This is a genomic window from Catenuloplanes japonicus (genome assembly GCF_000717135.1).
Lineage (GTDB): Bacteria > Actinomycetota > Actinomycetes > Mycobacteriales > Micromonosporaceae > Catenuloplanes > Catenuloplanes japonicus.
On record NZ_JNXY01000011.1, the window covers coordinates 1 to 56,227 of the forward strand.

Annotated in this window: 55 protein-coding genes and 1 pseudogene (1 of these 56 cut by a window edge); 25 read left to right on the forward strand and 31 right to left on the reverse strand. The window is 70.9% G+C overall.

Annotated features, from left to right (window positions below; translation table 11 throughout):
• The 10 genes and pseudogenes from OP04_RS17960 to OP04_RS18005 form a co-directional block, all read right to left on the reverse strand.
• Nucleotides 1–537: pseudogene (locus tag OP04_RS17960) on the reverse strand (glycosyltransferase); the annotation flags it as partial.
• Between the two features lie 73 nt (nucleotides 538–610).
• Complete coding sequence (locus tag OP04_RS49770) at nucleotides 611–1,240, reverse strand: TetR/AcrR family transcriptional regulator (protein ID WP_157239968.1); 630 nt, start codon at nucleotides 1,238–1,240, stop codon at nucleotides 611–613.
• Between the two features lie 114 nt (nucleotides 1,241–1,354).
• Nucleotides 1,355–2,347, reverse strand: a complete 993-nt coding sequence (locus OP04_RS17970; protein WP_033340889.1) for a branched-chain amino acid ABC transporter permease — start codon at nucleotides 2,345–2,347, stop codon at nucleotides 1,355–1,357.
• On the reverse strand, nucleotides 2,344–3,216 hold the full coding sequence (locus OP04_RS17975) for a branched-chain amino acid ABC transporter permease (RefSeq protein WP_033340890.1): 873 nt from the start codon (nucleotides 3,214–3,216) through the stop codon (nucleotides 2,344–2,346). The genes OP04_RS17970 and OP04_RS17975 overlap by 4 nt, the downstream gene beginning before the upstream one ends.
• Entirely contained in the window at nucleotides 3,213–4,463 is a 1,251-nt protein-coding gene (locus OP04_RS17980) for an ABC transporter substrate-binding protein (RefSeq protein ID WP_085066555.1), read from the reverse strand. The genes OP04_RS17975 and OP04_RS17980 overlap by 4 nt, the downstream gene beginning before the upstream one ends.
• An 18-nt stretch (nucleotides 4,464–4,481) precedes the next feature.
• Nucleotides 4,482–5,174 carry an ABC transporter ATP-binding protein gene (locus OP04_RS17985; RefSeq protein WP_033340892.1) on the reverse strand — a complete coding sequence of 231 codons (693 nt, stop codon included), beginning with the start codon at nucleotides 5,172–5,174 and terminating at the stop codon, nucleotides 4,482–4,484.
• Nucleotides 5,167–5,931 (reverse strand): ABC transporter ATP-binding protein, encoded by a 765-nt coding sequence (locus OP04_RS17990; protein WP_085066565.1) that lies wholly within the window; start codon nucleotides 5,929–5,931, stop codon nucleotides 5,167–5,169. The genes OP04_RS17985 and OP04_RS17990 overlap by 8 nt, the downstream gene beginning before the upstream one ends.
• The gene (locus tag OP04_RS17995; RefSeq protein ID WP_033340893.1) at nucleotides 5,928–7,547 is read right to left on the reverse strand and encodes a tannase/feruloyl esterase family alpha/beta hydrolase; all 1,620 of its coding nucleotides are present in this window, start codon (nucleotides 7,545–7,547) and stop codon (nucleotides 5,928–5,930) included. The genes OP04_RS17990 and OP04_RS17995 overlap by 4 nt, the downstream gene beginning before the upstream one ends.
• 186 nt (nucleotides 7,548–7,733) lie before the next feature.
• Entirely contained in the window at nucleotides 7,734–8,156 is a 423-nt protein-coding gene (locus OP04_RS18000) for a hypothetical protein (protein ID WP_157239970.1), read from the reverse strand.
• 73 nt (nucleotides 8,157–8,229) lie between these two features.
• Nucleotides 8,230–8,853 carry a TetR/AcrR family transcriptional regulator gene (locus OP04_RS18005; protein ID WP_033340895.1) on the reverse strand — a complete coding sequence of 208 codons (624 nt, stop codon included), beginning with the start codon at nucleotides 8,851–8,853 and terminating at the stop codon, nucleotides 8,230–8,232.
• A 49-nt stretch (nucleotides 8,854–8,902) separates the two neighbouring features.
• On the opposite strand from OP04_RS18005, the gene OP04_RS18010 reads away from it, so the two are divergent.
• Entirely contained in the window at nucleotides 8,903–9,853 is a 951-nt protein-coding gene (locus OP04_RS18010) for an NADP-dependent oxidoreductase (RefSeq protein WP_033340896.1), read from the forward strand.
• Nucleotides 9,854–9,922: 69 nt separating this feature from the next.
• Here OP04_RS18010 and OP04_RS18015 read toward each other — a convergent pair whose 3' ends face one another.
• A complete protein-coding gene (locus tag OP04_RS18015) occupies nucleotides 9,923–10,282 on the reverse strand; it encodes a nuclear transport factor 2 family protein (protein WP_033340897.1) in 360 nt (119 codons plus the stop codon).
• A gap of 199 nt (nucleotides 10,283–10,481) precedes the next feature.
• Here OP04_RS18015 and OP04_RS18020 point away from each other — a divergent pair, with 199 nt between their 5' ends.
• Nucleotides 10,482–11,000 (forward strand): monooxygenase family protein, encoded by a 519-nt coding sequence (locus OP04_RS18020; protein ID WP_033340898.1) that lies wholly within the window; start codon nucleotides 10,482–10,484, stop codon nucleotides 10,998–11,000.
• A 59-nt stretch (nucleotides 11,001–11,059) separates the two neighbouring features.
• Here OP04_RS18020 and OP04_RS18025 read toward each other — a convergent pair whose 3' ends face one another.
• Entirely contained in the window at nucleotides 11,060–12,250 is a 1,191-nt protein-coding gene (locus OP04_RS18025) for a serine hydrolase domain-containing protein (protein WP_051798212.1), read from the reverse strand.
• A gap of 165 nt (nucleotides 12,251–12,415) precedes the next feature.
• Between OP04_RS18025 and OP04_RS49775 the strand changes: the two genes are divergently transcribed.
• Complete coding sequence (locus tag OP04_RS49775; RefSeq protein WP_051798214.1) at nucleotides 12,416–13,432, forward strand: hypothetical protein; 1,017 nt, start codon at nucleotides 12,416–12,418, stop codon at nucleotides 13,430–13,432.
• Nucleotides 13,433–13,581: 149 nt separating this feature from the next.
• Here the strand turns inward: OP04_RS49775 and OP04_RS18035 are convergent, their stop codons facing one another.
• The 3 genes from OP04_RS18035 to OP04_RS18045 all read right to left on the reverse strand — a co-directional run bounded on the left by OP04_RS18035 (nucleotide 13,582) and on the right by OP04_RS18045 (nucleotide 18,960).
• Nucleotides 13,582–14,448: a hypothetical protein gene (locus tag OP04_RS18035; RefSeq protein WP_157239977.1), complete on the reverse strand. Its 867-nt coding sequence runs from the start codon at nucleotides 14,446–14,448 to the stop codon at nucleotides 13,582–13,584.
• A 93-nt stretch (nucleotides 14,449–14,541) separates the two neighbouring features.
• On the reverse strand, nucleotides 14,542–17,295 hold the full coding sequence (locus OP04_RS18040; RefSeq protein WP_051798216.1) for an AfsR/SARP family transcriptional regulator: 2,754 nt from the start codon (nucleotides 17,293–17,295) through the stop codon (nucleotides 14,542–14,544).
• A gap of 30 nt (nucleotides 17,296–17,325) precedes the next feature.
• Nucleotides 17,326–18,960, reverse strand: coding sequence for a fatty acyl-AMP ligase (locus tag OP04_RS18045; protein WP_198153877.1), 1,635 nt, complete (start codon nucleotides 18,958–18,960; stop codon nucleotides 17,326–17,328).
• A 67-nt stretch (nucleotides 18,961–19,027) separates the two neighbouring features.
• Here OP04_RS18045 and OP04_RS55680 point away from each other — a divergent pair, with 67 nt between their 5' ends.
• A complete protein-coding gene (locus OP04_RS55680) occupies nucleotides 19,028–19,153 on the forward strand; it encodes a DUF1330 domain-containing protein (RefSeq protein WP_232323634.1) in 126 nt (41 codons plus the stop codon).
• Between the two features lie 40 nt (nucleotides 19,154–19,193).
• Here OP04_RS55680 and OP04_RS18050 read toward each other — a convergent pair whose 3' ends face one another.
• Complete coding sequence (locus OP04_RS18050) at nucleotides 19,194–19,667, reverse strand: hypothetical protein (protein ID WP_033340900.1); 474 nt, start codon at nucleotides 19,665–19,667, stop codon at nucleotides 19,194–19,196.
• A 598-nt stretch (nucleotides 19,668–20,265) separates the two neighbouring features.
• On the reverse strand, nucleotides 20,266–21,558 hold the full coding sequence (locus OP04_RS18055; protein WP_198153878.1) for a M4 family metallopeptidase: 1,293 nt from the start codon (nucleotides 21,556–21,558) through the stop codon (nucleotides 20,266–20,268).
• Between the two features lie 971 nt (nucleotides 21,559–22,529).
• Between OP04_RS18055 and OP04_RS54665 the strand changes: the two genes are divergently transcribed.
• A complete protein-coding gene (locus OP04_RS54665) occupies nucleotides 22,530–22,715 on the forward strand; it encodes a hypothetical protein (protein WP_033340901.1) in 186 nt (61 codons plus the stop codon).
• A gap of 39 nt (nucleotides 22,716–22,754) precedes the next feature.
• Here the strand turns inward: OP04_RS54665 and OP04_RS53420 are convergent, their stop codons facing one another.
• Nucleotides 22,755–22,910, reverse strand: a complete 156-nt coding sequence (locus OP04_RS53420; RefSeq protein ID WP_157239979.1) for a hypothetical protein — start codon at nucleotides 22,908–22,910, stop codon at nucleotides 22,755–22,757.
• On the opposite strand from OP04_RS53420, the gene OP04_RS49780 reads away from it, so the two are divergent.
• On the forward strand, nucleotides 22,899–23,615 hold the full coding sequence (locus OP04_RS49780) for a sensor histidine kinase (protein ID WP_232323635.1): 717 nt from the start codon (nucleotides 22,899–22,901) through the stop codon (nucleotides 23,613–23,615). The genes OP04_RS53420 and OP04_RS49780 overlap by 12 nt on opposite strands.
• 79 nt (nucleotides 23,616–23,694) lie before the next feature.
• Entirely contained in the window at nucleotides 23,695–24,888 is a 1,194-nt protein-coding gene (locus OP04_RS53425; RefSeq protein ID WP_157239981.1) for a LolA-like protein, read from the forward strand.
• Nucleotides 24,889–24,894: 6 nt separating this feature from the next.
• On the opposite strand, the gene OP04_RS18075 is transcribed toward OP04_RS53425, so the two are convergent.
• The gene (locus OP04_RS18075; protein WP_033340903.1) at nucleotides 24,895–25,197 is read right to left on the reverse strand and encodes a DUF1330 domain-containing protein; all 303 of its coding nucleotides are present in this window, start codon (nucleotides 25,195–25,197) and stop codon (nucleotides 24,895–24,897) included.
• Nucleotides 25,198–25,429: 232 nt separating this feature from the next.
• On the opposite strand from OP04_RS18075, the gene OP04_RS18080 reads away from it, so the two are divergent.
• Nucleotides 25,430–26,347: an AraC family transcriptional regulator gene (locus OP04_RS18080; protein ID WP_033340987.1), complete on the forward strand. Its 918-nt coding sequence runs from the start codon at nucleotides 25,430–25,432 to the stop codon at nucleotides 26,345–26,347.
• 146 nt (nucleotides 26,348–26,493) lie between these two features.
• Here the strand turns inward: OP04_RS18080 and OP04_RS18085 are convergent, their stop codons facing one another.
• On the reverse strand, nucleotides 26,494–27,321 hold the full coding sequence (locus OP04_RS18085) for an alpha/beta fold hydrolase (RefSeq protein ID WP_033340904.1): 828 nt from the start codon (nucleotides 27,319–27,321) through the stop codon (nucleotides 26,494–26,496).
• 291 nt (nucleotides 27,322–27,612) lie between these two features.
• On the opposite strand from OP04_RS18085, the gene OP04_RS18090 reads away from it, so the two are divergent.
• The gene (locus OP04_RS18090; protein WP_051798228.1) at nucleotides 27,613–28,764 is read left to right on the forward strand and encodes an exo-alpha-sialidase; all 1,152 of its coding nucleotides are present in this window, start codon (nucleotides 27,613–27,615) and stop codon (nucleotides 28,762–28,764) included.
• Nucleotides 28,765–28,928: 164 nt separating this feature from the next.
• On the opposite strand, the gene OP04_RS18095 is transcribed toward OP04_RS18090, so the two are convergent.
• Entirely contained in the window at nucleotides 28,929–29,309 is a 381-nt protein-coding gene (locus OP04_RS18095; RefSeq protein WP_033340989.1) for a DoxX family protein, read from the reverse strand.
• Between the two features lie 11 nt (nucleotides 29,310–29,320).
• Nucleotides 29,321–30,058, reverse strand: a complete 738-nt coding sequence (locus tag OP04_RS18100) for a hypothetical protein (RefSeq protein WP_033340905.1) — start codon at nucleotides 30,056–30,058, stop codon at nucleotides 29,321–29,323.
• Nucleotides 30,059–30,137: 79 nt separating this feature from the next.
• Here OP04_RS18100 and OP04_RS18105 point away from each other — a divergent pair, with 79 nt between their 5' ends.
• Entirely contained in the window at nucleotides 30,138–30,749 is a 612-nt protein-coding gene (locus OP04_RS18105; protein ID WP_033340906.1) for a TetR/AcrR family transcriptional regulator, read from the forward strand.
• Between the two features lie 450 nt (nucleotides 30,750–31,199).
• On the opposite strand, the gene OP04_RS18110 is transcribed toward OP04_RS18105, so the two are convergent.
• Both OP04_RS18110 and OP04_RS18115 read right to left on the reverse strand, forming a co-directional pair.
• Nucleotides 31,200–31,658 (reverse strand): GNAT family N-acetyltransferase, encoded by a 459-nt coding sequence (locus tag OP04_RS18110; RefSeq protein WP_033340907.1) that lies wholly within the window; start codon nucleotides 31,656–31,658, stop codon nucleotides 31,200–31,202.
• Between the two features lie 274 nt (nucleotides 31,659–31,932).
• Complete coding sequence (locus tag OP04_RS18115; RefSeq protein ID WP_033340908.1) at nucleotides 31,933–32,904, reverse strand: aldo/keto reductase; 972 nt, start codon at nucleotides 32,902–32,904, stop codon at nucleotides 31,933–31,935.
• Nucleotides 32,905–33,069: 165 nt separating this feature from the next.
• Between OP04_RS18115 and OP04_RS18120 the strand changes: the two genes are divergently transcribed.
• The 4 genes from OP04_RS18120 to OP04_RS49785 all read left to right on the forward strand — a co-directional run bounded on the left by OP04_RS18120 (nucleotide 33,070) and on the right by OP04_RS49785 (nucleotide 38,862).
• Complete coding sequence (locus OP04_RS18120; RefSeq protein ID WP_033340909.1) at nucleotides 33,070–33,675, forward strand: TetR/AcrR family transcriptional regulator; 606 nt, start codon at nucleotides 33,070–33,072, stop codon at nucleotides 33,673–33,675.
• A 71-nt stretch (nucleotides 33,676–33,746) separates the two neighbouring features.
• The gene (locus OP04_RS18125; protein WP_033340910.1) at nucleotides 33,747–34,139 is read left to right on the forward strand and encodes an ester cyclase; all 393 of its coding nucleotides are present in this window, start codon (nucleotides 33,747–33,749) and stop codon (nucleotides 34,137–34,139) included.
• A gap of 200 nt (nucleotides 34,140–34,339) precedes the next feature.
• Nucleotides 34,340–37,942 carry a S8 family serine peptidase gene (locus OP04_RS18130; protein WP_085066567.1) on the forward strand — a complete coding sequence of 1,201 codons (3,603 nt, stop codon included), beginning with the start codon at nucleotides 34,340–34,342 and terminating at the stop codon, nucleotides 37,940–37,942.
• Nucleotides 37,943–38,070: 128 nt separating this feature from the next.
• On the forward strand, nucleotides 38,071–38,862 hold the full coding sequence (locus OP04_RS49785; protein WP_051798230.1) for a hypothetical protein: 792 nt from the start codon (nucleotides 38,071–38,073) through the stop codon (nucleotides 38,860–38,862).
• A 149-nt stretch (nucleotides 38,863–39,011) separates the two neighbouring features.
• Here OP04_RS49785 and OP04_RS18140 read toward each other — a convergent pair whose 3' ends face one another.
• A complete protein-coding gene (locus OP04_RS18140; RefSeq protein WP_033340911.1) occupies nucleotides 39,012–39,407 on the reverse strand; it encodes a pyridoxamine 5'-phosphate oxidase family protein in 396 nt (131 codons plus the stop codon).
• A 222-nt stretch (nucleotides 39,408–39,629) separates the two neighbouring features.
• Here OP04_RS18140 and OP04_RS18145 point away from each other — a divergent pair, with 222 nt between their 5' ends.
• Nucleotides 39,630–39,941, forward strand: a complete 312-nt coding sequence (locus OP04_RS18145; RefSeq protein ID WP_033340912.1) for a hypothetical protein — start codon at nucleotides 39,630–39,632, stop codon at nucleotides 39,939–39,941.
• A gap of 90 nt (nucleotides 39,942–40,031) precedes the next feature.
• On the opposite strand, the gene OP04_RS18150 is transcribed toward OP04_RS18145, so the two are convergent.
• Nucleotides 40,032–40,394 carry a DUF2200 domain-containing protein gene (locus OP04_RS18150; RefSeq protein ID WP_033340913.1) on the reverse strand — a complete coding sequence of 121 codons (363 nt, stop codon included), beginning with the start codon at nucleotides 40,392–40,394 and terminating at the stop codon, nucleotides 40,032–40,034.
• Between the two features lie 350 nt (nucleotides 40,395–40,744).
• Between OP04_RS18150 and OP04_RS18155 the strand changes: the two genes are divergently transcribed.
• From OP04_RS18155 to OP04_RS18175, 4 genes are all read left to right on the forward strand, one after another.
• A complete protein-coding gene (locus OP04_RS18155) occupies nucleotides 40,745–41,869 on the forward strand; it encodes an SMI1/KNR4 family protein (protein WP_051798233.1) in 1,125 nt (374 codons plus the stop codon).
• A 339-nt stretch (nucleotides 41,870–42,208) separates the two neighbouring features.
• Nucleotides 42,209–42,457, forward strand: coding sequence for a DUF6221 family protein (locus tag OP04_RS18160; RefSeq protein ID WP_033340914.1), 249 nt, complete (start codon nucleotides 42,209–42,211; stop codon nucleotides 42,455–42,457).
• A gap of 1,279 nt (nucleotides 42,458–43,736) precedes the next feature.
• Nucleotides 43,737–44,237 (forward strand): hypothetical protein, encoded by a 501-nt coding sequence (locus OP04_RS18170; RefSeq protein ID WP_157239987.1) that lies wholly within the window; start codon nucleotides 43,737–43,739, stop codon nucleotides 44,235–44,237.
• 498 nt (nucleotides 44,238–44,735) lie between these two features.
• On the forward strand, nucleotides 44,736–46,079 hold the full coding sequence (locus OP04_RS18175) for a GGDEF domain-containing protein (RefSeq protein WP_033340917.1): 1,344 nt from the start codon (nucleotides 44,736–44,738) through the stop codon (nucleotides 46,077–46,079).
• A gap of 13 nt (nucleotides 46,080–46,092) precedes the next feature.
• Here OP04_RS18175 and OP04_RS18180 read toward each other — a convergent pair whose 3' ends face one another.
• The gene (locus OP04_RS18180; RefSeq protein ID WP_033340918.1) at nucleotides 46,093–46,554 is read right to left on the reverse strand and encodes a MarR family winged helix-turn-helix transcriptional regulator; all 462 of its coding nucleotides are present in this window, start codon (nucleotides 46,552–46,554) and stop codon (nucleotides 46,093–46,095) included.
• A 97-nt stretch (nucleotides 46,555–46,651) separates the two neighbouring features.
• On the opposite strand from OP04_RS18180, the gene OP04_RS18185 reads away from it, so the two are divergent.
• The 4 genes from OP04_RS18185 (at nucleotide 46,652) to OP04_RS18200 (ending at nucleotide 50,743) form a co-directional block, all read left to right on the forward strand.
• On the forward strand, nucleotides 46,652–47,848 hold the full coding sequence (locus tag OP04_RS18185; protein ID WP_033340919.1) for an FAD-dependent monooxygenase: 1,197 nt from the start codon (nucleotides 46,652–46,654) through the stop codon (nucleotides 47,846–47,848).
• Entirely contained in the window at nucleotides 47,845–48,594 is a 750-nt protein-coding gene (locus OP04_RS18190; protein WP_051798237.1) for an MBL fold metallo-hydrolase, read from the forward strand. Before OP04_RS18185 ends, OP04_RS18190 begins: the two co-directional genes overlap by 4 nt.
• 197 nt (nucleotides 48,595–48,791) lie before the next feature.
• Complete coding sequence (locus OP04_RS18195; protein WP_157239989.1) at nucleotides 48,792–50,168, forward strand: LRV domain-containing protein; 1,377 nt, start codon at nucleotides 48,792–48,794, stop codon at nucleotides 50,166–50,168.
• 113 nt (nucleotides 50,169–50,281) lie between these two features.
• Entirely contained in the window at nucleotides 50,282–50,743 is a 462-nt protein-coding gene (locus OP04_RS18200) for a hypothetical protein (protein ID WP_033340920.1), read from the forward strand.
• Nucleotides 50,744–50,776: 33 nt separating this feature from the next.
• On the opposite strand, the gene OP04_RS18205 is transcribed toward OP04_RS18200, so the two are convergent.
• Both OP04_RS18205 and OP04_RS18210 read right to left on the reverse strand, forming a co-directional pair.
• Nucleotides 50,777–51,430 carry a response regulator gene (locus tag OP04_RS18205; RefSeq protein ID WP_033340921.1) on the reverse strand — a complete coding sequence of 218 codons (654 nt, stop codon included), beginning with the start codon at nucleotides 51,428–51,430 and terminating at the stop codon, nucleotides 50,777–50,779.
• Nucleotides 51,427–52,587 (reverse strand): sensor histidine kinase, encoded by a 1,161-nt coding sequence (locus OP04_RS18210; RefSeq protein WP_051798242.1) that lies wholly within the window; start codon nucleotides 52,585–52,587, stop codon nucleotides 51,427–51,429. The genes OP04_RS18205 and OP04_RS18210 overlap by 4 nt, the downstream gene beginning before the upstream one ends.
• Nucleotides 52,588–52,640: 53 nt before the next feature.
• On the opposite strand from OP04_RS18210, the gene OP04_RS18215 reads away from it, so the two are divergent.
• Both OP04_RS18215 and OP04_RS18220 read left to right on the forward strand, forming a co-directional pair.
• Entirely contained in the window at nucleotides 52,641–53,057 is a 417-nt protein-coding gene (locus OP04_RS18215) for a DUF6326 family protein (protein ID WP_198153879.1), read from the forward strand.
• A 231-nt stretch (nucleotides 53,058–53,288) separates the two neighbouring features.
• Complete coding sequence (locus tag OP04_RS18220; RefSeq protein ID WP_033340922.1) at nucleotides 53,289–54,794, forward strand: GMC family oxidoreductase; 1,506 nt, start codon at nucleotides 53,289–53,291, stop codon at nucleotides 54,792–54,794.
• A gap of 99 nt (nucleotides 54,795–54,893) precedes the next feature.
• Here the strand turns inward: OP04_RS18220 and OP04_RS18225 are convergent, their stop codons facing one another.
• Nucleotides 54,894–56,105 (reverse strand): hypothetical protein, encoded by a 1,212-nt coding sequence (locus OP04_RS18225; RefSeq protein WP_033340923.1) that lies wholly within the window; start codon nucleotides 56,103–56,105, stop codon nucleotides 54,894–54,896.
• A 12-nt stretch (nucleotides 56,106–56,117) separates the two neighbouring features.
• Nucleotides 56,118–56,227 carry the 3' portion of a hypothetical protein gene (locus tag OP04_RS18230; RefSeq protein WP_033340924.1) on the reverse strand. 214 nt of this gene lie beyond the right edge of the window, so the window shows 110 of its 324 coding nt (coding positions 215–324); its start codon lies off the right edge, out of view; its stop codon occupies nucleotides 56,118–56,120.

Here is a 56,227-nt window from a genome sequence, read left to right on the forward strand (position 1 = left end):
TTGCAGGGCGCCCAGGAACATCGTCACCACGAGCATCGACGACCAGCCGGGGACCACGTCGCCGCGCAGGTAGGCGGCCAGCACCCCGGCACCGAGCAGGGCGCAGACGACGATGCCGGTGCCGCCGAGCCAGGTCGCGACCCGTAGCGGCGCGGCGGAGAAGCCGGTGATGCTGTCGAGGGCGAGCCGTGCCATTTTCGTGATCGGGTATTTGGAGCGGCCGGCGGCGCGTGGCTGCCGGGTGTAGGTCACCTCGCCGGTGGGCAGGCCCAGCCATGGGACGAGCAGGCGGTAGACCGGCGGGTGCTCGCGTAGCCCGGTCAGCGCGTCCACCGCTCGGCGGCTGAGCAGCCGGAAGTCTCCGGCGTCGGCGGGTATCTCGGTGCCGGCCAGGCGGCGGACGAGCCGGTAGTACAGCCGGGCGGTCCAGCGTTTGAACGGGGTGTCGCTGCTGCGGTCCGCCCGGATGCCGTGCACGAACGGCAGCACATCCTCTTCGTTGAACACCGGCACGACGACAGAGAGCAGGATCGGCATGGTCCGGGACTGTAGGGAGACCTCGATAAGCCCGGAATAAGCCGACTGTCCGGCCCGGGGTGGTTGATGGCTGTCAGGGCAGGTCCTCCGCGGCGTTCTTCAGGGAGGTCAGCATGCGACGCGTCTCGGGCGAGTCGGGGAGGACCGCGAGGAGCAGGGGAGCGGTCGAGAACGCTGATTGGTGAACCAGCATGCGGCGTACCCATTCCATGCCCGCGGTCAGTTCGGCGACGGGGTCGGTCGCGCCGGCCTCGCGGACCCAGTTGCCGAGGGCCGATCGGTGGATCGCGTCGATGAGGGCGGCGAGGGCCATCGGCTGGAACGGGGGTGCGTCGGGCGGGAGGCGATCGCGCAGGTACGACCGGGTCAGCGCCACGTACCGCTCGTGTTCGACGACCTCGCGTTTGCGCAGCTCGGGCACGATGCGCGTGAGTTTGTACCGGCGGAGGACGAGGTCGGGCCGGCTGAGGAACTCGCGCAGGGACGCTTCGGTCGCGCCGATGACGGCGTCCACCGGGTCGGTGCCGGGAGGAGCCTCCGCCAGGTGCCGGGCGACCAGGCCGAGCCGTTCGGCGTGGTCCGGGAACACCAGTTCGTCCTTGCTCTCGAAATGCCGGAAGACGGTACGGCGGGAGACACTGGACGCCTCCGCGACGGCTTCGACGGTGACGTTCGCGTAGCCCTCCTTCAGGAACATGGCCATCGCCGTTTCCGAGATCCGGTATTTGGTGTCGAGTATCTTCCGTGACGTCACCGACTGGTGCCCTCTCCTGCGCCGCTGACCGGGACTGTACCGCCGCCCGCGCACAACGGCTGGTCAAGGCCGCCGCGCCGACCCACGTCGCTGCCATTGGTGCCGGACGGTGCCCCAGACTCCGCGACGGAACAGCAGCACCACGAGGATGAAGACGGAGCCGGTGATCAGGTCGATGCCGTGGAAGCCGGAGGAGGCGAGCTGGTCGGCGAGCATCACGGTCAGGAACGCGCCGACGATGCCGCCCCACAGCGTGCCGATCCCGCCGAGGACCGTCATCAGCACGACGTCGCCCGAGGTGGTCCAGTGCAGCTCGGTCAGGGCGACGAAGCCGTGGCTGATCGCGAACACGCCGCCGGCCAGGCCGGTCAGCCCGGCGGAGAGGACGAAGGCGATGGTCTTGTACCGGTCGACGTCGTAGCCGAGCGCGCGGGCGCGCGGGGTGTTGTCGCGGATCGACACCAGCACCCGGCCGAACGGGGAGTGCACGATCCGCCAGGCCGCGGCCATGCCGCACAGGAGGATCGGCAGGGCCGCGTAGTAGAAGTAGAACGAGTTGGTCTCCACCGGCTCGATGCCGAAGAACGACCGGGGTACGCCCTGCAGCCCGTTCTCGCCGCCGGTCAGGTCGCTCCACTGGTAGCCGATGAAGTAGACCATCTGCGCGAAGGCGAGCGTCACCATCGCGAAGTAGATCCCGGAGCGGCGCACCGACACGTACCCGATGGGAAGCGCGAGGATCATCGCGAACACGGCGCCGCCGAGGACCGCGAGCGGGAACGGCACGCCGTAGTGCGTCGCGATCAGGCCGGTCACGTATGCCGAGCTGCCCCAGAACGCCGCGTGCCCGAAGGAGAGCAGGCCGGTGTAGCCGAGCAGGAGGTCCAGGGCGATCGCGAACAGCGCCAGCGCCACGATGTCCAGCGCCACCGGCGGATAGACGAGCCAGGGCAACGCCAGCGCCGCGGTCAGGCCGGCGGCCGGCAGGATCCACCGCAACGCCGGGGTCCGGGCCGGGGCGGGGGCGTCGGCCGGTGCTTCGGTGATCACGGTCATGCGGTTGCCTCCTGACGTCCGAACAGGCCGGCCGGCCGGACGAGGATGACCAGGGCCATCAGGACGAAGATGAGGATCTGCGCGAACGTCGGCGCGTACGCCTGGCCGAAGGCCTCCACGAGGCCGACGAGGAAGCCGGCGACGACCGCGCCGACGATCGAGCCGAGGCCGCCGATGACCACGACCGCGAACAGGATGATGGCGAAGTTGCTGCCCATGTCGGCGGTGATCGCCCGGAACGGTGCGGCGAGCGCGCCGGCCAGGCCGGCGAGGGCGACGCCGAAGCCGAAGACCGGGGTCACCCAGCGGCCCACGTTGATGCCCAGGGCTCGGGCGAGGTCGGGTTTCTCGGTGGCGGCCCGGACGATCATGCCGATCCGGGAGCGGGTCATCACGAGCCAGACCAGCGCGCAGATCAGCACCGAGAACAGCAGGACGAACAGCTGGTAGCGGGGCAGCACGACGCCGGCCAGGTCGACGCGTCCCTGTAGTCCGGCCGGTAGCCGGTACGGCAGCCCGGAGACGCCGTACCGCTGTTTGACCAGTTCGACCAGGACCAGGGTGAGGCCGAACGTGAGCAGGAGGTTGTAGAGCGGATCGAGCCGGAGCAGCCATTGGACGAGCAGCCGTTCCACCACGACACCGAAGGCGAACATCAGCACGGGTACGGCCAGCAGCGACCACCACAGGGTGAGCCCGAGGGTGTCGAGCAGGACGGCCGCGGTGACCGCGCCGAGCATGTAGAACGCGCCGTGGGCGAAGTTCACCACGCCCAGGACGCCGAAGATGACCGCCAGGCCCAGGGCCGCCAGGGCGTAAAAGCTGCCGGCGGCCAGCCCTTGCACGGCGTACTGCAGGATCGCGGTCATGATGTCATCGCGCAGCCGGACGCCTCGGCGGGCGGGAAGCCCTCGGCTGCCGGGATCTTGGTGACGATCTCCTCGTAGTCCCAGTCCTCCTTCACGTCGCCGGGCTTCTTGACCCGGGCGAGGTTGGCGTCGTGGACGACGGAGTGGTCCTGGGCGCGGATCTCGCCGTTGCGCAGGAAGACGTCGTTGACCTTCTTGCCCTCGAGCTTCGCGATGACGGCGTCGGCGTCGTCGGTGCCGGCCGCCTGGACCGCTTCCAGGTATTGCAGCGCCGCGGAGTAGTTGCCGGCGTGTTCGAAGCTCGGGCGGGTCCCGGTCTCGGCCAGGAACCTGTCGGCCCAGGCGCGCGCCTCGGCGTCCATGTTCCAGTACCAGGGGTCGGTGAACAGCGTGCCGGCGAACTGTTCGACGCCGAGGGAGTGGATGTCGTTGATGAGCATCAGCCCGACGGCCAGCTCGACGCCGTCGTCCTTCAGGCCCGACTCGTTGAACTGTTTGACCAGGTTGATCAGGTCACCGCCGGCGTGCATCGTGCCGATCACGTCGGGTGCGGAGCTGCCGGCCTTGGTGAGGAAGGTCGCGAAGTTCTCGTTCGGGAACGGTGTCGGGATGCTCTCCTGGACCGTGCCGCCGGCTTTCGTGATCGCCTCGGTGAAGGACTTGGTCATGTTCTGCCCGAACTCGTAGTCGGGGTAGATGATGGTCCACTTCCGGCCGCCGTTCTGGGTGACCGTCTTCCCGGTGCCGTTGGCGAGCAGGTACGTGTTGTACGCCCACTGGAAGGTGTACTTGTTGCACTGCGCGCCGGTCAGCGCGGTGGTCGCGGCGCTCACGTCGAGGAACAGTCTCTTGTGGTTCTTCGCCTGGTTGGCGACGGCGAGGGCGGCGGACGAGGTCGGCACGTCGAGGATGACGTCCGCGCCGCCGCGTTCGTACAACTCGGAGGCTTTGGTGTTGGCGATGTCGGGCTTGTTCTGGTGGTCGGTCGACGTCACCTCGATCTTCGTGACGACGGCCTTGTCGCCGTACTTCTGCTGGTAGTCGGCGACGGCCATCCTGACCGCCTTGACGGTGTTCGGCCCGGACGCGTCCTTGTAGATCCCGGACTGGTCGTTGAGGACCGCGAGCACCAGCTTGTCGTCCGTGAAGGCGCCGCCTCCGCCTCCGGGGCCCGCGCCGGCGCAGGCGCTCAGCAGCAGGGCCATCGTGAGGGCCGAGGCGCCGGCCCGCATACGCTTGCTCTCCATCGGTTCTCCCCAGTCGGTTCAGATGCCGAGATATCGGAGTAGGTCGCCCTGACGGCGCCGGAACTCGTCGTTGTCGAGGGTTTCGACGATGCGGCCCTGGCTGAGCAGGTAGTGCCGGTCGGCCACGGTCGCGGCGAACTTCACGTTCTGTTCGATCAGCAGCACGCCGGCGCCGGTCGCCTTGATCTCGCGGATGATCTCGCCGATCCGGGCCACGACGACCGGGGCCAGGCCCTCGGAGGGTTCGTCCATCAGCAGCAGGCGGGCTCCGGTCCGCAGTACCCGGGCGATGGCCAGCATCTGCTGTTCCCCGCCGGAGAGCGTGGTGCCCGACGCCCTGCGGCGTGCGGCCAGTACCGGGAACGCCTCGTAGACCTGATCGAGGGTCCAGGCCCGGTCGGAGACTTTGGGTGGCAGCCGGAGGTTCTCCTCGACGGTGAGGCTGGCGTAGATGCCGCGGTCGTCCTGCACCCAGCCCATGCCGGCGCGGGCTCTGCGGTGCGCCGGGGCGGTGGACAGGTCGCGGCCGTGCAGACGCACGGTGCCGGAGGACTGCCGGTGCAGGCCGATCAGGCATCGCACCAGGGTGGTCTTGCCGGCGCCGTTGCGGCCGGCCAGCGAGACGACCTCGCCCTCGTTCACGTGCACGTCCACCCCGTGCAGGGCCTGTGCCTGGCCGTACCACGCGGTCAGGCCGCTGACCTCAAGCATGGTCGGCCTCTCCCAGGTAGGCGGTGATCACCCGTTCGTCGGTGCGGACCTCGTCGTAGTCGCCCTCGGCCAGGATCCGGCCCTGCTGGAGCACCGTCACCCGGTCGGCGAGGCTGCCGACGACGTGCATGTTGTGGTCGACGAACACCACGGTGCGACCGGCCGCGAGGCGGCGGATCAGTGCGATGGTGCGGTCGACGTCCTCGATCCCCATGCCGGCCGTCGGCTCGTCGAGCAGCATCACCGGCGGGTCGAGCGCCAGCACCAGGGCCAGTTCCAGGGCGCGCTTCTGTCCGTAGGCGAGAAGCCCGGCCTGCTTGTCGGCCAGCGGCATCAGTCCCACCTGCGTGATCAGGTCGTCCACGCGGTCCCGGTGCCGGCCGAGCAGTTTCTCCGACCGCCAGAACCGGAACCCCTGGCGGCCGTGTCCCTGCAGCGCGAGTTCCACGTGCTCGCGGCTGGTCAGGGTGTCGAAGAGGCTGGTGATCTGGAACGAGCGGGCCACGCCCCGGCGGGCCACCCGCTCGGGCGGTTCGCCGGTGACGTCCTCGTCGAACACCGTGATCGTCCCGGACGTCGGCGACAGGAAGCCGGTCAGCAGGTTGAACAGGGTGGTCTTGCCCGCGCCGTTGGGACCGACCAGCGCGTGCACGCTGCCTTCGCGTACCTCCAGGTCGACCGCGTCGACCGCCCGGAATCCCCGGAAGACCTTGGTGAGGGCCCGGGTACGGATCGCGACCCTGCCCTCCGTGGTCACGCGGCCTCCCGCGTACACACGAAGCTCTGCGCCTGGGCCGGATCACCCGCGCGGTATCGCGGCCAGCCCGGGTACTCGCACAGCGGGCGGGTGCGGCCGTCCCTGGGGTCCTGCACCACCGGCTGGGCCGGCGGGCGCCCGTCCTGCACCCAGCGTTCCAGGGCGGTGAGCGAGTCCCAGGTGGCGGCGAAGGCGGGTGTGCCGACGTTGGCGTGGTTCGCGCCCGGCGCGAGGTAATACCGTATGAACCGGTCGCCGGCCGTGGCGCGCACCCGCTGGTAGTAGTCGTTGGTGGAGCGGTGGGAGACGAGCTCGTCCGCCGCGCCGTGCATCAGGATCAGTCGCCCGCCGGACCGGGCGAAGGGCCGGAGGTCCACATTGTTGCGGTCCTGGACGGTGGACAGGTAGCTGATCCGGGCCAGCCATTGCCCCGGTCGGCGGGGGTCGACGTCGAGCGGGTCGTGGCCGGGGTCCCTGGTCAGGAAGTACTTCACCCACTGGTCCCAGTACTGGAACCCGTACCCGCTGGTCGCCGGCATGGGGTCGGCGGGTGCGGTGGTGCCGAACCCGAGGTACGGCGTCCGCATGTCGGCGCCCGACAGGAGGGGGAAGCCGGGGTAGTACCGTTCGCCGCTGGCGATGCGGTACGGCCAGTGCCACGGCGCGGACGCCGCGGTCACCGAGGCGATCTGCGGGTCGGAGAGGCAGGACGGCCCGGGGACGGCGCCGGTGGGGCAGCGCAGCACCCGGGGGTCGAAGTGGCAGGCGCCGGGATTGGAGATGATCCGGTCCTCGACGCCGTCCCGCCCGTCGCAGGCTGCCATGACGCTGTCGTAGAGCAGGGTCTGCTCGGCGGGCCCCGGGAACGCCCCGGGCCGGGACATCAGCTGGGTCAGGTATCCGAGGTACAGGATCTCGGCCATGTTGTTCCAGGCGGGGTAGGCGGAGATGACGCCGTCGAAGGCGTCCGGCCACCGTTGCGCGACGACCAGGGCCTCGCGGCCTCCGGTCGAGCCGCCCGCGAAGTAGGTCCGGCCGGGTGCTGCGCCGTAGCCGCGGCGGACGAGGAACATGGCGGCGTCGTGGGTCTTGCGGAGTGCGTCGCCGGCGGCGAAGTTCCGCAGCGCCTCGTCGTTGCCGCCGAAGGACCCGTCCAGGGAGGCGGCCGGACCGGCCTGGTGGCCGGAGTCGCTGCCGTACGTCACGTAGCCCCGGGCCAGCGGAGCGGGTGAGTCGGGACGGCCGAACGGCACGTTCTGGGCGGCGTCGGGGATCGTCCCGTCGTATCCGCCGCCGCCGAACATCATCGTGTGGTGATTCCAGCCGGCGGGCATCGCGATCCGCAGCCTGATGTCCGGAGCGGACGGATCCTTCGGCAGGAGCGCCGCCCGGACGTCGCAGTAGTCGACGGTCCGGCCGCTCACGACCTGGGTCACCGGGGACGCGGACTCGACGCGGCCGCCGCGGGTCGGAAGGCTGATCGCCGACGACGGGATCGCCAGGCCGGACAGCTCCGCGCATCGCGGGGCCGTCCGCACGGTGGCGGTGGCCGGGCTCGCTCCGATGACCACCGTCGCGCTCACGAACGCGGTCGCGAGCGCCAGAATTCGACTCATTTGCGAACCTCCTGATGAGCACGCCGTGCTGTCAAAGCATCGATGCGCGGCACTGAGTGCCACTGACTGTGGCACGTGTCACAGCGGAGTCGCAAGGGAAACATGAAGGAAATGTCGCGGCCGGAGATCCTCGGCGCGGATTCAGGACCCGGGCGGCAGCGGCAGCGCGCGGAACGCGTGGTCCTGCTACGGCGGCCGGGACATGTCCTCCGGGTACGCCGTGACCGTGCCGGGCACGTCGAGGACCCGGGTGGGGCGCCGCCGCGGGTCGAAGGCGCGCCGGCCGGGGTCGACGGTGGCGGCGAAGGACGTCCAGGCGGAGCGGATCTGCCCGGTCATCTCCCGCGCCGCCGGGCCAGGATCCGGCCCGATCGCGAGCTGTCCCGCGTGGGTGTCGTGCAGGCCGAACGGCAGTGGCCCGTCCGGCCCGTGGCGCGCGCCGAGCGCCCCGCCGACCTCCGGTGACCGCCAGGTCAGGTCGTACGGCCAGGCCCGCCCGCCGCCGGTGGCCTGCGCCGCGCGAGGTGCGGGCCGGCATGCGGAACGACCGGTCGCCGAGGACCAGCTCGTGCAGCCGGCCGGCGTTCGCGTCCGGGACCACACATGCATGAATGTCGATGCTGCCGGTGTGGCCGTCGGTTTCAGGACGCTGTGGCCCGCGACCGCGATCGGGGAACACGCATCAGGTCGTGGGAAGCGGAAGACGGACAGGTGGCGGCAGGGGGTCGCGGGCCGGGGCGGTCTGGAAGGACTGGAGCATCAGGGCCGCGAACCGGCGGGCCGCGGCGACCCGGGTGCCGGGGTCGTCGGCCCGGATTCCCTCGTTCGCCATCAGCGCCAGGATCAGGTCCTCCAGGACGAAGTCGGGGCGGAGCCGGCCGCCGGAACGGGCGCGGTCGACGAGTTCGGCGGCCATCCGCAGGGTGCGGTCGCGGTCGGCGGCGAAGCCGGCCTCCGCGGGCAGCCGCGTGACGAACGCGCGGGCGAAACCCCGGTCGAGCGCGTGGGCCTCCATCAGCTTCTCGACGACCTGGCGGAAGCCGGACCACGGGTCGGCGTGGGCCAGGCCCGCCTCGACGATCGCGGAGCAGGCGGCCATCTGTTCCGCGAACGCGGCGGCGAGCAGCGCCTCCTTGGCCGGGAAGTGGCGGTAGACGGTGGCCGGTCCGAGCCGGGCGCGGCGGGCGATCTCGCGGATCGGCACGTCCAGGCCGTCGGTGGCGAACGCCAGGCGGGCCACGGCCAGGATCCGGTCGCGGTTGTCGCGGGCGTCCGAGCGCCGCGGGTGTCTCACTTCATCCGTCACCGCTCTCACTTTAGCTAACCGGACGGGGTGTTCCGTTACGGTCGCGGCCATGAGAGCAGTGGTGTTCACCGAGTTCGGGCCGGCCGGTGTCATGCACGTCGCGGACGTGCCGGAACCGCACGCCGGGCCGGGACAGGTCCGGATCGCGGTACGGGCGTCGGGGTTGTCGGCGGGGGAGGTGCTGCTCCGCTCCGGGATGCTGCGGGACGCGGTGCCGCACACGTTCCCGTACCGGACCGGCTTCGACGCGGCCGGCGTGATCGACGAGGTCGGGGACGGCGTGACCGGCGTGGCGGCCGGGGACGAGGTGTTCGGCACGGCGCCGATGACCATGCGAGGCACCAACGCCGAGTACGCGGTGCTGAGCGCCTGGGCGCGCAAGCCCGCCGCGTGGAGCTGGGCCGAGGCGGGCGGGGCGGCCGGTGGCGCGGAGACGGCCGCGCGGGTGCTCGACCGGCTCGCGGTCGGCGCGAGGCAGACCGTCCTGGTCAACGGCGCGGCCGGGGCGACCGGCAGCATCGTCGTGCAGTTCGCCGCGGCCCGCGGCGCGGTCGTGCTCGGCACGGCGAGCGAGGGCAACCACGACTTCCTGCGCGCGCTGGGCGTGCTGCCCACGACGTACGGGGCCGGGCTTGCGGACCGGGTCCGTGCGCTGGCGCCCGGCGGGGTCGACGCGGTCGTCGACTGTGCCGGAGGAGCGCTGCCCGACCTGATCGCGATCACCGGTGATCCGGCGCGGGTGGTGACGATCGCGGACTTCGCCGCCGCAGCGCACGGCGTGCACATGTCGCACGGCGCGCCGGCGGACGAGACGGGGCGGGCGATGGGGGCCGGTGCGGATCCACTCGCCCTGCACGGGCTCGGCATCGCGGTAGACCTGGCCGAGTCCGGGCGGCTGCGGATCCCCGTGGCGGCCGTCTTCCCGATGGCCGAGGCGGCGGCCGCGCACGAGCTGAGCGAGACCCGCCACGCCCGCGGCCGGATCGTCCTGACCACCTGATCGGCCTGACCATGCAGGGCCTCCAGCCGTCGTTAAGCGCGGCGAACGCGGGGGGTTGCGCGGTCCGGCTCAGGCCTCGTGGTTGGCGATGACGAGCTCGGCCACGAGGCCGCCGCGGAGCGTGAGGCGGTAGTCCAGGTCGGCGACGCCGCCGGGGAAGGTGCCCTCGAGGCGCAAGGTCACCACCCAGTGGTCGTCGCCGACGCGCCGGGCGCCGATGTGCTCGGTGGTGTACTCGAACTCGGCGCCGGCGTCGCGCAGGAACGCGTACACCTCATCGCGGCCCCGGAACGTCTCGTCCTGGTCGACGACCACGATGTCCTCGACGAGGAACGTCGAGGCCGTGTCGGCGTCGTGCACGGCGCTGGCCGCGAGAAAGTCGCGGACGGTGATCGGGAGGGTGCCGGAGCGGAGGTCGGTGTGTGTCATGTCGTCACCGTGCGGCCTCGCGGAGCCGGAGGGTCAAGCGCCGGACCCTCCCCCTGGGGGGGGGAGGGTCTCGGCATTCCGGTGCCGGCGCACCGTGGCCTACCCGCGGGAAGGCTGTCGCGTGGCCGACCGAGGCGAGCACGGTGGTCCATGCGCGGCTCTACCATCGGAGGAGCCCTCGTCCGAAGGAGCTGCCGCGATGCCGAGCCGCGTCAATCGAGAGACCGTCGACCTGTCGTCCTATCCCGACCTCGTGGTGGTCTATCTGGGTATGCGCGTCAACCGGATCTACGGCCTGCGCACCCTGATGGCCCGCAGCCCGCGGATCGACAAGTCGGCCGACCGGCCGGAGGGGCTGCTCGCGCACGAGCCGCTGCTCTGGTCGTTGTTCCCCATGCACCTCGGCATCCGCCAGTACTGGCGGGACCTGCCCGCGCTGCTGACCTGGGCCCGCTCGGAGCCGCACCGTCTGTGGTGGCGCGACTTCCTGCGCGACAGCGGCGGCACCGGCTTCTGGCACGAGACCTACCTGCTGCGCGGCGGCATGGAGGCGGTCTACGACGACATCCCGCAGCGCCGTGGCTTAGCATCCTTCGCCCCGGTGCACCCGGCCCGTGGCGCGATGTTCGGCGCGGCCGCGCGGGTCGGCCGCCCGGAGGACGACATCGCCCCGGTCGTCACCGAAGACGACCTCTACCCCCCTGGAACCGGGCACTGATACGGCATCCCATGCGCCTTTCGATACATCACAAGATCCTCCGATCAGCGGGTACGGGTTCAGCCGCGCAACTTCTCGAGCACCTCGGTGGGAACGGGCTTGCCGAGCATCTCGCAGACGGTGACGGTCTCGGCGGCGATCATGACCTCGTAGTAGCGGTCCGCGTTCTCGCCGGTGGGTGAGATCGTGGTGTCGCTGACGACGGTGCGCCGCCCGTCGCCGGTGACCACAGCGGTGCTGTGGTGGCCGTTGGTGTCGCCGCCGTGACCCCATACCCAGCCGCAGGCCGTGTTCTTGTGCATCAGGCCCAGCCCGTACGCGCCGCTGATCGACGGGTTCTCCGGGATCGGGACCGTGGTCTTCATCTGGGCGAGCTGGCGTGACGAGATCAGCTCGCCGCCGAGCAACGCGGCGAAGAACCGGGACAGGTCCTCCTGGTTCGACACGATCGCACCGGCGGCGCCGGCCCAGGCGAGCGGCCAGCCGGTCGTGTCGATGTACGACCACGGCGTGGTCGCGTAGTCGATCGTGTATCCGTGGGCGGTCCCCGTCGCCCGGGGATCGGCGTAGTAGGTGTGCCTCAGGCCGAGCGGCCCGGTGATGCGCCGCGCGACCAGCTCGGGCATCCGCTCGCCGGTCAGCTTCTGCACGATCATGCCGGCCAGGACGTAGTTGGTGTTGGAGTAGAACCAGCCCGCGCCGGGCGCGGCGTACGGCTCGTGGGCGAACGCGTACGCCAGCAGTTCGGCGTCGGTGTGCACGTGCTGCGGGTCGCGGAAGTACGCGGCGAAGAAGTCGCCGTCGGTGTAGCCGTACAGGCCGCTGGAGTGGTTGAGCAGCATCCGGACGGTGATGTGCGCGCCGTTCGGGACGATGCCCGGCAGGTACCGCTCGACCGGGGCGTCCAGGTCGAGCCTGCCCTGGTCGACCAGTTGCAGCGCGAGCACCGCGGTGAACGTCTTGGTGTTGCTGCCGATCTCGAACTGCTCGCGGCCGGTCAGCGGCCGGCCGGTGCTGCGGTCGGCGACCCCGGCCGCGGTGACGGTGGTCCGGCGGCCGTCGTCGATGCGGGCCATGACGCCCGGCGCGCCGACCTCCAGGGAGTACCGGACGACCTCCCGCATCGGGCTGTGCCCGGCGGAGGCGGCGGTGCCGGACGCCAGCAGCGCGGCCGCCAGCCCGACGGACAGTGCGGTCCGGCCGGCCGTACCGATGCGGGACTTCGTGGTGTTTCGCGTGTGCGTTGTCATGCCATGAGCATTCCGGCGACGCCCCGGTCCGGTCATTGCCACGTACTGCACAGTGGACGTCGGGTGGCCCGGAAGGCCTCCGGTAGGGACAGCCCTACCGGGGTCGGATCACGGATGAAACGTGCCATAAGGTCGTTGCGACACCGACGACGTGGGGGAGATCAGATGGTGGCGACCGCGGCCGGCTATGCGTTCACGGCGCTCCTGACCGGCCGGGCCACGGTCGTCCAGGAGGCCGGCCGGGAAGGGTTGCGCGTGCGGTTCGCCGAGGGCGACGTCCGGGTGCTGCTGCAGGACGGCGCCGCGGGCCCCTGGACCGGTGACCGCCCGGAGCCGGACGTCCCGGTGATCTGCGTCCGCTACGACCCGGCCACCGGTCGTCTGCGCTGGGTGAACGCGACGGAACAGCTCCGGCGCGGGACCGCCGTCCTGATCGGCGACGACGCGGTGCTCGACGCCGCGACGGTGGACGACGTCGTCGCGCAGGTGCGCGGCGCTCTGGTCCGGGACCGGGCGCGGCAGGCGATCCGGGCGCGGCTCGGCGAGATGTCCGGCGCGGTGTTCGGTACCGCGGACGAGGTTCTGCACTTCACCGGCGTACACGGCGATGACCTGATCTTCTGGCAGCGTCCCGGTGAGGGCTTCGCGACGCTGCTGCGCAGCGGCCTCGGCTGGGTGCCGGAGTACATCGGCCCGGAGATGCTGCGCCTGGACGCCGCCGACCGGCTGCCGATGCTCGGCGACGTGGAGCTCGACCGGTCCGAGGCGATGTGGATCGCGGCCTGTTTCGCGGTGACCGAATGGGCTCGCCGCCCGGCGCCGGACACGACGATCCGGGTCGAGGTGGTGCACCACCACCTCGACCGGCAGATCATCCGGCACCTCGCCGCCGACCCGGACATCCTGATGCGGTCCGCCGTGCTGATGCGCACCAGGTCCACACTGGAGCCGGACGTGCTGGCGTCGATCACCGCGCTGGAAAGCGATCCGGCGCTGGTCAACGAGGCGATGAGCGCGTCACCGCAGACCTGGCCGGCGCTGTCTCCCCACGCCAAGCAACTCGTCCTCTTCTACCTGGTCGAGGGCGTGGTCACCGGCGACCCGGCCGACCCGATCGATCGGCAGATCGACATCGCCTGGCGCATCCCGCGGGACCCTGCCGGGCGCCGGCCCCGCGCGTAGCGGACCGCGGCGGCGTCGGCGGCGTGAGTGCTCTCGTGCCTGCGGCTGTACTGGTTGCGGGCGCACCGCGGCACCGGGCTCCTGACGTTCCACCAGCCCAGGTGTGCCCTCAAGGTCAAGAAAACACGGAGAGGGTACGCGCCGGTCGTTCAATTCCCGAGCATCCACACGGCCGTCGACCCGCCGGACCGCCCTTTCGACAGCGCGACGCTCACCCGGTCGAGGTCGGCGCCGGCCGGCACGTCGAAGGTGATCGTCCGGTCGATCCGCTGCCTCGGCAGCAGCGCCGAGGCCGTCCGCACCGCCGTGAACTGCTCGGGAAGGTAGGGGAAGCCCTGCTCGTCCATCGCCCAGGCACGCAGGTCCGGCAGGAGCTCGACCGGCACCGCACCGACGTTGTGGATGCGGATCGTGAACGTGACGATCCGGGAGAAGGAGTCGTCCGCGCAGGCCGCGGCCGCGCACGGGTCGCCGATCCCGGTGATCGACACCTCGGCCTCGCCGCCGTCGCGGTCGGTCACTCGCACCCGCTCGTCGTAGCGTGCCGGACGGTCGGCCGAACCGGGCCGGTCCGGTTCGGCCTCGGTCAGCGGGTCGAGGTCGATCTCGGCCTGCCACGGCGGAGAGTCTCGATAGGCCGAGTACGACGAAAGATACGGCTCCTCGTCGCCGGTCCAGGGATACCCGGCCAGGTTGCCGGTGCGCGGGTCGTCCTCGGTGGGGTGGGTCGCGACGGCGATCCCGAGTGCGAGCGCCGCCGCGATCCCGCCGCCGACCGCCATCCGCGCCAGCGACCGCTGCGGATCGGGCCGTGCGGGCCGGACCGGCGCGACATCCGGCACGTCCGGCACCGTCGTCGCCGGCACGATCCCCAGCCCGAGGAGCACCAGGGCGCACACGACCGCCGTCATCATGATCGCGTCGTCATCCAGTGCGAACGCCACCGTCAGGCCGACGATCAGGACGATCACCGCCAGCCCGAACATGAGAAGGCGCATCTTCAGGGTCGTCGGCACGCCCGCCCGCTTCGGCCACCGCCCCGGTGACCTGAGCGAATGTGGCGCGGCTCTCGTGGTGTTCTCCCGCAGCCTCGATCGGCCGTGGTTCTCCTAGCTTCCGATGCTTGAGGTTGCTTCGGGGGCGGTGGCCAGGGCCGCGCGCAGTCGTTCCACGCGGGGTGCGGCGTGCTCGCCGATCAGGGCGAGGGCGGACTCGCGGGTCGCGGCCGCCCGATCGTCGCCGAGGTCGCGGTAGCAGGCGTAGAGGACGGTCAGGGGTTCGACGCGCATGTCGGTGTCGCGGTCGTAGAGGTCCAGTGCGCGTTCGGCGGCGGTGACGGCGTCGTGCGGGCGGCCTGTCGCGCGACGGAACAGGGCCAGCCGGGTCAGGGCCTCGGCGACGGCGTACCGATGGCCCTGTTCCTCGAAGATCCGGACCGCGTTCTCGAAGCAGTGCAGGGCGGTGGCCTGGCCGTCCGGGCGGTGGTAGTGGTACCAGCCGATCGGGTCGAGGGTGTAGACGGCGTCCGCGGGGCGGCCCGCGCGCAGGTACTCCTGGTGGGCGAGGGACGCGTACGGGTAGGCGGCGTCGGCCTGTTCCCTGGTCGGGATGCCGTGCACGGTGGTCAGGCTCGTCGCCACGCACAGCAGGCCGTGCGCGAGGTAGAAGGTGTCACCGTTCTGCCGGGCCAGTGCGACCAGGGCGTGGGCCTCGTGGCGGGCGTCGGCCCGCCGTTCCAGCCGCAGGAGCGCGCGGACGATCATGTAGCGGAGGAAGCACTCCTGATCGGGTTCCGCGCCGGGCAGGGCGCGCCGGGCGAGGCGGATCGAGTCCTCGACCCGCAGGCGGTGGTCCTGCTGGTAGGGGATCAGGGCCCAGGCGAACCGCACCAGGTACGAGGGTTCGGTGCAGTCGTCGACGGCCGCCATCACGTTCGTGTACTCCCGGTCGAGCCAGCCGACGGCGGCGGACTCGTCCGGTGGTGCGACCGGGGTCACCCCGGGGGCCGGGTCGCCGAGCTGCCACCGCCGTCGCACGGGGCTGATCACCAGGGCGGCGTTCGCCGCGGAGTGGAGGTAGTGGTCGCGCATGCGCCGCACCGCGCCGGGACCGTCGTCCGGGGGCTGCTCCAGGGCGTGGGCGCGGAGCAGGTCGTGCATGCGGAACCGGGCGGGCAGGTGCTCCTCGACCAGGTGCGCGTCGACCAGGTGGCCGAGCGTCGCCCGGACCTCGGGGATCGGGCGACCGGCGATGCTCGCGGCGGTGGCCAGGGCGACGTCCGGCCCGGGGTGCAGTGCCAGCAGCCGGGACAGCTGTGCGGCACCGGGGGCGAGATGGCGGTACGACCAGGAGAAGACGGTGCGTACGTCGTGCCGGGCCTGGGTGGTGGTGAACGCGTCGAGGCCGTCGCGCAGTTCCTCCGCGATCGCGGCCAGGTCGAAGCCGGGCTGGAGGACGGCCCGCGCGCAGACCAGCGCCAGCGCGAGCGGCAGACCACCGCACCCGGCCACGATCGCGTCCAGGGACGCCGGGTCGGTGCGGTCCACGCGGTCGGCGCTCAGGCGGGCGCGGACGAACGCGCGGCCGTCCTCGGGCGGGAACGTACCGAGTGCGACGGCGTGAGCCCCGGCCGTCACGACCAGGTCCGGGAGCCGGCTCCGGCTGGTGATCAGGACCGCGGTTCGGCCGGCGCCGGGCAGCAGCGGCAGCACCTGTGCGGTGTCCCGGGCGTTGTCGAGCAGCAGCAGCATCCGGCGGTCGGCGAGCAGGCTCCGCAGCAGCGCGGTGCGTGCGGCCGGGTCCGGGGGCAGCTGTTCGTCGGGTACGCCGAGTGTGCCGAGCAGACCCGCCAGCGCGTCGCCCGGGTCCAGCGGCGCGTCCTGCGGCCCGTATCCGCGCAGATCGACGTGGAGCAGCCCGTCCGGGTAGCGGTCGGCGGCGGCGTGCGCCCAGTGCAGCGCGAGCGTGGTCTTGCCGACCCCGCCGATGCCGCAGATCACCGTGATGCCGTCGCCGTCCGCGTGCCGGTCGAGCGCGGCCAGCTCCCGCTCCCGGCCCGTGAAGTCGCGGGTGGGCCGGGGCAGCTGGGCGGGCCGGACCGTGGCCGGTCTGCCGCCGGTCGCCGCGCGCAGGACGTCGTCACGCCGGTCCAGGATCGCGTGCTCCAGCGCGGCCAGTTCCGGTTCCGGGTCGAGGCCGAGCTGGTCGGCCAGCCGGTCCCGGTGCTGCCGCAGCGCGGTGAGCGCGTCACCGGACCGGCGGGACGCCCACAGTGCCAGGGCCAGCAGGCGTACGCCACCGCCGTGCAGCGGCTCGTCGCCGATCAGGGCGCGCGCGTCGGCGGCCGCGTCGTCGGCGCGGCCGAGACGGAGCAGGATCGTGGCGGCCGTCTCCCGGGCGGTGCGGCGGGCCTCGGTCAGACGGGTGACCGAGGGCGCGGCCCAGGGCTCGTCGGCGAACCGGCCGAAGGGCCGCCCGCGCCAGTCCGCCAGCGCCGCGCGCAGGCCGGTGAGGGCGTCCGCGTCGGGCAGCGACGGCGCGCGGCCGATCGCGGACTCGAGGCGGCGGGCGTCGACGGCCCGGCCGGGGACCTCCAGCGCGTAGCCGGATCCCCGCCGGACCAGCAGACGTGGCGCGGCCCGCGGCGCACGGTCCGGTTCGAGCGCGCGTCGCAGGCGCGACACGTACACGTGCAGCGCGGGTGTGTCGATCTGCCGCAGGCGTGCGGTGACGCTGTCGTCCGGGACGACCTCCCCGTCCGCGGCGACCAGGACGGCGAGCAGGTGCGCCTGCCGGTCGCCGATCGGCACCGGGACCCCGTCGTGGCGCAACTCGACGGCGCCGAGGACCCGGATGTCGATCACCCGGGGGATCTTAAGAGGACTGGCCGCCCGTCACGTGCCGGATGTCGCCATTCTGTCCGCCAGCAGCCGGCGGCAGGCGCTCCGCCGCACCTTGCCGCTGGTGGTGACCGGGATCCCGCCCGGCGGCAGCCAGACCACGTCGTCGACGGTCACGTCGTGCGCGGCGGAGACCAGCGCACGGACCACGTCGGTGGGCGGCGTCTCGCCGCGCACCTCGGCGAGGACGATCAGCCGGTCGCCGTGCCGTACCACCGCGCACCGACGGCCGGCCAGGGCCGGGACGCCGCGCTCGATCGTGTACTCCAGGTCCTGCGGGTCCAGGCCGCGGCCGCCGATGACGATCCGGTCGGCGAGCCGGCCGGCCACGAACAGCTCATCCTCGTGCAGGAAGCCCAGGTCGCCGGTGCGCAGGTAGGCGCGGTCGTCGAAGCCCTCGATCCGGGCGCGGAAACCGGCCGGGTCCCGCTGCCAGTAACCGATGCCGACGCTCGGCCCGGTCACCCAGATCTCGCCGACCTCGCCGGGCGCGCACTCGACCCGGCTGACCGGGTCGACGATCCGCACGGTCAGGCCCTCGGGCCGGTGACCGGCGCCGATCATCGCCTGGGCGGCGCCGGTGGCGGGCGTCGCCCGGCCGTGCTGGAGCCGCCCGGTGTCGAAATGGACCGGGCGGGGTGGCGTGCGGCGGACCCCGCTGACGAACACGGTGCCCTCGGCGAGCCCGTAGCAGGGGGCGAAGGCCGTCGCGGGCAGTCCCGCCGCCGCGAAGTGGCGGGTGAAGCGGTCCAGGGTCAGGGGCCGGACCGGCTCGGCGGCGTTCAGCATCACGGCCATCGACGACAGGTCCAGATCGGGCACCCGGGCGGCGTCGACGCGGCGGACGCACAGGTCGAAGGCGAAGTTCGGTGCCGCCGTCAGCGTGCCGCCGACCTCGCTGATCGTGCGCAGCCACAGGTCCGGTTCGCGCAGGAACGCCATCGGTGGGATGACCGTGCTGGTGCCGCCGCGGCCGACCGTGTAGATCAGCAGCGCAAGGCCCATGTCGTGGAAGTGCGGCAACCAGGAGACGGTACGCGGCGCGGCCATCTCCGGCGCGATCGAGCCGGTGAACTCGGCCAGCATGCGCAGGTTGTGCAGATAGTTGCGGTGGGTGATCAGCACGCCCTTCGGGGCGCCGGTCGAACCGGACGTGTACTGCAGGACCGCGGTCTCGTACGGCCGGTGCGGCTCGGCGGAGTCCGGGATCCCGGCGGCTGCGGCCACGGCCTCGGTGACCGTGGCGTGCGAGCCGAGCGCGGCGAGATCATCCCGGTCGGAGAGAATCATCGTCGGCCGGACGTGCTGGATCGAGGCGGACAGCTGCTCCACGGCCCGGCCGTTGCCCGGGTACGGCAGCGGGACGGCGACCACCCCCGCGTACCAGCAGCCGAAGAGCGCGGACAGGAAGTCCGGATCGGCGGGGAAGAGCAGCACCACCCGGCCCCCGCGCGTGGTGCGCCCGCGCAGCAGCCGCGCGACGGCCCGCGCCCGCCGGTCCAGTTCGGCGTAGGTCAGCGCCCCGCCCGCGCCCCCGGCCACCTCGCACGCGGTCCGGTCCTCGTCCATGACCACCCGACGGCGCAGCAGCGCTACCAGGTCGGTCACGCTCCCGAATACGTCGCTCATGCGTTGTCCCCCCAGAAGTCGGAAATCTCGCGATGTCCGATGGTGAGGGAGGACGCTTGCCGCACACTTGCGGCCGGCTGACACGGGCCCGGCACCGGACCGCTTCTGGGGCTCGGACGAGTACAAGCCGTTGAAGGAGCTGCGCCGGAAGCACTCCACGGTCAAGGCCATCGTCGTGGACGGCATCAGCTGACCGGCGACGGCACGAAGCGACCCGCCTCGAGGCGGACTCGTCAGTCCAGCGCCAACCGGAAGCGTGTTCCCTTGACACTCTCGACGCGCCAGCCGTCGCCGGCGTCCGGAACGAGCACGAGTGACAGGCTGCCCTGGGAGCCGTCGTCGAAGGTCAGGACGGCGGCCACGCCGACCCGTGTGCCGAGCCAGGTGGAACGGTCGGTGACGCGCTCGGTCCGGTGCCCGGTGACGACGGTCGGCGGCCCGTCCTCGCGCTCGACGCCTGTACGCGCGGAGGTGACCTGTTCCAGCCAGGCGGTGACCTCGTCGCGGATGTCCCGGGACGGTCTGCGGACCAGGACGACGGCGGTGATCGTCATCGCGGTGGAGAGGACGGTGACGCCGAGAACGGCGATCGCCATCCACGGTGTCAGTGCGCCCGCGTAGCCACCGGCGCAGCAGGCGAGGGCCGACGACACCGCGGCGGCGGCCGTGAGGAGGGCTGGGTGGACGTTCAGCGACGAGCGTGTCATCGGGGTCCTGCCGGAGTCGTGGGGACGTGACCGGGTCCAGTCAGGACGGCGACGGTGAGGCCGTCGCAACGGCCGTGGTGAGCTCGCACCTGACGTCCTGAGTTCTCCTGGGCCCGTGGCCCAGGAGAACTCAGGCGCCTACACCGCGGCTACACGCGCATGTGTAGCCCACGGAGGTGATTCACACGTCTGGATCCCGTGATGCGCTTCGGTCAGTACCGCATCTTGCCCGGTCGGAGTTCGGCGGCAGTGTGACGGCAGCGTCACGGCAGGTGGCATGGCCACGGCGGCGCGGCCTGCCGGCGTCTCGCAGGCAATGTCCACGAGATCCCTGGGGGATTCGCATGAACAGATGGACCGAGCTGCTCCGGAGGACGCTGGCCGTCGTCACGGCCGTGGCGGCGCTGACCGCCGGGCTGGTCGTGGTGTCGGGCGCGCCGGCGCTGGCGGCGGCCGGCGATCGTCACCTCGGCGCCGTCCCGACGGGCGCTGACCGTCGCCTCCGCCGTGGCCGTCGATACGGCTGGCCGCGCCTCGAAAGGGGTGAACGGTGTCAGGCGTGGTTCGCGGGTGGTCCACCGCGAACCGCGCCTGTGGTTCAGCCGGTGGTGATGTCCCAGGTCACCTCACGGGTGACGGTGTTGCCCGCGGCGTCGGTGGCGGTCAGCGTGACCAGGTATTCGCCGGCGGTGGTCGGCGTGCCGTGGAGCCGGCCGGTGCCGGGGTCGAGGCGGAGGCCCGGCGGCAGGCCGGTGGCGCCGATCTGGACCTTCTGCCGCTGCGGGTGGGTGACCTGGACGTAGTGGTAGGTCGGCGTGCCGACGCTGTCCCACCAGCTGAACGAGACCTTCATCCTCGGCCCGGTCGGTGCCGCCGGGACCGGCCTGCTGCCGTCGACGCCGACCGCGTCCCAGGCGGCGGCGACCGTGCGTGACTCGACGCCGCCGGCCCCGTAGAGGTCGGCGGCTGCCCGCAGGGTGGCGTCCCGGGCGCCCGCGTAGTCGGTGTTCGGGACCATGTGGACGGTCAGGGCCCGGTACCAGATCCGCCCGGCCTTGTCGTTGCCGATGCCGGTCACCGCGGGTCCGCCGTCGCAGGTGGGGCTGTCGCCCCAGCGTGCGCTGACGCTGCCGACCGCCAGCTGGTAGAAGAACTTGATCGCGGGCCCGCCGATCACGTGCGTGTCGTCGTGGTCGGCGAGCGTGGGATCCCAGCAGCCCGTCTCGGGCGCGTTCATGCGCCGGAGAGGGCCGCCGGTCGTACCCTCGCCGATCGTGTAGTCGGGGGTGTCTTTCGGGTTGGCGGCGGCGAACTCGACCAGGGTGCCGATGATGTCGCTGCTGGCCTCGTTGAGCCCGCCCGACTCGCCCCAGTTGTCGAAACCGGCGGTCAGTCCGGACAGTCCGTGACCCAGTTCGTGCGCGACGATGTCGATGGTGTTCATCGACCGGTCCCCGGCGGGCGGGGGCGACAGCATCACGCATCGGCAGTCCGCCTGGTACGAGGCCGTCCGGTCGCTCGCCTCACCGATGTTGGTCATCAGCAGGAATCCGGTGCCGTCCCCGGCGAGCCCGGCTCGTGCGTGGGTCCTCAGCAGGTAGTCCCAGGTCATCTCCGCCGCGTAGTACGCGTCGATGTTCGCGGTGGCCGGGTCGTCGGCGACGCCGGTCCCCCAGCGGTTGTCGGCGTCGGTGGGCTGGACGCCGTCGTACGGTCCGCTGAAGAGACCGCCGTTCAGGTCGCGGACCTCGATGTTGCCGCGGCTCGGGTCGACGAGGGTGTAGCCGGTGCGGGGTTCCCCTCGGGTCGCGATGGGGACGCTGCCGCTGTGGTATCCGTCGCCGATCCCGGTGACGCGTGTGACGACGCCTGCCGTCGCTACGCCGGTCACGACCAGCACCGCGGCACCTGCCGTCGCCGCCAGGGGCAGCAGCCACCGTCTGTTTCGCGGCGTCGGCGATCCACTTCGTTCAGGGGTTCCTAGGTCCATGAACAGCGAACATAGGAGTCGCTGTATAAACGGCCCATAAGGTCGCTCGTGCTGCGGTTCCGGCGCCGGCCGCTCACCCGCGGCCGGCCGCACCGACGCCGAGTTCGACCAGTCCGGCTCACCGACCCGTGCCGGGTGTGTCAGCCTCGTGGTGGAGCGCGGCCTGTTACCGGTGGACTGGTGGTCGATCGACCACCACGGTGCATCCCTCATTGTCGATACGGTCGATCGTGTGGGTCCATGGCGGTGGGTGAGGAGGCGCGCGCTGTGTCCGGACGCGTCGGTGCGGGACGGGGCCGGGCCGTCGTCAGGGACGGCGGCCGTCGTGATCGCGCCGGTCGTGCGGACGGCGCGATCGGGCCTCGGCTGGTGCTGAGATATCGACTGACCGGGCGTGGGCGCCCCCGCACCCGGAATCGGGTGCGGGGAGGAGTCCCGATGCGGTGTTCGACGGGGCCTGATGTCCGTCGGCTCCGGGTGCGTACGGCCTCAGGCCGAGCACCGACGAGGCGCGGTCTGACCTGCCCGTCCCGGCTTCCGGTCTACGGGACCCGTCGGCTGCATCGGTGCCGCTCACCTGAAAGGCCCCGGATTATGGACGCCTGCAACGGTTCTCGCGTGTGGGGAGCGATCATTTCGCGGTGGTCGTGCGCGCCGGCCGTGGTCCGACGCGATGCTCCGGCCGCTTCCGTGCCTGTGGGTCCGCAGCCTGTTTCTGCGCATGCCGGCGAGCCGGTCTTCGCGTATCTCACCCGGATCCCGTCCTCTCCCGGTGCGGGAGCCGGTGAGACACCTAGACAGATCACCCTGGTAATTGCGGCTTTGTGATGCGTGTCGTCGGCCTTCGGCGGCCGGATGGAAGGAAACCAGGCATGGTGCGGATACTCGACTGGCTGATCATAGTGTCCTGCGTCGTATTCATCGGTTCCATCGCGGCGTTGTCGCTGCGGTCCGGTGTTCCGGTGCCTCTGAAACTCTATGCCTTTCCCGTCGTCATAATGCTCTCGTCGGCCGCCCACCTGTACTTCAACTACCTTCACGACCGCCTCCGCAAATAAGGACCGAATGGGCGTCGATTGACCCGAGGCGCCGAGAAGTCATGCCGGGTAAGCCCGGCGGAAGCCGGTGATCGTGGCGCCGATCGCCCTCTCGTAGGCGGCGGGGTGTCCCTGGAACCAGGCGATCATGTTGACCAGGCTGTCGCCGCCGAGCGATCCCGGATCGCCGGCGAGATGCACGACGTGATCGGCCATCACGTCTCCGTCATCGTCGGGCTCGCCGATGGCGGCGTGACCCTCGCCGAGAACCGGTCGGGACAGGCGGCCAGGCCGCTGCGGCTGATCGCGGAGACCGGCCGACAGACACTGGACGAACTGCGCCGCACCGTCGATGTCCTCTTCGAGGACGACGATGATCAGGAGCTGAGCCCGCAACCTGGGATCGCCGACCTTGCGGTGCTGCTGCCCAGCCTGCGGACGGCCGGGCTGACCGTGACCTGCCGGATGGACGGCGCCGTGGAAGCGCTCGGCCGCGGCCTGCAACTGGCCTTCTATCGCATCGTGCAGGAGGCGCCGACCAACACGCTCAAGCACGCCGGGACCGGCGCCGCCGCGGCCGTGGCCATCGCCGCCGACCGCGGCCGGGTCCGCATCCGGGTCACCGACACCGGTCCCGGAACAGGTCGGCCCGCCGCGCAGCCCGGCGGCGGCAGGGCATCGTCGGCATGCGTGGACGGCATCGAGGCCACCCGCCGGATCGTCGAGTCGGGCGGCGACCGGATCCAGCTCGATATCTTCGCCTACGACATGGGACTGGTCGCGCCACGCATGGGACAGCCTGCGGCGCACGTGGTGGGGAGATCCCGGGGGTGTTCGCGGGTGCTGGCGTGCTGTCGGTGGTGTGATCATCGGCAGGAGGCGAGCCCTGGTGACGGTGGCGCGCGGATGGGGTCCGCGTAGCCGTGGCCGACCGACTTGTGTCATATGGGGCCGCTAGGCTCCCCGTGCTTCCGCAGGATTCGCGCACTGGAGACGACCCATGTCACGGGGACGCATAGCTACGCTCGCCGCTCTCGTTCTTGCTCTCACCGGCTGCGCCGGCCCGTCCGATGCGCCGGCGCCGGGATCGGCGGCGTCCACCGGCGCCGGGTTGCCTGATCCGAAGACGGCCCTGGCTGCCTCCGTTGCCGCGCTGGACGCGTTGAATTACGAGTTCAAGCTGTCCTCGCCGTACGACGGGGTGATCTCGGTTGTGGTGCACGGTCCGAGTGGGTCGCTGGAGGTGCAGCAGCGGGCCAAGTACAGCGCGACCGACATCACCGACGTGCGGTATCGCACGGTCGGTGACGTGCAGTGGCTGCGGCTGGACTTCTCGCAGACCGAGGGTCTGCCGCCCGACCTGCCGGGCGTGCTGACCGGGCAGAAGTGGCTGCCGGCGAAAGGGCTCGCCAACGACGGTGCGTTCGGGCCGCTGCGGTTGATGCGTCCGGAGAAGAACCTGACCGGTGCGGAAGGGCTGGTGACCAGCGTGGTCACGGTGACGCGCAAGGGGACGGCGTCGTTCGACGGGACGGTCGACGTGACCGATGTTGTCCCGGGAGCGCTGGGGTTCAGCTTGGAGAAGGAGCACGTTGCCGCGCTCGGGGATCGGGCGGCCTCGCTGTCGTTCCGTGCGACGACCGACGGTCAGGGCCGGTTGCGGCAGTTCGGATTCGATTATCCCGCGGCGGGGGAGTACCCGGCCGGCAGCGTCTCGTTCACCTTCGACCAGTACGACGCGGCACGCCCGGCCGGGCGCCGACGGGTAGTGAGCTCGGGTCGGATGCCGACGCGACGGCGGCAGCGGCTGCGCTGCGCACCATCCAGCAGCAGTAGCGTCCCGGTCTCTCGACGATGGACGGTTCGGCGGCGCCGGGATATGTGTGCTCTCGGCGCCGCCGGACGGACATGCGTGACCGTGCGCCCGCGGCGTTCATCGGTGATCAGCCTGCGAATCCGCATCCTGCCGGGGCTGACGGCGTTTGCACGGTGTTCCGCACGGTCAGGAGAGCGCAGCTGCTGGCCGACCTCGGCCGGCCCGAGACCCTCACCCTGCGGCAGGTCGCCCGTGAGGTCGGCGTCGCGCCGGCCAGCATCTAGAGCCGCACTGCCGGCCTCACCACACGCCAGGGTCCGGAGAGGGCAAACCCTGGCCGTGTTCTCTGCGGACAGGGCCAACCGTTATCCACGGTAACGCGTTCTATGTGCCCATAGCCTGGGCCTCAGCGACTACCATCATCGCAGTCTCGGAATAGCGCTCACGCAAGTCCTTGAGGCGCTGATATTCCGGGGACTCGTACCACTGGTTCACCATGCCGGCATCCGGAAACTCCTGGATGACCAGGCCGGACGGCTGCCAAGATCCTTCCAGGGCGACCGGCTTCATGTCGACCATGAGGTTGCGGCCGCCGTACTGGGTGAGCAATTCGGCGGCCTCCCGCGCGTATTGGCTGAACCCCTGGGGATCCGTGACTTTCAAATCGATGATGACGTAGGCGGTCACTGATGTCTCCCTGAATCTGCCACTTGATCAACTCCTGGATATCGAGGCTAGGTGAATAGCCGGAGATCAACCATGCGCACGACTCCTGGTTTCATGCGCGGCCGGGTCACCGCGCTGAGAGAGCAGGCGAAGGCCTTCGTGCTACAGGCCTCGCCCTGGTCGGCATCGAGGGCCCGCACCGCCCCGACCGGCAAGGTCAAGATGAAGTGGGGCGCGTTGTTAGCCTGGGGTGGTGGACGTGCTGAGCCAGGTCGTCATGTCGTTGCGGGAAGGCGATGCCTTCCTTCGCCGCACCCGTCGCCGCGGGCACTGGGGCAACCGTTTCGGGCCGTACAACGGGGCTGGCTTTCATGTGGTCCTGGAGGGCACCTGCTGGTTCTCCCTCGCTCCGGGGCACAACATCCGCCTGGATGCCGGCGATGTGGTCTTCCTGCCCCGTGGAACGGTGCATGCGATGGGCGGCAACCAGCCACTGCCCATCGCGATGCTCCCTCACGAGTACACCGATGGACCCGACCTCGGTGACGGCACGCCTGATGCGCCAGAAGCCGTGCTGCTGTGCGGCGCCTACGAGTTACGCCGACGCAGCGGCCAGGCTCTGCTCGACGCGATGCCGGACTACGTGCATTTCCCCGACGCAGGCCGGGCGATGACCCGCACAACGAGCCTCATCGCCTGGGACCACCCCGGCGGACGCATAGGTGACCAAGCGGTTCGATCGGCGGTACTGGACCTGCTCCTGGTCGACATCCTGCGCCGGTGGATCGACCGGCAATCCCCCGGTCTCTCCTCGGCCACCGCCGCCGATCCGAGCATCGTCACCGTTCTCCAGCACATCCACGAGGCGCCGAGCCGACAGTGGACGGTCGATCAGATGGCCGCGCTCGCGAACCTGTCCCGCAGCACTTTCGCCCGTCGTTTCGCGACCACCGTCGGCATGCCGCCGCTGCGGTACCTGGGATGGTGGCGCCTGCACATCGCCGCGCGGCGGCTGCGGCAGACCGATGTCTCGCTCGCGGTCATCGCCGGTGAGGTCGGGTACGGCTCGGAGTTCGCCCTGGCCCACGCATTCAAACGAGAGTTCGGCATGGCCACGGGCACGTTCCGGCGGACGCCGAGCCTCGCCGATCGCGAGCACTATCAGACCTGAGTGTGTGTCGACCGGCCCGGCGCGGGCGACCGTGTGATCGTCGCAGAGCGCGGCGTGCAGAAAGTCGCGATCGGGCTGACCGGGCTGCCGCGCCAGACGCCGACGCATCGCTCGGATCCGGGCTGCGAACGATGCCGGCCTCGTCGTCAGCCGGTGAGTCCGCGGAGGAAGTCCAGCAGGGCCGCGTTGACCCGGTCCGGTGCGTCGAGTTGTAGCCAGTGACCTGCGCCCTCGACGCGTTCGTAGCGCCACGGCCCGCGCACGTGTGCCGCCGAGCCGGTCATTCCGGCCTCGACCAGGGCGATGTCGTGGGTGCTCCACATGCCCAGGGTCGGCAGATCGATGGGCGGCAGCGTCGGGACGGGCGCGATGTTGCTCTCCGGCGGGGTCATGGCGCGGTACAGGTTGAGGCTGCCGGTCAGTGCCGCCGGGTCTGTGAACCGGCCGATGACCTCGTCGATCTCCGGGTGCCGGGTGACGGTGCGCAGGTTCTCGAAGTCGTTCTGCCGGATCCATTCCTCGGCGATGCCGGTGAACTGGAACAGCAGGATGTACCAGGACTTCTCCTTCTGCGCGATCCCGGCCCGGCGGAACGCCACGGGGTGGCCGGTCGACATCGCGGTCAGTGACCGGAGCTTTTGCGGCGCGTTCAACGCGACCATCCACGCGATGGCCGAGCCCCAGTCGTGTCCGACCAGGTGTACCCGGCCGAGATCCAGTGCGTCGATCAGCCCGAGTACGTCGCCGACCATCTGGGCCCGGCCGTACGCGTCCACCTCGGCCGGTTTGTCCGACTCGCCGAAGCCGCGCAGGTCCGGTGTCACCACCCGGTAGCCTGCCGCCGACAGCGCGTCGACCTGATGCCGCCACACGTCGCCGGTGTCCGGCCAGCCGTGCAGCATCAGCACCGGCGTCCCGTCGCCACCGCTGTCCCGCACGTGCAGCGTGACCCCGTTGACCTTGATCTTCGTCAATCCGGCTCCCTGCTCGGGCTGCCACGGCAGCGTTCGGGATACGGACATTAGCAGTCGTTCCAGGCGACAAGGCCGAGAAGGTCAACGGCGCTGCGGCGGTACGCCGGACCGCGGCGATCGGCGTGCGCGTCTGCCGAGACCGCGCAGGGTGCGCGAAGCCTCCGCACCGGACTGCGGGACCCGCCGTCCGGCGCCGAGTGAGGAAGCTCGATCTTGTGCCGTAGCGGGATGCGGCGCATCCTGTTTGGAGCTTTTGGGGAGAGGTTGCCGATAGTTAGGGAAAGGCGAAACATGTCCGGTACGTGGACCGCCCGCCGCGTCACCCGAGCCGTCGCGGTAGCCGCGCTGCTCGCGGTCGCGCTCACCGCCCCGCGGACGATCAGTGCGTTCGCCAGCACGCCGGCCGACACGATCAGCTGGGAGAGCGGCAGCCGCCAGTTCGTCACGTCCGGCACGTACGCGCGGATCAAGCGGATCGGCGGCGGCGATCTGCTGCTGGTCTACAGCGACGGGCCCGGTGTGCGGGTGCGGCGCAGCGCGGACAACGGTGCGACGTGGAGTGCCGCGACGACGGTCGCGCAGGCGAGCGGATACAACTACACCAATGCGGAGGTGACGCAGCTGGCCAACGGCTGGCTGCTCTACCTGTGGAACGGCCGGCCGGTCTCGGACGGCGGCGCCCAGCGGTACACGATCATGTCGAGGATCAGCCGGGACGGCGGTCGTACGTGGGCGGACGAGCGGACCGCGTACATCGGGGACGCGGTGTTCGGCAACGGTGTGTGGGAGCCGGCCGCCATCCAGCTGCCGTCGGGTGAGATCCAGTTGTTCTTCGCCAACGAGAGCCCGTACCGGTCCTCGAACGAGCAGGAGATCACGCTGATGCGCTCGTTCGACAACGGGCTCAGCTGGGGTGAGGCGAAGGCGGTGTCGTTCCGGGCTGGGCATCGTGACGGCATGCCGGTGCCGGTGCGGCTGCGGGACGACGCGGGGCTGGCGTTCGCGATCGAGGACGACGGTCTGGGCGGCCCGTTCAAGCCGGCGATCGTGTGGTCGTCCGCGGCGGACAACTGGCGGCAGGGCACCGCGTCCAGCCGCTGGTCCGCGCTGCGCAGTGACCAGCAGCTGCCGGTCGCGGTCTACGCCGGTGCGCCGTATCTGGTGCAGATGCCGACCGGTGAGACGGTGCTGTCCGTGCAGTCCACGGAGGGCCGGGTGCGGCATGATCTCAGTGTGGCGAACATGCAGGTGTACGTGGGTGACGGCGCCGCCCGGAACTTCGCGAACCGGTCCACCCCGTTCCCGGACCTGCCCGCCGAGGCGGATGCGTTGTGGAATTCGCTGACCGTCCTGGACGACGACAACCTGCTCGCGGTCAGCTCCGTCACCGGCCTCGGCCGCAACGGCATCTGGATCGTCCGCGGTCACCTCGTCCGCGGCTGACCGGTGGGGGCGTCCTTCACGGAGGACGCCCCCACCGCTTTATCGTGCCGGACAAGCCGGGTGCCGGGGCCGACGGAGTTCCGGGCGTTCTTCCGGTCGGGGTCGGTGCGGGTGGTGCCGTCGCCCCGGCCGGTTTGTCGTCCCGCCCGACGGGGGCGCCCGGGTCAGGAGACGAAGGCGTACGGGCCGAACCGTCCCCACGCCACGACGGCGGCGAGGGCGAGCAGGACGATGTTGGCGACGATCATCCGGTACTCGTGGCGGCGGGCGTGGGTGATCACGGCGCCGATCATGACGATCACGATGCCGAGTCCGGCGAGCGGTACCAGGACGGTGGCGGTGCCGGTGACGGCGGGCAGGACGAGCCCGAGGCCGCCGGCGACCTCGAGGGCGCCGATGATCTTCACGGTGCCCGGTGAGAAGTCGTCGACCCAGCCGAGCCCGGATGCGGCGAGCGCGGCCCTGGAGCGGAGGAGTTTCATGCCGCCGGCGCCGAGCATGGCGGCGCCGAGCAGCACGGCGACGGTCCACAGGACGAGGTTCATGGCGGCGGCTCTCAGCGGCGGGAGTGGGCGGCGGCGACCGGCTCGCTGACGATGTCGACGACGTCGAAGTAGTCGTTCTCGAAGGTGGCGAGCCCGTCGAAGTACTTCCCGCCGTTCGTGAAGCCGGGCTGGTCGAGCAGGACGTGGAACCGGTCGAAGCCGGACCACGTCCCGACGTTGACCAGGCGTTGCCGGTCGTGGCTGACGTGGAAGTTGATGGTGCGCAGGCCGGGCGTGACCAGGGACGCCGGTGCGTGCGCGGTGATCTTCTCGAGCAGTGCGTCGGCCTGGTCGTCGAGCACGGTGAACAGGCCGAAGTGCACCACCGGCGTGTGCGGCAGTGAGACGGTCGTCGGGGATTCGTTGCCGGCGCGCCACGCGAGGTCGTAGGTGCGCAGGTCCAGGGTGCGTGCGGGGATGCCGAGCGCGTCGTCGGTGTCCAGGATCCGCGGCGCGGTGCCGGTGTCGCTGTCGCTGTCGAACCGGCTGTAGACGGTGATGCGGTTGTGGTCGCGGCTGGCGAGCACGACGGCTCCGCGGAATCCGTCGAGTCGGCGCCACCGGCGTACCCGCTGGGTGATTGTGGGCAGGGTTTGGGACTGCTGCGCGGTCCGGCGCGGGATCCGGTGCGGCGGCTGCGGGCCGATCGCCGGGTCGATCTCCTCCGGTGTGCCGAGTTCCAGTCGTTCGATGACGGCGGTGACGTGCGAGTCGGCGGTGGTCTGGAGCGTCAGGTCTGCGGTGCTCATGGGAATCCCCTCTACGAGTTTCGGGACCGGTGAGTCCCGTAAGACTTACGGTACCTCCGGGTCCCGTAAGATGCCAGGCATGACGACGGAAGACTCCGAGACCCCGCCACCGACGGGGCGCCCCCGCGATCCCGTGCTCGAACAGGCGATCCTGAACGCCACGGTCGAGGTGGTCGCCCGCAGCGGATTCGCGGCGGCGAAACTGGAGGACATCGCCAAGCGCGCGGGAACGGGGAAGGCGGCGATCTACCGGCGGTGGCCCAGCAAGACCGCCCTGGTCGTCGCGGCCGCGGAGAACCTGCAGAGCCCGGTCGCGATTCCCGACACGGGCTCGCTGCGGGAGGATCTGCTCGGTTGCGTGCGGCACTACATCACGCCGAGCGCACGGGCGGCCCTGGCGCTGGCGACCGTCCTGGCCGAGGCGTCACGCAACACCGAACTGCGCGACGCCGCGCAGGCCGCGATCGGACAGCCGCCGGTGGAGGCCCTGCGTGCGGTCCTCGCGCGATGGATCGCGCGCGGCGCCGTCGACCCGGCGACGCCCGTCGACCTCATCGCCGGGCTGGTGCCGGCCGTGGCCTTCCACCGCGTGGCGCTGCTGCACCAGGGCCTCGACGAGGCCACCGCGGTCGCGCTGGTCGACGACGTGCTACTGCCGGCCTTGCACGCCCCCGCCGGTGACACGCCATGACATAGAGCGACCGGCGTTCAGCGCCGTGTTCCGGTCGTCTCCGATCGCGGACGCCGGCAGGAACGGCGCATCGGAGCCCACCGCGCCTGCGCCGGGCTCGGGGCGAACGACGTCCGGTGTCCGGCGGCGTCGCAGCCGGACAGTTGTGCAGCGTGACGGCCGGTCGTGGGTCTGGCGATCACATGTCTGCCGTTCGTAGCGTGAACTCATGGTGTTCTTGCTGGCCGTCGGCATCGCTGTCGCCACGGTGGTCGGAGTGGCCAGGATGCTCCTTTCCGGCCCTCCGAATCACTCCTGCCCACGGAACCGACCGGGGTGCACGGGGCGAATTACCGTTACTCGTACGAAGCTCGGTGGATACAGCGGAATCCCGACCACCACCTACCGTGTTCAGGAAAACTGCCGGCATTGACGATCTGCCGACAGGTCTCCTCGACTGGGTCGGTGGTGCTAGGACAGCTCGCGGGCCAGGAAGACCGCGGCCGGGTGGCCGGCGAGCGCGCCGAAGCCGTCGGTGGGCCGGTAGCCCTCGCGCTGGTAGAACCGGACCGCCTCCGGCTGTGCCGTACCGGTGACGAGTGTGATGATTGTGGTGCCGTGGGCCCGGCCGAGTTCCTCGATCGTGCGGATGACGGCCGTCGCCGCGCCGGTGCCGCGTGCTTCCGGCACCACGTACATGCGCTTCAGTTCGGCGGTGTCGCTGGTCAGGAAGCGCAGCGCGGCGCAGCCTACGGCCGTGCCCTGCGGGTCGCGGGCGATGACGAACACGCCGAAGTCCTCGGCCTCCAGCGGCTCCGGGTCGTCCGCGATGGTCAGGTGGTAGCGGGCCATCATGTCCGCGGCCATCGCGTGGACCAGTCGCTGGCCGTCGGCGCCGTCGTACGGCTCCTCGGCGACGGTGAACCTCATGGTGCTCCGATCGGTGGTGATGGGTGGTGCGTGACGCCGCTGCGGGCGACCGCTCGACTGTGCCGGGGCGCGCGGCCGGACACCAGCCCGGCGCCCATGCCGATGTGGCATGGGAACGGGCGTGGCCGGCCCGGCCGCGCCGCCCCGGCCCGGCGTCCTCGGTGACGGTGATCCGCGTCTGAACAGCGGTTTCCCGGGTCTGCGGCGCCAGCGTCCCGATCATGCTCAGTCGGCATACCCGGGCCCCTCGGGACGACCCGGCGTGCCGACCGGCTCAGTGGCCGAGGGCGGCCATGTTGGCTTCGTCGTAGCGGTCGCCGGTGGCCGGCGTCAGGTGGTGAAGCCGGGCGAGCTGGCCGTCGGTGAGGCTGATGCGGTCGGCGGCGGCGTTCTCCTCCAGCCGGTCTATGCGCGTGGTGCCGGGGATGGGGACGATGTCGTCGCCTTGGGCGAGCAGCCAGGCGAGGGCGACCTGCGCCGGGGTGGCCTCGGCTTCGGCGGCGACGGCGCGGACCTCGTCGACGATGCGCATGTTGCGTTCGAGGTTGCCGCCGGCGAAGCGCGGGTTGGTGCGGCGCCAGTCGTCGGCGTCGAGGTCGTCCAGCGTGCGGATGCCGCCGGTGAGGAACCCGCGGCCCAGCGGGGAGTACGGGACGAGGCCCACGCCCAGCTCGCGCAGGACCGGCAGCACCTCGGCCTCGGGGTCGCGGACCCACAGCGAGTACTCGGACTGCACCGCGGTGATCGGGTGAACGGCATGTGCCCGCCGGATGGTCGCGGGTCCGGCCTCCGACAGTCCGATGTGGCGGATCTTCCCCTCGGCCACAAGCTCCGCCAGTGCGGCGACGGTCTCCTCGATCGGTGTGTCCGGGTCGCCTCGGTGCTGGTAGTAGAGGTCCAGGTGGTCGGTGCCGAGGCGGCGCAGTGATCCCTCCACTGCGAGCCGGATGTTGGCCGGGGTGCTGTCGTTGCCCGGCCGGCCGGTGTGCGATACGTGACCGAACTTGGTCGCGAGCATCACCTCGTCCCGGCGTCCCTTGATGGCGCGGCCGACCAGTTCCTCGTTGACGTAGGGGCCGTACGCCTCGGCGGTGTCGATGTGGGTGACGCCGAGGTCCAGGGCCCGCTGGATGGTGCGGATCGACTGGTCGTCGCGCTGGCCGGCGCCGGTGTAGAAGACCGACATGCCCATGGCGCCCAGGCCTACGCGGGAGGTCTCCAGTCCGCCGAGCGTGGTGGTTCTCATCGTGGTGATCCCTTTCCTGCGGTGAACGCGACCGACTTAAGTTCCGGTCGGTCCAGAACGCTAGCACATCTGGACCGATCGGGAGTAAAGTCGCCGGTGAAGACGAAAGAGCTGGTCATGGAGGGCTGTAGACCCTGTCGACCCCGAATCGAGGAGGATGTCGCCATGAGCGGATCCCAGAGCGCAGTGTTCGGCCGTCCCCGGGAGTTCGACGTCGACGAGGCGCTGGAGCGGGCCATGCAGGTGTTCTGGGCGCGGGGGTACGACGGCACCAGCCTCACGGACCTGACCGGCGCGATGGGGATCACCAAGTCGAGCATGTACGCCGCCTTCGGCAACAAGGAACAGCTCTTCCGCAAGGCCGTGCAGCGCTACGCCGAAGGGCCGGCCTCCTACGCGACACGCGCCCTGCGGGAGCCCACCGCCCGCGCGGTGGCCGAGGCGTTCCTCCGGGGAGCCGTCCGGACGACGACCTCGCCCGGCCGCCCGGCGGGGTGCCTGTCGGTGCAGGGCGCGCTAGCGCTGAGCGAGCAGGGCCGGCCCGCGCACGACGTGCTGGTCGGCTGGCGCATCGACGCGGGCGACCAGCTCGAGGCGCGCTTCCGGCGCGCCGTCGAGGAGGGCGACCTCTCGCGTGACGCCGACCCGGGACGCCTCGCCCGGTACGTCATGACGACGGGCTTCGGCATCGCCGTCCAGGCCGCGAACGGCCTGGGGCCCGACGTGCTCGACGAGATCGTCGACACGGCGCTGCTCGCCTGGCCGACGTGACCGCCGTGCATCTTGCGGTGCATTCACGATCACCTCCACCACGCCGATTCCGTACGGAAGGATCAGTGCTGATGACCGAGAACGGCCTGCACGACCTGTATCTGCGATACATCGCGGCACTCAACGCCCACGAGTTCGGCGGCCTGGACGAGTTCATCTCCGACGAGGTCCTGCTCGGCGGCGAGCCCGGCACCCGGGACGCCGTCGTCGAAGTCCTCGAGGGGATCGTCGACGCCGTGCCGGACATCCACTGGGAGATCCGTGAGATGCTGTTCGACCGCGACGGCATCGCCGTCCGCCTGACCAACACCGGCACACCGGCCAAGGAATGGCTCGGCGTCCGGCCGTCCGGAGCCTCATTCCAGATCGTCGAGTACGCGATCTACAAGGTCCGTGACGGCAGGTTCATCCACATGACCAACCTGCACGACTCGGCCGAGATGTTCCGTCAGCTGACCGCCTGACGTCTCCGGACACGTCCAGCGGGCGCCCGGCTCCTGCGCCGTGCCGACGAGCCGAGTGACTGACCCCAACACCCCCGACGACGGTGTGCGGATCGTCGTCAGGTCGGACAAGTCCACCTGATACGGGTCGTTGATCACAATGTAATCGAAGATCCTCATAGTGAGCGGTGCTCGGTTCATCGAACATCCGCGAGGTTTCGTTGTCACTGTCACGCTTGCGTGGGCTCGGGCTCGTCGCGCTGACCGTAGGCTCGGTCACGTTCGTCCCCTCGGCAGCCCACGCCGCCCCGTCCCCGCCGCCGCCCGAGAGCGCGCCGGCCACCACCGTCACCCTGATCACCGGCGACATCGTGACCGTCGCCCCTGACGGCGGCGTCCAGGTCCGTAACCCCGCGGGCCAGCCGGCCGGCTACCTGTCGAACGTCAAGGACGGCGACACGTACGTCTATCCGCACGACGCCTTCCGTCACCTGGCCTCCGGCCTGCTCGACGAGGACCTGTTCAACGTCACCGAACTGGTGGCCTACGGCTACGACGACGCGCACAGCTCCGGCATCCCGCTGATCGTCACCTACGACGACCCGGCCACCGCCATGCGTACCGCTGCGGCAGTGCCCGGTGTCATCGCCTCCCGGCCGTTGGACAGCATCGGCGGCGCCGCGCTGACCGCGGACCGCTCCGGCCGGTTCCTGGACTCCGCGATCGGCGCGCTACCGGGCGCCCGATCGGCCGGCGGGGTCAAGAAGATCTGGCTGGACGGCAAGGTCGAGGCCGCCCTGGCCGACAGCACCGCGCAGATCGGCGCGCCAGAGGTCTGGCAGAACGGCAACACCGGCACCGGTGTCGACGTGGCCGTTCTCGACACCGGGATCGACGCCGGGCACCCGGACCTGGCCGACGCGGTGGCCGCGGCCACGTCCTTCGTGCCCGGCGAGTCGGTCGAGGACGGCATGGGCCACGGCACCCACGTCGCGTCCACGATCGCCGGCAGCGGCGCCGCGTCCGGCGGCAAGGAGCGCGGCGTCGCGCCGGGCGCCCGCCTGCACGTCGGCAAGGTGCTCGACAACGAGGGCAACGGCCAGGAGTCGTGGATCATCAGCGGCATGGAGTGGGCGGTCCGCGACCAGCACGCCCGCATCGTCAGCATGAGCCTCGGCGGCGACCCGACCGACGGTACGGACCCGATGAGCGTGGCCGTGAACCAGCTCAGCGAGGAGACCGGCGCACTGTTCGTCATCGCGGCCGGCAACTCGGGCCCGAGCAAGTCCACCGTGGGCACGCCGGGCGCCGCCGACGCGGCGCTGACCGTCGGCGCCGTGGACAGCCACGACGTGCTCGCCGGTTTCTCCAGCCAGGGGCCGCGGGCCGGCGACCGGGCACTCAAACCCGACCTGACCGCGCCCGGCGTGAACATCCTGGCCGCCCGCTCCCACCTCAGCGAGGACGGCGAGGGGGCCTACCTGTCGATGAGCGGCACGTCGATGGCCACGCCGCACGTCGCCGGCGCCGCGGCACTGGTCGCCGCGGCGCACCCCGAGCTGAAGGGGCAGCAGCTCAAGGACGCCCTGGTCAGCACGACCAAGGCCACCCCGGACCTGAACGCCTACCAGGGCGGGACGGGCCGGCTCGACGTCGCCGCGACGGCGAGCGCCACGGTCTTCGCGACAGGCGCGGTCAACTTCGGCTATCCGTCCTACCCCGACGCGCCGACCGGCCCGGTCGACCGGGTGATCACCTACACCAACATCGGCGCGACCCCGGTGACGCTCGACCTGGCCTCCTCCCTCGACCTGATCACCCTGTCGGCGAAGCAGATCACCGTCCCGGCCCACGGCACCGCCACGGTGACCGCGACGACGTCGTTCGACAAGGTGCCGGCCGAGCAGACCTTCTCCGGCTACGTGACCGCGACCGGCGGGCTGCGCACCTCCGTCGGCGGCGGCAAGGAAGGCGCCCGCTATCAGCTCGCGCTGCGCGGCCGGGACCGGGGCGGCAAACCGCTCGGCGGCACCGTCGTCGTGCTGAGCCGCGACAAGACGGTCATCCAGCTGATCCCCGAGACGGGGGCGCTCGACCTGCGACTGCCGGAAGGCACGTACACCGCCTACCTGACCGGCGACGTCGAGGGGACCCACGGGCCGAGCTCGATGGGCCTGGCCGTCCTCCCGGTCGTCGGCATCGCGCTGAACGGGGACCGCACGGTGGTCTTCGACTCGGCCAAGGCCAAGCGGCTGACCGCGACCACCCCGCAGCCGTCCACGGTGACCGCGTCCCGGTTCACGCTCATCCGGGACATCACCGGCGGCAATCCGTGGCTGGACGCGTGGTACCCGGGACCGCACTACGACAGCGTCTGGGTGCTGCCGACCGGCAAGGTCCCGGACGGCACGTTGACCGCGTCGGCACGCTGGCGCCTCGCCCAGCCCGAACTGACCGTCGCCGGCTACGACGACCTGCGGGTACGGCAAGGTGCGACACCGTTGCCGGCCACCGTGCGCAGCCTCGACGCGGTCCTGGGCGGCGCCGTGCGCGGCAAGGCGCTCGTCGTCCGGGCCGGCGGCGCGACCTCGATCCAGGACCGGGCGGTCGCGGCGGCAGCGGCCGGCGCCAAGCTGCTCGTCGTCGTCAACGACGGTCCCGGGCGCCTCGAACCCTGGCCCGGATCGGTCTGGATGCCGACGGACCCGCCACCGGTCACCGTCGCCACCCTCACCCGCGACGAGGGTGAAAAGCTCATCGCCCGTATCCAGCGCGAGCGCGGCGTGCGGCTGGACGTCACCTCGCACCCGGTCACCGAGTACGCCTACGACCTGGTCACCGACTACGTCGGCGCGGTACCGGCGGACCTCTCCTACCGGGCCACGCCGGGCAGCCTGGCCCGGGTCGACATGTCGTTCGACAACTGGCGCCAGGGCCGTGCGATCGAGCAGCGTTCCGAGGTCGACTCGCTCGGGCTGGTGATGTTCCTCGACTACGCCGAGGCTCCGGCCCGTGGCGACCGCACGGACTGGGTCACCGCCGGGCGGAAGTGGGTCACCAACGTGGTGCTGCCGGGGGAGCAGGCCCAGCACACCGCGCCGACCGCGTACCGGGCCGGTTCGGTCCAGCAGGAGCGGTGGTTCGGCCCGGTGCAGCGGCCCCGCCTGGTGGACGAGCCCGACGGGCTCAACATCTTCCGCCAGGAAGGCGGCTGGTTCTTCGCCAACATCCCCGGCTGGGGCGACTCCGGCGCCGCACACGTGGGGAGCACACCCGACAACCCGGGCGTCGACAACCGGCTGACCCTCTACCAGGGCGACAAGCTGGTGAGCGCCAACGACCGGTACAACGCGCTGCTGGTCGCCGGTCCGCTGCAACCACCGGTGCTCCCGTACCGGCTGGTGTCGGAGAACAAGCGGGACACGTGGGCCGGGCCCTACTCGACCAGCACCCGCACCGAGTGGTCGTTCACGTCCGGTGACGTGAAGCCGGGAACGGTGTCCTGCCCACCGCTGATCCAGCTCGACTACGACGTGGACACCGACCGGGACGGCCGGGCCAAACGGACCTTCGACCTGACGATCGCCACGTCCACCCTGGCCACGGCGACCGGCCCCGGAACCGTACGGACGGTCACACTCGACGTCTCGTACGACGACGGCGCCACCTGGCACAAGGCGACCGTGCGCCGGCAGCCGAACGGCTGGAGCACCCGGATCACCGCGCCCAGGACAGCCCAGTTCGTCACGCTGCGCACCAGCGCCCGCGACACCCGGGGCAACACGGTCGAACAGCGCATCACGCGGGCGTTCGGCCTGCGGTGAGACGCACAGCGGCTCGGGCGTGCTGTGGGCGCCCGAGCCGCTGTGCGGGCCGCACGTCCTCGATCGGCACCTCGCGGCGTCGACCGAGGCACCCCCTTGCCAGCCGCCACCGACTGACCAGCCGCACAGTGCCTGACGGCAGGAACGCCGGCCCCGCCGACGCGCGCGTCACCGGCTCACTCTCCGCCGCGACCATCGCGGTGACTTGCGATGATCGCGCGGTGATCATCGCTGGCTACCTCGATGGGTACGAGCCGCCGTTCGTCGAATCGCCGCTGCTCGACGGGTCCGCGATCATGGCGAACGACCTGTTCTGGCCTGCGTTCCTGCACACCGTGGGCGGCTCCGCATCGGCACCACACGCCTTCGGCATCGATCCCGCCGACCTGAACGACGTCATCGACACGTTCCTGAACGAGAACGAGTGGCCGGTGTTCTCACTGCGCCTTGCCGGGGCCGGCCGAGTGCACATCATCATGCGTAACTTCCCGGACGACGGCGGCGTCGACTACGTCCTCGCCCCCGGCACCGGACGCGACGCGATACCTCTCGCAACAATGGACGGACACTTCCGAGGCCCCGCACTCGCCTGGCCTGAGCTGATCGCCGCTGCCCATCAGCTCGACACCGATCACACACCCGCCGAACGACTCGTGCTCCTTGCGCCGGTCTGCGCCTACCGCGCCCGCCCCGCCGACGCCACCGAGACCGTCGCAACTGCGCTCACCGCCGTCGGCGCCAGGTCCCACACACACCAGATCGCCGACGAGCTACTCAACAGCCCTCGCTTCTGGACCCACAACTGCGCATGGACCACAGCCGACAACGCGCTGATGTGCCTGGGGACGCACGCCCACCGCGGCCTCGACGGAGAACTGACGCACAGCGACCGACGCCTGATCACGAACGCCTTCAGGTAAACGCCACTCGCACGGGCAGGCCGACGCTGACCACCCACATCCGGCGCGATCACACCTCGAGATGCGGGCGCGTGTGCTCCGCGGCAGATCCGTGCGCGTGACCTTGCTGGTTCGGTCTGGTGGTGCAAGCCCGCAGCAGCCCGGTGACGTTACTGTGCGACGCCTGCGAGCAGCCAGCGTGCGACGGGAATCTCCAGCAGCACCCGCGGGCCCTCTTGTTCGTTCGGAAGAGTGATGTCCCAGTCGTACTTGGTCCTGAATCGGTCGATGACCTCCGGCGAGAAATCACACGGGCGAAGCGTTACCCGGCCTTCCGCCACAACTGGCGCGCTTCCGCCCTCCAGCGCCACGGACACCCGCGGGTCAAGGAGCACGTTGCGTACTTTCCGGTTCTTCTCGGCGCTGCAGATCCACAAGGTCGAATCGTGGAACACGAACCACACCGGGGTCTGGTGAGGGCTCCCGTCCCGCCGCAGCGTGCACAACCATGCAAGCGGTTCCCGGTCCAGTCGTTCGAGAACACTCTGATCAAGTCGGCTGGACATGGTGTGCATCCTCTCACCGATGTCCTGAGCGGTGGCTGGTGGTGACCCACCGATCTGCCGGCCGGGAAGTGGCCAACCATCACGGGCTGACACCGCTCCTGAATTCTGTCGACCACCGGAACCTGCCCCAGATCGGCCATCCGCTCATCGGCAGATCCGGATGCCAGCGACGCGCTCGGCGCGCCCGGACTGCGGCATGAGAGTTGTCTCCTGATCGCCCTGATGCCTTCGGGCGGAATCGGCAGCGGCATGTTCGAATGCAGCATGGCCGATGTCGATTCGCACCGGGAAATCATTGGGCGCTGGCTACGCGGCGAAGTGGTGCACGGTGAGGTAGGCGTGCGTCTGCGAGGCGGCCCTTCGGACGGCAAGATCAAGATCGTTTCACGTGGTGATGACGGCAGGCCACCGCACGGACTGCGCACACGGCGCGGCCTCGGGAGCTGGCACCTGTACCTGCCAGCCGCAGAGGCCGCCGAGATGTCAGGGTGGATCTACCTCTACGCCGGCGAGGAAGAACTCGTGGCGCGCTGACTCCACCAGCCACGTGCTATCGGCGGCAGATCCGGATGCCTCGACACTCGAGGAACTCGTTGGACCTCATGCCGAGCCGCCCAGCAGCGATCAGGATCGCAGAATCTTCTCAATGGCCTTGCCTCGGGCCAGCTCGTCGACCAGCTTGTCGAGGTAGCGCAGCTTCTGCATCACCGGGTCTTCGATGTCTTCGACCCGCACGCCGCACACGACGCCGGTGATCAGCGAGGCATTGACGTTCAGGCTCGCGCCCGCGAAGAACTCCTCGAACGAGGTCTCCTGCGCCAAGTGACGCTCGATGTCGGCGTCATCGAAGCCGGTCAGCCATGTGATGACCTGATGGAGTTCGGTTGTGGTGCGGCCCTTGCGCTCCACCTTCGTCACGTAGTGCGGATACACCGCGGAGAACGGCATCCGGTAGACCCGCTTCAGAGTCTTGTCATCCGTTTTCATGCCACTATTCCTTCCGCGTCAAGCGCACCTGTTACGACTTGGTTGTCAAGCAAGGTTCATGATGCAGTAACCCGTGCCGAAGCGGAAACCCATCGAGATCGACCAGCAGCCCAGCCCCGGCTCGAATACTGATCAAGCCTAGTCCGCGGGTAGTTGGCTCTCGGCACAACCACGCACTCTCATCGGCACGAGCGTGTGCCAGGCCTATGCCGGCTGGCGTCGCACGTGTCACAGCCCTCCGTCAGTCGCGGTGCCCACTCGGCGGCGGATCCGGATGCCTGCTCGATGAGGCCGGCCGCGCGCGACCCGCGGCGTGATCGAGCGCTCTGCGGGTGACCGTAAGGTAGGGCGTGACTTTGAGCAGACGGCCCTCTACGGCCGAGCAGTGGCAGGTCTACCTCGCGGAGTACAGCGCGGATTTCCTCCGTGTCGCCGACGTTGATCGGCTTCATCGGCTTGGCGACGAACGGCTGGCCTCTGGGTGGCTCGGATTCGCGGGCGCGGGTCCGGATGCGCTCGCCGCCGTTGAGGAGCGGCTGGGGATGACCCTTCCCGCGGGGTACCGCGCCTTCCTGGAAGCCTCTGACGGGTGGCTCGAGATGGGGCCGTTCGTCTGGACGATGCGCACTACCGCCGACGTCGGATGGCTGCGCGACATCGAGCCCGAACTGTGCGATGCGGGTGACGAGGACGACGAGCTGATGGCCCGAGCGCTGCTGGTGTCCGCCGACGCGGACGCGTGCTACTGGCTCCTCGACCCCGCGGACGTCAACGACAACGGGGAGTGGGCGGCGTATGTCTGGGCGTCGTGGTATCCGGGTCTGGGCGACCGTTTCGATTCGTTCGCCGATCTGGTCGTCGCCGAGCGGGAGTCGTTCGAGGCGCTCAGTGCCCGAGAGGGGCGGGCAGTCGAACCCGCAGGAGCTGCGGAGCTTGTCGACGAGGGGCGCCGGTTGGCCCTACGAGGCGACGCTGAAGGAGCGGCAGAGCGGTTCGAGTCGGCAGCCCGCAAGGGCTCCGGAACAGGGCAGTACCTTGCCGTCGTCATGGCGGCGTTCCTGCAGCCTCAGGTGCACCACAGGATTCGAAACGATGTACTGGCCCACCCGCACGTCGTCGAAGCTGTCGGCGCAGGACGGGTACGTGCCGAGCTTGTGCCGCTGTTCCTGCAGCGCGAGCCGAGCGCATGGGCCCAGCAGTTCGTGACGGAAGTACTTGGTGAGACAGACGGTGCGCCGGGACAGTCTGAGCCGTCCGAGTTCACCACAGCACTTGAGCAGGCCCGCGAACTCGCCCGTTCAGGTGACACCGAAGCAGCCTGGTCGGTCGTAGCCGCCGCGTTGCCACGGTGGCACAGCGACGATCCCCTGTGTATTACGCCGTTGATGCTGCTCACCGATCCGGTGCTGAGGCCCCTCGTCACGCCGCAGCGGGCTACCTGGATCGTCACCACTCCGAGAACACAAGGCCACTGATCGGACCGGCATGACCATGGCTACGTGCGCGCTCACCGGCAGAGTCGCGCGGTCCGGCCGATAACCCGCTGTCATGTGCCGGGGCCGTGTGGTTAGGGGTGCCGGGCGAGGTTCTTGTGTGCCCGGTCGTAGTGCAGCCACGCCGACCCGAAGAACATCATGCGCATCGAGACGGCTCGGCGCCCCCGTCGACATCCATGACTCGGGCCGGCGGTCCCGGCTCGTTGATGTGCCGACGCCGGCCGCCGCCCGATCGCCTCCGGCGCCCGTTGGTACCCGTTCACCGACTCGCGGTGCTCCGCACGTAACGTCGGTCGTGGTCCACACGCGGGAGGCATCATGACCGACCTGGTCACCTGGCTACACATCCAGCTCGACGGCGGCCGGGAACCTGACGCCGTGACCGCCGCGCACCGCGCGATCCTGGAGATGCACCGCGATGACGGGCTCGGCTGGTGTACCTCCTGCGGCGACATGACCCTCGATGACCACGACCGGGCCCCGGTAGAGACGCCGTGCGACACCCTGCGCGCCCTGGCCTCCGCCTACGCCGACCGACCCGGCTACCACCCCGGGTGGGCGCTGTAGCCCGCCGACAGCACGGACAACACACCAAGGTCGAGGCCGAACCGACCACGACGGCTGGAAGCCGAACGCATGCAACCGCTCGACCAGCGGCACGTGAGTGAGCCTCGCCGTGTTGCTCTACCGTCGGACCTCGTTATGATCGGCGGCAGAACCTCTTCTACGAAAAAGGCGCTATGCCGCGAAAGCGGCCAGGCATGCTTCGGCAAGCTCACACTCCCAAAGCGTCGTGGCACCACGTACCTCATGTCCCAGGCCTCGACCGCCACAGTCAGTACGAGATCAGCAGAATCGAGCTGAAGGCGGCACGCGACTGGGCCCGGCAAGGACTCTGGCCAGGAGCGGTCGGTGAAGCCCTGATCAGTTGGCAGACGATAGCTCGACGGCCTTCGACCAAAATATTTCTGCCCTGTTGCTGCTGTGGCCGGCACCCTCGGGCCTTACTCGAAGAGGCGTTGAATGCTGTCAACGCCCCAACGGCCAAAGCCTTGGTGCGGCTGATCAGCAAACACGACGACGACTTCCGCCGGCGTACAATCCTTGACCCTCACCTGCCCTCTGCGCTGCCGTGGTGGGATCGACGATCGCCGTCTTAGCAGGCGGAAACACTATCGCTCCCGAAAACACTGTCAGATGCCACCGACCCCACGCTGAGCCGCGTGTTGTCGGCGACACGCGAGTGGGTCGCTCCTGTCCTCATAAGGCATAGCGAGTTGCCACCAGAACTTCATCAGCACGCGGCATTCCTCCTGCTCGCGGTCGTCAGCTAGGCGCTGCATGACGATGGCTTGCGCGGATTGCCGTTGGTGCTCGTCGCGGAAGCCGTGGGGCAAATCAAGGAGGGACACCAGCGGACCGCCTTGCCGGCTTCATGTCCATGCACGACCTGGCGGTCACCACCGTGCCGGTAGCAACCGCGGGCCCGATCGACGTCATCTGGGTTCGCCCGCAGCCATCCCGCGATCTCGGTGCCCGGCACATACTCATCGAGCACTGGTCCGCGACCGGCCACGACGACCGCATCGTTCGGCCCGTGCCCGAAGTCATAGCCTCTTCTGGCGATTTGCGAACGAGAAGTGGGGGATCCAGCCCGACCAGCGCCCGATCCGTGACCAGGCCACCGCGGCGACGTCCCCACAGCCCTGCAGGCCCGCCCGCTCCCGGCACCCACCGTGCCGTAACACACGGATGGCGGCAGCACCGGATGCCTCAGGGGGCAGCCGGGCGTTCCCTTAGGCTGTGGCGAATTCAAAGAGGGGGATCTGTGGGAGCTTCGTCATGGGTGAGCCGGGTCGTGTACCAGCCGGACATCGCCGCCGCCCTTGAGGTCGCGAGGTGGGATGCCTTCCGAAGTGGTGACTTCTACCGCACTGACGATCTCCCTCAGGCCCTGACGATGACGGAGGAGGAGTTCGTCGAGTGGCTCGTGGACGATTTCGGGCCGCTGGCCGAGCCGGATGCGCGGCCGTTATGGCGGGCCGTCCGTGCCGGCGAGCCGAGCGATCCCGATACTCTCCGATTCATCCAGCCCGAGTCAGGCACCCATTCGGTTATCGACATGGGCTCCGTGTCGGACGTCGCCGACATGTTCGCGGTCGCGCCGGTTCCCGATGAGGTACTCGACGACCTTTTCGGAACTCGCACGCCGAGCACGGATGCGGTTGCCGAGGTGGCGGCAACCGGTGAACTGGACTTGTACGACCGCTGGCACGGCACCTACGTCATCGGCTACCGGGGCGTGACACCCGAAGCAATCTTCTTCGTCGGCCACAGCGGTGACTGAACCCGCGAGAGGGCAGTGTCGGATGACGTGCGGCCGGGTTGTGAATCGGAATGCCGTCACGAGGTGGCGCGTGGCGACGATCGAATCGCTTGTTCGACTGATCCGGTCCTTCCGAGAGGGTGCGTCAGGGCGCTGGGTTGACTGCGGTGGCAGCCGTCGGTGCTGGCCGGTCGGCCGGCTCTGCCGCGTGGTCGGCTGCGGGGCCACCTCGTTCGCGGGATTCGCCGAACGGGCCGCCCAGGCCAGCGCCTGACATCGCCGTGGAATTGTCCGCCACGAGGAGCTCGGCGGGTGATTCCGAACGAGGTGACCGGTGTCGTCGGGTACAAAATCCGGACAGCGCTCAACTCGGCGGGCGGGAGCCGATAGGAGGATGTGCGAAAGGTCGGACGGGGCAGCTGGCTGTGGGCCGGGTTTGTCACCGTCGGGCTCGTGTCGACCTTGGCCCGGGTGTTTCTTCCGGCGGACTCGCCCGTGACGGGTGTGGTGCAGGGTGGGATGCCGATTCTGGTCGTGGCCGCGATCGGGCTGGGGATCCGGCTCAATCGGCCGGCCCGGAGGCTGCCCTGGGTTCTGCTGCTGGTCGCGGCGGTCCTGGGCCTGCTCGGTGGCGCGGCCGTCGTCCTCGATCTGACGTGGCGCGGTGAGCTGACCTTTCCGTCGTTGGCTGACGCGTTCTGGCTGGCCTGCTATCCCGTGCAGGTCGCCGCGTCGATGCTTCTGGTCAACGGCCTGTCCTGGCGTCGTGACCTGGCCGGGATCCTGGACACGCTGATGGTTGCGGGGGCGCTCGGGCTCGGTGTCTGGCTGTTCTTCGTGCGTGACCTGATCGATCCGGGCATGCCGTTGGACACCAGGCTGATCACCCTGGCGTATCCGCTGGCCGATCTGCTGCTGCTCGCCTGCCTCGTCCGGATGCTGGTCTCCTCGGCCCGGCGGAACCCCGCCTTCTGGCAGTTCATCGCGTTCTGCGCGGCGCAGAGCCTCGGGCACGCGGTCTGGGTGTGGCAGGCCGCGCACGACGTCCCGAACGGTGCGGTCGCGGCGAGCATCATCCTGGCCGAGACGATGCTCGGTGGTGCGGCCCTGCATCCCTCGATGGCGGCCCTGCAGGCCGACGGCGCCGGTCCGGCCGTTCGTGTCGGCCTCGGGCGTACCGTGCTGATCGGGTCTGCTTGTCTGCTTTGCCCGGCGCTGCAGATCGCTGACGGCCTTCTCACGGACGGGGATGTGGACTGGTTGGCGGCGTCGGTCTGCTCGATGGCCGTTTTCGGTCTGGTCATCGTGCGGATGGTCGGGCTGATCCGGATCGTGCAGGACCAGGCCGACCGGCTCGAGTCGATCGCCTACCTCGACGGGCTCACCGGTATTCCCAACCGGCGGGCCTGGGATCTCGAGCTCGAACGGCGTCTCGCGGCCGCCCGGCGTACCGGTGGCACTCTGGTCGTGGCTCTGATCGACATCGACTATTTCAAGCGGTACAACGATCTGCGCGGCCACCAGGCCGGCGACGTGCTCCTGTGCGCGGCCGCGACGGCCTGGCAGCGGCAGTTGCGGGCCGCCGATCTGATCGCGCGCTACGGCGGGGAGGAGTTCGGCCTGATTCTCGACGGCGAGTTGCGTGACGCCGTCGTCGTCGTGGAGCGGCTGCGTGACGTGACCCCGGAGGGGCAGACGTTCTCCGCCGGTCTCGCGGTCTGGGACGGCGGCGACGAGTCGGCCGAGCAGGTCACGGCGCGGGCGGACGCCGGGCTGTATGTCGCCAAGCGTGACGGCCGTGACCGGTACACCGTCGCCGCGCGCGCCGAGGAGAGCGACCTGATCACCGACGGCGTGACCTGAGCGCTGGGGGCGGTCAGTCGGTGTCGGGGAGGGTGAGGTGCCGTTCCATGACGGCCGTCATGTCCTTCACCAGGTGCGTGAGCCGGTCGAGGGTCTCCTGGTCGTAGCGCGTCATGGCGGTGGCGAGGTCGGCGCCGACGGTGTGGAAGTACGCGTCGACCCGGCGGTGCACCGTCTCGGTCGAGCGCAGGGTCACCATGCGCCGGTCGGCGCGATCGCGATGTCGCTGGATGTGCCCGGCCTCTTCCAGCCGGTTGAGCAGGGATGATGTCGCGCCGCTGGTCAGGCCGATGCGGCGGCTGAGTGCCGACTGGGTCAGCGCCGTGCCGTTGTCCTCGGCGGCGACGATCAGGACCAGGGCCTCGGCGTCGGTGACGTGCAGCCCGGCGTCGCGGCCGAAGCGGCGGCCGAACTCGTTGAAGGCGACACCCCACGCACGCAGGGCCGCCATCACGTGTTCCGCGGACTCTTCCATCGCCTCGCCCTCCCGGTTCGGTCGACAACCTAACATCCGTCATGTACCTTCAAAATCAAACCTCTTGAAAATCAAGGTATCTTGACGGGGGACGTGCATGACCACGCCACACGCACTCGTATCCGGGGCCAGCATCGCGGGCCTCAGCACCGCCTTCTGGCTCGGCCGTGCCGGCTGGGACGTCACCGTCGTCGAGCGCGCCGACGCCTTCCGCGACGGCGGGCAGAACGTCGACGTGCGCGGCAAGGCCCGGGACGTCCTCGACCGGATGGGACTGGAAGACGACGTACGCCGCCTGAGTACGACCGAGGAAGGCACCGCGGTGCTCGACGACCGGGGGCGCGCGATCGCACGTTTCCCCGTCGAGGACCCGGACGGCCCGACCGCCGAACTCGAGATCCTGCGCGGCGACCTGGCCCGGACCATCCTCGAACAGCTCCCCGCGCAGGTGAGCGTCCGCTTCGGCACCCAGATCGAAGACGTACGAGACGCCGGGTCCCACGTCGAGGTGACGTGGGGGCAAGAACAGACGCGGCGGTACGACCTGCTGGTCATCGCCGAAGGCGTCCGTTCCCGGACCCGCGACCGCGTCTTCGGAACGGCCGTGTCGAAACGGGAACTGGGCCTCACCATGGCCTACGGCACCATCCCGCGCACACCGGACGACGACCGCTGGTGGCGCTGGTACTCGGCCCCACGGGGAAGGCAGATCACCCTGCGTCCGGACAACACCGGCACCACACGCGCCACCCTGGCCTGCACGAGCCGCGACAACCTCGCCGACCTGCCGCTCGACGACGCCCGCGCGGCGCTGCGTGCCACCTTCGCCGACGCCGGCTGGCAGGCCGGACGGGTCGTCGACGGCTTCGCCGCCTCACCGGACGTCTACGTGGACCACCTCACCCAGATCATGATGCCCGCCTGGTCCCGCGGCCGTGTCTGCGTCACCGGCGACGCCGCCTGGTGCGTGACACCGCTCGGCGGCGGCGGAACGTCCCTGGCCATGATCGGCGGATACGTGCTGGCCGCCTACCTCACCCGGGCCGCACCCGGCGGGTACGCCGACGCCCTGGCCCGGTACGAGCAGTGGATGCGGCCGCTGATCGACGACACCCAGAAACTCCCGCCGGGCACACCCTCGCTGTTCTATCCGGAATCCCGGGCCGGCGTGCGGGCCCTCCGGCTGGTGGCCCGCATCGGCAGCACCGCACCGCTGCGCCGGCTGACCTCCCGGATCAGCCACGTCGCGCGCACCGACCAGGAACTGCCCGAGATGCACCGGGCGGGATCGTGACCGCCGACGTCCAGGCCATGGCCGACGGGCTCTGGCGCGTGCCGACCTCGGCCAGCAACGCCTACCTGTGGCGCACCCGCACCGGCGGCTTCGTCGTCGTCGACCCCGGCCTCTACGGCGACGAGACCATCGTGCAGGACGCGCTCGTGAGTCTCGGAGCGACCGCGGCGGACGTACGGACCATCGTCCTGACGCACTTCCACAGCGATCACGCCGGAGCCGCGGCCGCGCTCGCCGGCATCACCGGCGCCCCCATCGGCGCCGGCTTCCGCGACGCCGCCGTCCTGCGCGGCGACGTCCCGCGCCCGCTGCCGGACCTCACCGCGGCCGAACGTCCCCTCTACGACCTGATCGCCGCCGCCCACCCGGAGAACATGGAAGCGCCACGCTGCACCGTTTCCCTCGAACTGGAACACGGCGACCCGGTCGACGACGACGGCGACATGGTCGTCCATGCCGTCACCGGCCACACCTGGGGCAGTATCGCCCTGCACCTGCCGCGGCAGGCCGTCGTCCTCACCGGCGACATCGCCATCACCGGCCACGACGGCGCCCCGGCGCCCGGCCCGTTCAACGTCGACCGCGTCCGGGCCCGGCGGGCGCTGGCCCGGCTGGCCGCCCTGAAGCCCCGGGTCGCCGGCCTCGGGCACGGCGCACCACTGCTCGGCGACGCCCATGAGACATTGGCCGCCCTCGCCGGCGGGACCCCGCCACCGCAGCGGCCGCGAGCCGATCCGCCGCCGTGACCGGCATCAGAGCCCAGCCGCCGCATACCCGCCCCCGGCCACGCGCGCTCACGCCTTTCCGGGCGCCTCCAGCGGGCCTTCGGCTGCCGTGCCGGACCGGTGCGGAGAGCGAACCGTGTCCAGCATAACGGCGCTCTCCGGCCCGGTCACTCGGGTGAAAGTCCGTTCCCCGGGTGGCGGGTGTCTCCGTAGGGTCGGTGCCTGTCATCGGTACGTCCAAGGAGGACACCCTGCAGGTCGACACGGTTCACACGTCCGGGAACGACGAGACGACACGGGCGCGGGTACGCGGTCTGTCCCACAACCCCGCCCTTCCGGACACCCTGGTGCCGCGGATGCTGGAACACCCCGCCGCCGACGTCATCGGCGTCATGAACCGGCCTGAGTGGTCCGACGAGGTCTTCGACATCGTCGCCGCTCACCCGGAGGCCCGCATCCGGACGATCCTCGCCCAGTGCGCCGGGGCCACCGTGGAACAGCGCGTCAGGATGATCGACGATCCGGACCCGGGTGTGGTGATGGCCCTTCTCGAGGGGCCGTTCACGACGCGGCCGCAGCCACTGCCCGTGTGGGCGTACCGGAAGCTGGCCGCACATCCCGGTGTGCGGCGGAAGCTCCCGCTCTACTACCCGACGGAGCTGTCGGCGGCCGCGGTCGCGGCGTTCGCCGACGTCGAGGACGAGGAGATAGCCTCCTGGGCGCGGGCCGCACCGGCACCGGCACCGGCGCCGGCACCGGCGCCGGAACCGATGACAGCCGGACGGGCCCGCGAGATCGTCGCCGCCGGGTCGGACCGGGACCGGGCGGGCCTCGCCTACGAGCCGGACCTGCCCGTCGACGTGGTCAGCGCCCTGTCCGTCGACCCCGATCCGAGGGTCCGCCTGTACGTCTCGATGCGGCCCGAACTCAGCGAACGGCAACGCGCCGCGATCGACTACCAGGTCTCCGCCAACGACCGCCTGCCCCGGCTCGGCTGGGTCCTCGACGCAGACGGTGAGCTGCTGCAACGCTGCGTCACCTCGGCGCACCCGGGGATCCGCCGCAGCGCCGCCTGCAGCACGAGGCTGACCGCGGACCAGATCGCCACGCTCGTGGGCGACGACGACTTCCCGGTACGGCTGCTGCTCTGCGAGAACCAGCAGGACGTGCCGACCGACCTCGTGGTGCGCACCTACCTGGAGGCCCGGGTCATCACCCGCGGCCAGCTGCTGTCGCATCCGGCGGTCGTCGGCGCGGACCTGACCCGGTACGCGGACTCGCCGTACTGGGGTGCCCGTGCCCTCGTCGTCCGGGACCCTCACGCGCCGGCCGGCCTGATCGAACGCCTCAGCCGGGACCCGCACCCCGGCGTCCGGAGCTGGACCGCACGCGACGCGCGACTGTCCCCGCAGCGGCTGCTGGAGCTCTTCGACGACCCGGAGACCACCGGGGCCGCCGCCGCCAACCCGCACCTTCCCGTCGACCTCATGACGGCGATCCTCGACGCGCCGATCGACTCCGGGAACCCGCCGCCACCCGCCGTCCTGATGCTGGGACACACCACGCCGACCCACGAGCCGGTGGACGAGATCTGACCGGACCGGCGCGGGTCCCGCCGTTCGGCAGCGCCGGTGGCGGGACCCATGCCGGCGCCCTGACCAGGTAACCCATTGCATGCGCGGGCTCGCGGGCCATAGCATCTGCGCCCGTGGCACGAACGAAGATCAACATTTACGGCGTTCCCCAGCCCGTCGAGGCCTGGGTCGAGCCGTTCACCGGGCGCGCCCGGCTCGGCATCGCCGGGCAGGGGGTGGCCGACAACGACGGCCTCACCTTCTGGCTGCCCGGCGAGGAGGGCGCAACGGTCAGCGTCCGGGCCACCGCCGGCCTGCTGGAGCCCTACCCGACACTCATGATCCGCGACGTGGACCACCACGTCGGCCCGTCGGCCCCGCCCCTGCTGCGCGCGCTGGTCTTCCTTCCGGTCCTGCTCACCCAGTTCCTGCTGGTCTGGCTCCCGGCCCTGCCCCTCGGCCTCGCCCTCGTCTACGTCAACCTGGTCATCGTCCGCTCCGGCCTGCCCAACCCGGCCAAGATCGCGCTGTGCCTGGTCCCGACCCTGGCCGCGATCGCGTTCATCTGCGGCCCGCCGGGCAGCGCCCGGCCCTGACCCCGGCACACGCACCGCGGGCCGGAAGGGTGATCAGGTCACCCGGCGGGTCTGGTAGGCCCACACCGCGAGCTCGACCCGGTTCCGGGCGCCGAGCTTGGTCAGCAGCCCGGCCAGGTGAAACTTCACCGTACCCACGCTGACGTGCAGTTCCCGGGCGATCTCCGCGTTGGTCCGGCCGCGCGCGACCCGGACCAGCACGTCCTCCTCCCGGCCGGTGAGCGGGCTGCGCGGGCCGGCCGGCGCGTCACCCGGCCCGCCGGCGGCGAACGTGGCCAGGAGCCGGCCGGTGACCGTCGGATCGATCAGCGCGTCACCCCGCACGGCGGCGTGCACGGCCTGGACGAGCTGCCCCGGCCCGGCACCCTTGAGCAGGAAGCCGCGGGCACCGGCGCGGAGCGCCCCGTGGATGTGCTCGTCGGTGTCGAACGTGGTGATCACGACGACGGCGATCGGGTCGGTGACCTCCGGCCCGGCGAGCAGACGGGTCGCCTCGATGCCGTCCAGGATCGGCATCCGGATGTCGAACAGGCACACGTCCGGCCGCAGCCGCCGGGCCAGCGCCACCGCGGTGCGACCGTCGGCCGCTTCCCCGGCCACCTCGATGCCGGGCTGCCCGTTGAGGATCGTGGTCAGCCCGGCCCGGACGATGTCCTGGTCGTCGGCGATGAGCACCCGGATCGTCATGCGGCCGCTCCCCGGCGGGGGAGGACGGCCCGGACCCGCCAGCCGCGCTCCGGTCCCGGCCCGGCCGTGATCGTGCCGCCGAGCAGCGTGACCCGCTCGGTCATCCCGGCCAGCCCGAACCCGGCCCCGCCGTGCACCGGCGGGCCGGCGGAGCCGTCGTCGCTGACCGTCAGCGCGACGCCGGCGGGGCCGCCGGTCAGCTCCACCGTGATCCGGGTCGCCTGCCGGGCGTGCCGCTGGGCGTTGGTGACCGACTCCTGGGCCACCCGGTAGAGCGCGGCCTCGACGGCGGGCGCCAGACGCGTCAGGTCACCGTGCAGCATGACGTCGACCGGCAGCCCCTCGGCCGTACCCCCGGCAAGCTCTGCGATGTCGGCGACGCCGCGCTGCCGGTCGCGCAGTACGCCCACCATCGTGCGCATCTCCGCGAGCGTCCGGGCCGCCTCACGGTCGATGATCCCCAGCGCCTCGGCCGCCCCCGCCAGCGCTTCCGCCGCCCCGGCCGACGACGACCGGGCCAGGAACAGGCCCGCCTGGGCCTGGACCGCGATCGCCGAGACGTGGTGGGCGACGGTGTCGTGCAGCTCGCGGGCGAGCAGCTCACGTTCCTGGAGCCGGGCGCGGGCGACGAGCTGCTCGCGGGCGGCGGCCCGGAACCGCACGGCGGCACCGGACATCGCCGCCAGCGCCACCATCGCGACCCCGGCGACGGCCTCCGCGACCCCGGGGAAGTCGACGGCGAGGATGACGGCCAGCGCCGCCGCGACGACCGCCAGCCCGACGGCCGCCCGGCGGCCGGACCGCCACCGCAGCAGCGTGTACGCGAGCGGGAAGACCACCCAGCCGACGTGCAGGACGACCGGCGGGGAACCCGTGACGTAGGCGGCCAGGTCCAGCAGGGCGAAACCACCGAACGCGTACGCCGTGGCGGGCAGCGGATGGGACCGGCGCACCAGGACCGCGACCGCCAGCCCGGCACCGAACGCGACCGCGAGCGGCCGCCAGGCCAGGTCGCGCCGCAGGAGCGCCTCGGCCACGAGCGCGGTCAGCACCAGCGTGGCCAGGAGCCGATCACGACGGGGGTACGTCGACGCGAGCACGACCTCCACGGTATCGATCGGCGGGCGCCCGGCCACCTGGCCGATGGGCCAGGACAACGGTGGCCACCGGACCCGTGCACCCGCCCGTGACCCGGGCCGAGACTGGACCGGTGAACCTCATCGATGCGAGAACCGATGTCAAACTCGTGCTCAGCGGCCTCTGGGTGACCACCCTGCTCGTGTTCGCCTACGTCGACCTGTTCGGCTTCTACCGCGCCGACCTGATCAACGGCGTCCTCGCCGGCCGGCTCCCCGGCGCCTTCGCCATCGGCCAGACCTTCCTGCTGCTCACCACGGTGTACGTCACGGTCGCGGCCCTGATGGTCGCGGTCTCACTGCGCGCACCCGCCCGGCTCAACCGCCCCGCCAACATCGTCGTCAGCCTCTTCTACGCGCTGACCGCGGCCGTCACCCTGATCGGCGAGACCTGGATCTACTACATCGTCGGCATCACCGTCCAGGTGGCGCTCCTGCTCCTCATCACCCGCGTCGCCTGGACCTGGCCGCGAGGCCCCGCCGGAGCCTGACCCGCCGCGCACCGGTCCCCGGCCGGTCATCCGGTGCGCGGCGCCGATCCGGCGTCCGGTCTCCTGGGGCAGCAGGAGAAGATCGGTGGACCGCGGCGGCCGGCACGTGGTGATCTGCACGGCCACCTCGCTGCCGTCCGGGACGGGATTCACTCCGCACCCGTTTGCGCGGCCGTCCGCTCAGCGGACAGCACCGGGCCTCCGGAACGGGAACTTCGCGATCATCGGCGCATGGTATTCGACTACATCATCGTGGGCGGCGGGACCGCAGGCAGCGTCCTCGCCTCCCGGCTCACCGAACGACCGGGGACCACCGTGCTGCTCCTGGAGGCCGGCCCGGCGAACCCGCGGACGGCCCCGCCACTGCTGTGGCAGACCCTGCTCGGCTCGGACGCCGACTGGGCCGACCGGACCGTGGAGCAGTCCAGCACGGGGGCTTCGCTGCCCGTCTCACGCGGGCGTGGCCTGGGCGGCAGCTCGGCGATCAACGGGCTCAGCCACGTACGCGGACATCGTGCCGGCTACGACCGGTGGGCGGCCGAGGGCGCGACGGGATGGGGCTTCGACGACCTGCTTCCCTTCTTCCGGCGCAGCGAGACCACGGAGGGCCGCGACGCCGCGCTGCGGGGCACGGCGGGACCGATGCGGGTGGCGCCCATCCCGGAACCCGACGACGTGACGTTCGCGTGGATCGACGCCGGCGTCGAGCTCGGCCATCCCCAGGCGGCCGACATCAGCAGCGGCGTCGAGGCCGGATTCGGCCTCTGGGACCAGAACGTCGTCGACGGCGTCCGGCAGACCGCCGCGGACGCCTACCTGCGCCCGCACCAGTCCCGGACCAACCTGACCGTGGTCACGGACGCGGTCGCGCAACGGCTCCTGCTGGACGGCGGCACCTGCACCGGCGTCGAGTACCGGCACCGGGGCGAGGTGGTCACCGCACACGCCGGCGCCGAGGTGATCCTCACCGCCGGCACGTTCGGCTCCGCGCACCTGCTGCTGCTCTCCGGCATCGGCCCGGCCGGGCACCTGCGCGAGGCGGGCGTACCGGTGCGGCACGACCTGCCCGGCGTCGGCGAGAACCTGCACGACCACACCCTCGCCGGCGTGGTCTACCGGTCGGCACGGCCGGTGTCGCAGTCGACGAGGAACGCCTCCGGCGAGGCCATCGGCCTCGTGCACGCCACCCCCGGATCGGCCGCACCCGACCTGCAGACCCTGATCCTCACGGTCCCGCTGCACGTGCCCGGCCTGCCGGTGCCGGACAACGGCTTCACCATCGCCTTCTCCGCCATGGCCCCGCGCAGCCGCGGCACGCTCCGCCTGGCGAGCGCCGACCCGCACGCGCGCCCGCTGATCGACCCCGGCTACTACGCCGACCCCGCCGACGTCGAGGCCATGGCGGACGGCCTTCGCCTGGCCCGCCGGCTCGGCGCGGCCGGCGCGCTCAAGGACTGGGGACCCGAGGAGATCTTCCCGGGCCCCGACGTGGACGAGGACCGGATCGACTCGGTCCGCCCGTACCTCTTCCGCGGCCTCCAGTCCTACCAGCACCTGGTCGGCACCTGCCGCATCGGCGTCGACGACCACGCCGTGGTCGGCCCTGACCTGCGGGTGCACGGCATCGGCAACCTCCGGGTCGCGGATGCCTCGGTGATCCCGGCCGTCCCGTCCGCCAACACCAACGCGACCGTTCTCGCCATCGCCGAACGGGCCGCGACGCTCATCAGCGGCTGACACGGTATCGACGCGGTAAATAGCGTCGATACCGGCATGAGACCCTTCCTGCCCGCGCTCGCCGAGGCGCCCCGGCGAGCGGATCACAGGTGGTGAGGGTCAGTCCTCGTGCAGACGTTTGTCATAGGCGGCGGCCTTCTCCTTGGAGTAGATCGCGCCGATGGGCTCCCAGTCGTCGTAGCCGAGGAACCTCTCCCGGTTCGCTTTCGCGGCGTACTCGGCGGACTCGTCCAGCGCCTTCTGGACCTGGTCGAAGTCGTCGGACTTGATCTCGTAGATCTTCCTGTTGACGACGTCGACCAGGTCCATCCGTGAACCGTCGCGCAGTGAGACCTCGGGGAGCAGGCCGTCGGGGACCTGACTGATCCGCACCAGCCGCCCGGACGCGACCTCGGCGTCGTAGAACTGCGGTATGCCGGTCGGGCCCGGATCCAGCTCGTGTTTGATCTGGTCGGGGAAGCGGTGCACGAAATTGCCGCTCCGGGTCGACTCCGGTTCCACCGGATCCGTCAGCTGCCGCTGCTGGACGCCGGTGTCCTCCGGGTCCAGCCGGCGGTCCTGGAGGTCGGGCAGAATCTCCTCGGTCCTCGTGCGCGAGCGCAGTGCCGCCAGTTCACCGGCGGCGGTCGGTGAGGCAGGGTCGATCAGCCTGAGCTCCGCCTGCAGCTTGCGGTTGCCGAGGTCGTCGAGGCGGGTCTCCAGGTCCCTGATCAGAGCCCGGTTGAGGGTGGTCTGCCGCGGCTCCCCGGGATGGCCGGCCGGCGGGCGGGAACCGGCCCGCGCGCCGAGCCGGGGCGGCTCGATGCCGCCGACGATGTCCAGCAGCGAACCGACGTTCTCCGACACGGAGGTGACCAGGATCCGGTTCGCGGCCGCGATCTGCCGGCGCGCGTTGTCGCGCAGGGACACCGCGGCGTCGATGATCCGCTGGCCGTTGGCGGCGAGCGCGGGCCCCTCCGGCCGGCCGGGCGGCGAGATCATCCGCAGATCGTCCGTCATGATCAGATTGTTGGCGGCCCGGTACCGCTCCGCCTGGGCGAGAGCGTCCCGGGCCAGCCGCATGGTCCGGGACGCACGGTCCATCCGGCGGGCGTACGCGTCCAGCGGCGAGCCGGTGCCGACGATCGACCGGTCCAGGCGCTTCCAGTAGTCGATCATCTCGTCCGCGGCCCAGCCGGTCCACTTCTCCCGCACCCAGGTCTGCACGCCGGTCTGTACGTCCGTGGTCAGCTTCTCCAGCGCGCTGCCCGCGTCGCCGCCGGCGGTCGCCACGGTCGCGACGCTGCCGGGGTCACCGAACGTGTCCGTCATGGCGGTCCCTCCTCACACCGACGGCGGCCGGTCGGCGCCGATCGACCGGAACGTCGCCGCCACCTGCTCGTCGGCCTCCCGATAGGTGGCCATCGCCCGGCCCACGTTCCCGCCGAGCGTGC

Coding starts and splice junctions, on each gene's coding strand:
- OP04_RS49770 (WP_157239968.1), bottom strand. CDS start 1,240: ATGGCCATGTTCCTGAAGGAGGGCTACGCGAACGTCACCGTCGAAGCC.
- OP04_RS17970 (WP_033340889.1), bottom strand. CDS start 2,347: ATGACCGTGATCACCGAAGCACCGGCCGACGCCCCCGCCCCGGCCCGG.
- OP04_RS17975 (WP_033340890.1), bottom strand. CDS start 3,216: ATGACCGCGATCCTGCAGTACGCCGTGCAAGGGCTGGCCGCCGGCAGC.
- OP04_RS17980 (WP_085066555.1), bottom strand. CDS start 4,463: ATGGAGAGCAAGCGTATGCGGGCCGGCGCCTCGGCCCTCACGATGGCC.
- OP04_RS17985 (WP_033340892.1), bottom strand. CDS start 5,174: ATGCTTGAGGTCAGCGGCCTGACCGCGTGGTACGGCCAGGCACAGGCC.
- OP04_RS17995 (WP_033340893.1), bottom strand. CDS start 7,547: ATGAGTCGAATTCTGGCGCTCGCGACCGCGTTCGTGAGCGCGACGGTG.
- OP04_RS18000 (WP_157239970.1), bottom strand. CDS start 8,156: ATGCATGTGTGGTCCCGGACGCGAACGCCGGCCGGCTGCACGAGCTGG.
- OP04_RS18010 (WP_033340896.1), top strand. CDS start 8,903: ATGAGAGCAGTGGTGTTCACCGAGTTCGGGCCGGCCGGTGTCATGCAC.
- OP04_RS18015 (WP_033340897.1), bottom strand. CDS start 10,282: ATGACACACACCGACCTCCGCTCCGGCACCCTCCCGATCACCGTCCGC.
- OP04_RS18020 (WP_033340898.1), top strand. CDS start 10,482: ATGCCGAGCCGCGTCAATCGAGAGACCGTCGACCTGTCGTCCTATCCC.
- OP04_RS18025 (WP_051798212.1), bottom strand. CDS start 12,250: ATGACAACGCACACGCGAAACACCACGAAGTCCCGCATCGGTACGGCC.
- OP04_RS49775 (WP_051798214.1), top strand. CDS start 12,416: ATGGTGGCGACCGCGGCCGGCTATGCGTTCACGGCGCTCCTGACCGGC.
- OP04_RS18045 (WP_198153877.1), bottom strand. CDS start 18,960: ATGAGCGACGTATTCGGGAGCGTGACCGACCTGGTAGCGCTGCTGCGC.
- OP04_RS18050 (WP_033340900.1), bottom strand. CDS start 19,667: ATGACACGCTCGTCGCTGAACGTCCACCCAGCCCTCCTCACGGCCGCC.
- OP04_RS54665 (WP_033340901.1), top strand. CDS start 22,530: ATGGTGCGGATACTCGACTGGCTGATCATAGTGTCCTGCGTCGTATTC.
- OP04_RS53420 (WP_157239979.1), bottom strand. CDS start 22,910: ATGGCCGATCACGTCGTGCATCTCGCCGGCGATCCGGGATCGCTCGGC.
- OP04_RS53425 (WP_157239981.1), top strand. CDS start 23,695: ATGTCACGGGGACGCATAGCTACGCTCGCCGCTCTCGTTCTTGCTCTC.
- OP04_RS18090 (WP_051798228.1), top strand. CDS start 27,613: ATGTCCGGTACGTGGACCGCCCGCCGCGTCACCCGAGCCGTCGCGGTA.
- OP04_RS18095 (WP_033340989.1), bottom strand. CDS start 29,309: ATGAACCTCGTCCTGTGGACCGTCGCCGTGCTGCTCGGCGCCGCCATG.
- OP04_RS18100 (WP_033340905.1), bottom strand. CDS start 30,058: ATGAGCACCGCAGACCTGACGCTCCAGACCACCGCCGACTCGCACGTC.
- OP04_RS18105 (WP_033340906.1), top strand. CDS start 30,138: ATGACGACGGAAGACTCCGAGACCCCGCCACCGACGGGGCGCCCCCGC.
- OP04_RS18110 (WP_033340907.1), bottom strand. CDS start 31,658: ATGAGGTTCACCGTCGCCGAGGAGCCGTACGACGGCGCCGACGGCCAG.
- OP04_RS18115 (WP_033340908.1), bottom strand. CDS start 32,904: ATGAGAACCACCACGCTCGGCGGACTGGAGACCTCCCGCGTAGGCCTG.
- OP04_RS18120 (WP_033340909.1), top strand. CDS start 33,070: ATGAGCGGATCCCAGAGCGCAGTGTTCGGCCGTCCCCGGGAGTTCGAC.
- OP04_RS18125 (WP_033340910.1), top strand. CDS start 33,747: ATGACCGAGAACGGCCTGCACGACCTGTATCTGCGATACATCGCGGCA.
- OP04_RS18140 (WP_033340911.1), bottom strand. CDS start 39,407: ATGTCCAGCCGACTTGATCAGAGTGTTCTCGAACGACTGGACCGGGAA.
- OP04_RS18145 (WP_033340912.1), top strand. CDS start 39,630: ATGCCTTCGGGCGGAATCGGCAGCGGCATGTTCGAATGCAGCATGGCC.
- OP04_RS18150 (WP_033340913.1), bottom strand. CDS start 40,394: ATGAAAACGGATGACAAGACTCTGAAGCGGGTCTACCGGATGCCGTTC.
- OP04_RS18160 (WP_033340914.1), top strand. CDS start 42,209: ATGACCGACCTGGTCACCTGGCTACACATCCAGCTCGACGGCGGCCGG.
- OP04_RS18175 (WP_033340917.1), top strand. CDS start 44,736: ATGCCGATTCTGGTCGTGGCCGCGATCGGGCTGGGGATCCGGCTCAAT.
- OP04_RS18180 (WP_033340918.1), bottom strand. CDS start 46,554: ATGGAAGAGTCCGCGGAACACGTGATGGCGGCCCTGCGTGCGTGGGGT.
- OP04_RS18185 (WP_033340919.1), top strand. CDS start 46,652: ATGACCACGCCACACGCACTCGTATCCGGGGCCAGCATCGCGGGCCTC.
- OP04_RS18205 (WP_033340921.1), bottom strand. CDS start 51,430: ATGACGATCCGGGTGCTCATCGCCGACGACCAGGACATCGTCCGGGCC.
- OP04_RS18220 (WP_033340922.1), top strand. CDS start 53,289: ATGGTATTCGACTACATCATCGTGGGCGGCGGGACCGCAGGCAGCGTC.
- OP04_RS18225 (WP_033340923.1), bottom strand. CDS start 56,105: ATGACGGACACGTTCGGTGACCCCGGCAGCGTCGCGACCGTGGCGACC.